The organism is Ramlibacter sp. (assembly GCF_028291745.1).
Classification (GTDB): Bacteria; Pseudomonadota; Gammaproteobacteria; order Burkholderiales; family Burkholderiaceae_C; genus Ramlibacter.
The window spans coordinates 1-49,756 of record NZ_JAQGNQ010000104.1 but is presented as its reverse complement, the minus strand read 5'-3'; the positions used below and the strand labels follow the sequence as shown (position 1 = coordinate 49,756).

The window sequence follows — 49,756 nt, the reverse complement described above, 5'->3', positions numbered from 1 at the left end:
CATCAAGCCCACGCTCAAGACCACCTGCACCGGAGTCGAGATGTTCCGCAAGCTGCTGGACCAGGGCCAGGCCGGCGACAACGTCGGTATCCTGCTGCGCGGCACCAAGCGCGAAGAGGTCGAGCGCGGCCAGGTGCTGTGTAAGCCCGGCTCCATCAAGCCGCACACGCACTTCACCGCCGAGGTCTACGTGCTGAGCAAGGACGAAGGCGGGCGCCACACACCGTTCTTCAACAACTACCGGCCCCAGTTCTACTTCCGCACCACGGACGTGACAGGCGCCATCGAGTTGCCCAAGGACAAGGAAATGGTCATGCCGGGCGACAACGTGTCGATCACGGTCAAGCTGATCAACCCGATCGCCATGCAGGAAGGCCTGCGCTTCGCCATCCGCGAGGGCGGCAAGACTGTCGGCTCCGGCGTGGTCGCAAAGATTCTCGAATAAAAATCGCAGGACGGCCACGCGCAGCGGGGACGTTTTCTGTCGGAGCGAAGCGGATACACGGATACAGGGGTATAGCTCAATTGGCAGAGCGTCGGTCTCCAAAACCGAAGGTTGTAGGTTCGATTCCTACTGCCCCTGCCACCTGAGTGGCAACCAACAAGCCCATCACCGACCGTGACGGGAGCGCAGAAAAGACCCGCCGTGACCCGGCGGGTTAGTCTCTTCTAGAGACGCAGTGAACTGAAGTCAGGAAAACGCGGCAAATGGCCACTTCTCAAGTTGAAACCGTCAGTACCAGCGCCGACAAGGCCAAGCTGGCCGCGGCATTCGCGCTGGTCATCGCCGCCCTGGTGGCCTTCTACCTGCTCGGCAAGCAAGGCCAGATCGCGCAATGGGGCGCCTTGATCGTTGGCCTGGCTGCCGCCGTGGTGGTGTTCATGGTCTCCGAGCCCGGCAAGCAGTTCGTGGCCTTCGGCCGCGACGCGTGGAAAGAGGTCAAGAAGGTCGTCTGGCCGACCCGCAAGGAGGCCATCCAGATGACGGCCTATGTGTTCGGCTTCGTCGTGATCATGGCGCTGTTCCTGTGGCTCACCGACAAGACGCTCGAGTGGCTGTTCTATGACGCGATTCTTGGGTGGAAAAAGTAATGAGTGAAATCGAAACCCTCGCGGGCGATTCGCAGCCCGAGACCCCGGCCAAGCCGGTGAACCCGGATCTGCGCTGGTACGTGGTCCATGCCTACTCCGGCATGGAAAAGGCCGTCGAGCGCAATATCCGCGAACGCATCATGCGGGCCGGCATGCAGGACATGTTCGGCGAGATCCTGGTGCCGACGGAAGAAGTGGTCGAGATCAAGAACGGCCAGAAGAAGACGTCCGAGCGGCGCTTCTATCCGGGTTACGTGCTGGTCCAGATGATCATGAACGACGACACCTGGCACCTAGTCAAGCACACCAACAAGGTGACCGGCTTCGTCGGCGGCGCGAAGAATCGCCCCGCGCCCATTTCAGAAGAGGAAGTGGGCAAGATCCTCGGCCAGATGGAAGAGGGCACCGAGAAGCCGCGCCACAAGGTGGAGTTCGTGGTCGGCGAATACGTTCGCGTCAAGGACGGCCCGTTCACCGACTTCAACGGCACCGTGGAAGAAGTGAACTACGAAAAGAACAAGGTCCGCGTGTCGGTCACGATCTTCGGACGTGCGACGCCGGTCGAACTGGAATTCAGTCAGGTCGAAAAGACCTGACGCCGCTTTCGCGCCTTTCAGCTCGGCGCGAAATGCTTTTCCTGAGCTGTCAAACCCCGGGGAGCCGAGGCAGGTTGTGAAAGACCAGAGCCCAGGCGCTATCACCCGCAAGGAGTAAGAAACCATGGCGAAAAAAATCGTCGGTTTTGTCAAGCTGCAAGTGCCAGCTGGTAAAGCCAATCCGTCGCCGCCGATCGGCCCGGCGCTGGGCCAGCGTGGCCTTAACATCATGGAGTTCTGCAAGGCGTTCAACGCCCAGACCCAGGGCGTCGAGCCCGGTCTGCCGCTGCCGGTGGTGATCACTGCGTACGCGGACAAGAGCTTCACCTTCATCATCAAGACCCCGCCCGCGACGGTCCTGATCAAGAAGGCCATCAAGCTGGACAAGGGATCTGCCACGCCGCACAACAACAAGGTCGGCAAGATCACCCGGGCCCAGCTCGAGGAAATTGCGAAGACCAAGCTCAAGGACATGAACGCCGCGGACATCAACGCCGCGGTGCGCACCCTGGCTGGCTCTGCCCGTTCGATGGGCGTGACTGTGGAAGGCGTGTAATGACCAAGCTCACCAAAAAACAGAAGGCCCTGCAAGGCAAGGTCGACAGCAACAAGCTGTACCCGCTGGGCGACGCCCTGGGTCTGGTGAAGGATGCCGCCACCGCCAAGTTCGATGAATCGATCGACGTGGCCGTGCAGCTGGGCATCGACCCGAAGAAGTCGGACCAGGTCGTTCGCGGCGCCGTCGTGATGCCCAATGGCACCGGCAAGACCAAGCGCGTGGCCGTATTCGCCCAGGGCGCCAAGGCTGAAGAAGCCAAGGCCGCCGGCGCCGACATCGTCGGCATGGACGATCTGGCTGCCCGTGTGAAGGCTGGCGACATGCCTTTCGACGTGGTGATCGCCGCGCCGGACGCCATGCGCGTGGTCGGTACGCTGGGCCAGATCCTGGGCCCGCGCGGCCTGATGCCGAACCCGAAGGTCGGCACCGTCACGCCCGACGTCGCCACCGCGGTGAAGAACGCCAAGGCCGGCCAGGTGCAGTACCGCGCCGACAAGGCCGGCATCATCCACGCCACGCTCGGCCGCCGCTCGTTCGACTCGGACAAGCTGCACGGCAACCTGCTGGCGCTGATCGATGCGCTGAACAAGTCCAAGCCGGCGACCAGCAAGGGTGTGTACCTGCGCAAGGTGGCCGTGTCGTCGACGATGGGCCTCGGCGTGCGCGTCGACATCCAGACGCTGAACGCCACGCCGGGTCAGGCGGCGTAGCACTACCAGGTGCCTGAGGAGCGCGCAGCGCGCTGCTCGGGCACCTCTGATCATGATTGGCCGGGGCAACCTGGCCGGTGTGGTGGGCCACCGGGCAACCGGTGGGCCATCCAAGACCGTTGGCGAGGCGCGAGCCTCTTAATCGCGAGAGATCGGAGGTCGCCTCCGGCTCCGGACAGCCAACGCAGATGGCGATCCCGCTGACTGAAAGATCTCGTGAGATTTCTGAAGACGGTTGGTCGCTGAAACAAGGGCGCGCAAACGGGGCAACCCCAAGCGCAATTGAAGGAGTAGACCTTGAGTCTGAATCGCAGTGAGAAGCACGCGGTCGTTGAAGAAGTGACCGCTCTCGCCGCTAAAGCTCAAACGCTGGTGATGGCGGAATACCGCGGCATCACGGTCGCCGACATGACGAAGCTGCGCGTTGCCGCGCGCGGCGCTGGCGTGGACCTGAGTGTTCTGAAGAACACCCTGGCCCGCCGCGCCGTTGCGGGCAGCCAGTTCGAAGTGATCGGTGACCAGATGACCGGTCCGCTGATCTACGGCTTCTCCGTGGACGCTGTGGCCGCCGCCAAGGTGGTGGCCGACTTCGCGAAGACCAACGACAAGCTGGTCATTCGCGGTGGTGCGTTCGCGGGCAAGGCCCTGGATGTCAACGGCGTCAAGCAGCTGGCGAACATTCCCTCCAAGGAAGTTCTGCTGGCGCAGCTTTGCGGCTTGCTGATGTCGCCCATCTCCCGCACCGCAGTCGTGCTGGGCGCTCTGGCGAAAAAACGGGAAGAGCCGGCGGCTCAAACGGAAGAGCCGGCTGCTGCTTGATAACAGCCCTGCTCAACACCAACTTATTCAGGAAAGTTCAAAATGGCATTCAACAAAGACGATTTTCTGACGGCGCTGGACAGCATGACCGTCATGGAACTCAATGACCTGGTCAAGGCCATCGAAGAGAAGTTCGGCGTTTCCGCCGCCGCGATGGCCGCTCCGGCTGGTGCTGGTGGCGGTGCCGCCGCCCCGGTGGCCGAAGAGAAGACCGAGTTCACCGTGCAGCTGATGGAAGCCGGTGCGCAGAAGGTCTCCGTCATCAAGGCCGTGCGTGAAATCACCGGCCTGGGCCTCAAGGAAGCCAAGGACCTGGTCGACGGCGCTCCCAAGGCCGTCAAGGAAGGCATGAACAAGGCTGACGCCGACGCTGCCAAGAAGAAGCTGGAAGACGCCGGCGCCAAGGTCGAACTCAAGTAATTGCGTTCACCCTGGAAGGCTGGAGGCCCTGCAAAGGCCTCCAGCCTTTGCTGCTTGTAGAGACCACCAGGAAATCGGGTGGATTTGCAGAGAACCAACGCTCTCGTGCAAACCTCCAACCGATTCCCTAGTGTTTTCTGATCCGACTGCAGAAGACTGCTTGGTTCGGGCGCCGTGCAATGCGGTGCCGTCCGCCAAGGTTGGTAGTGGCCAACCCGCCAAGAATGCGCCCCGCCTGGCGCGCGACAGTTGCCGAATCCTCGTGATTCCTAGCCCGGAGACTTCATGGCCTACTCTTACACCGAACGCAAACGCATCCGCAAGAGCTTCGGCAAACGCGACAGCGTGCTCGAAGTGCCGTACCTGCTGCAGATGCAGAAGGATGCGTACACCGCCTTTCTCCAAGCCGACAGCGCGCCGCAGAAGCGCACCATCGAAGGCCTCCAGGCGGCCTTCGACTCCGCCTTCCCGATCGTCTCCCACAACGGTTTCGTGGAGATGAAGTTCATCGAGTACAACCTGGCCAAGCCCGCGTTCGACGTGCGCGAGTGCCAGACCCGCGGACTCACCTTCGCCTCGGCCGTGCGCGCCAAGGTGCAGCTGATCATCTATGACCGCGAGTCCTCGACCCCCGGCTCCAAGGTGGTGAAGGAAGTGAAGGAGCAGGAGGTCTACATGGGCGAAGTGCCGCTCATGACCGACAAGGGCTCGTTCATCATCAACGGCACCGAGCGGGTCATCGTCTCGCAGCTGCACCGCTCCCCGGGCGTGTTCTTCGAGCACGACAAGGGCAAGACGCACAGCTCGGGCAAGCTGCTGTTCTCCGCCCGGATCATTCCCTACCGCGGCTCTTGGCTCGACTTCGAATTCGATCCGAAGGACGTGCTGTACTTCCGCGTCGACCGCCGCCGCAAGATGCCGGTCACGATCCTGCTCAAGGCCATCGGCCTGACGCCGGAAACGATCCTGGCGAACTTCTTCGTCAACGACAACTTCCGCCTGATGGACACGGGCGCGCAGCTCGAGTTCGTCGCCGACCGCCTGCGCGGTGAAGTCGCCCGCTTCGACATCACCGACAAGTCCGGCAAGGTCGTCGTGCCGAAGGACAAGCGCGTCACGGCCCGCCACACGCGCGAGCTGGAGCAGTCCGGCACCACGCACATCAGCGTGCCCGAAGACTTCCTGGTCGGCCGCGTCGTCGCCCGCAACATCATCGACCCGGACACCGGCGAGATCATTGCCAAGGCCAACGACGAACTGACCGAAGCGCTGCTCAAGAAGCTGCGCGGCGCCCACATCCAGGACATCCAGGCGATCTACACGAACGAACTGGACCAGGGCCCGTACATGTCGCAGACGCTGCGCATCGACGAGACCGTGGACGAGTTCGCCGCCCGCGTCGCCATCTACCGCATGATGCGCCCCGGCGAGCCGCCGACCGAGGACGCGGTGCAGGCCCTGTTCCAGCGCCTGTTCTACAACCCGGACACGTACGACCTGTCGCGCGTGGGCCGCATGAAGTTCAACGCCAAGGTCAACCGCGACACCAGCGACGGCCCCATGGTGCTGACCAACGACGACATCCTGTCGGTGGTGAAGATCCTGGTGGACCTGCGCAACGGCAACGGCGAAGTCGACGACATCGACCACCTGGGCAACCGCCGCGTGCGTTGCGTCGGCGAACTGGCCGAGAACCAGTACCGCACCGGTCTCGCTCGGATCGAGAAGGCCGTGAAGGAGCGTCTGGGCCAGGCCGAACAAGAGCCGCTGATGCCGCACGACCTGATCAACTCCAAGCCGATTTCCGCGGCCCTCAAGGAGTTCTTCGGTGCGTCGCAGCTGTCGCAGTTCATGGACCAGACCAACCCGCTGTCCGAGATCACGCACAAGCGGCGCGTCTCGGCCCTCGGCCCGGGCGGCCTGACGCGCGAGCGCGCCGGCTTCGAAGTGCGCGACGTGCACGTCACCCACTACGGCCGCGTGTGCCCGATCGAAACGCCGGAAGGCCCGAACATCGGCTTGATCAACTCGCTGGCCCTGTATGCGCGCCTGAACGAATACGGCTTCATCGAGACGCCGTACCGCCGTGTGCACGAAGCCAAGGTCACGATGGAGATCGACTACCTGTCGGCCATCGAGGAAGGCAAGTACGTCATCGCCCAGGCCAACGCGCTGCTGGATGCCGAAGGCCGCCTGACCGGTGATCTGGTTAGCGCCCGGGAAAAGGGCGAATCGATCCTGGTGTCCGCCGACCGCATCCAGTACATGGACGTGTCGCCGGCGCAGATCGTCTCCGTCGCCGCTTCGCTCGTGCCGTTCCTCGAGCACGACGACGCGAACCGCGCGCTGATGGGCGCCAACATGCAGCGCCAGGCGGTGCCGGTGCTGCGTCCCGAGAAGGCCTTCGTCGGTACCGGCATCGAGCGCGTCTCCGCGATCGACTCCGGCACGGTGGTCACGGCCACCCGCGGCGGCAGGGTCGACTACGTCGATGCCACCCGCATCGTGGTGCGCGTGAACGACGCGGAAGCCCAGGCCGGTGAAGTCGGCGTGGACATCTACAACCTGATCAAGTACCAGCGTTCCAACCAGAACACCAACATCCACCAGCGTCCCATCGTTGCGCGCGGCGACAAGATCGACAAGGGCGACGTGATCGCCGACGGCGCCTCGACCGACCTGGGTGAACTGGCGCTCGGCCAGAACATGCTGGTCGCGTTCATGCCCTGGAACGGCTACAACTTCGAAGACTCGATCCTGATCAGCGAGCGCGTGGTGGCCGACGACCGCTACACCTCGATCCACATCGAGGAACTGGTGGTGATGGCCCGCGACACGAAGCTGGGCGCGGAAGAAATCACCCGCGACATCCCGAACCTGTCCGAGCAGCAGCTCAATCGCCTGGACGAGTCCGGCATCATCTACGTCGGTGCCGAAGTGCAACCGGGCGACGTGCTGGTGGGCAAGGTCACGCCCAAGGGCGAGACCACGCTGACGCCGGAAGAAAAGCTGCTGCGCGCCATCTTCGGCGAGAAGGCTTCCGACGTGAAGGACACCTCGCTGCGGGTCGACCAGGGCTCGCAAGGCACCGTGATCGACGTGCAGGTGTTCACCCGCGAAGGCATCCAGCGCGACAAGCGCGCCCAGCAGATCATCGACGATGAACTCAAGCGCTTCCGCCTCGACCTGAACGACCAGCTGCGCATCGTCGAAGCCGACGCGTTCGACCGGATCGCCAAGCTGCTGACCGGCCGCGAAGCCAACGGCGGCCCGCAGAAGCTGGCCAAGGGCACGAACATCGACAAGGCCTACCTGGACTCGGTCGAGAAGTTCCACTGGTTCGACATCCGCCCGGCCGAAGACGAGGTCGCCTCGCAGCTCGAGTCGATCAAGAACTCGCTGGAGCAGACGCGCCACAGCTTCGACCTCGCGTTCGAAGAGAAGCGCAAGAAGCTCACGCAGGGTGACGAGCTGCCGGCGGGCGTGCTGAAGATGGTCAAGGTCTACCTGGCCGTCAAGCGCCGCCTGCAACCCGGCGACAAGATGGCCGGCCGCCACGGCAACAAGGGTGTGGTGTCCAAGATCGTTCCGGTCGAAGACATGCCCTACATGGCCGACGGCACGCCGTGCGACATCGTGCTGAACCCGCTGGGCGTGCCTTCGCGCATGAACGTGGGCCAGGTGCTGGAAGTGCACCTGGGCTGGGCCGGCAAGGGCATCGGCCAGCGCATCGGCGACCTGCTGCAGCAGGAGTCGGCGATTGCCGAAGTTCGCTCCTTCCTCGACGGGCTGTACAACAAGTCCGGCAAGAAGGAAGCGCTGGGCGACCTGACCGACACCGAGGTGATCGAGATGGCCGGCCAGCTCGCCAAGGGCGTGCCCTTCGCGACGCCGGTGTTCGACGGCGCATCGGAGCAGGAAATCCGCAACATGCTGCAGATGGCCTTCCCCGAAGACGTGGCCAAGCGCAAGGGCCTCACGGCCACGCGCACGCAGGCCTGGCTCTCCGACGGCCGCAGCGGCGACCAGTTCGAGCGCCCGGTGACCGTCGGCTACATGCACGTGCTCAAGCTGCACCACCTGGTGGACGACAAGATGCACGCCCGTTCGACCGGCCCTTACAGCCTGGTCACGCAGCAGCCGCTGGGCGGCAAGGCGCAATTCGGTGGCCAGCGTTTCGGCGAGATGGAAGTGTGGGCGCTCGAAGCCTACGGCGCTTCCTACACGCTGCAGGAAATGCTGACCGTGAAGTCCGACGACGTGCAGGGCCGCACCAAGGTGTACGAGTCCATCGTCAAGGGCGAGCACGCGATCGAGGCCGGCATGCCGGAGTCGTTCAACGTGCTGGTGAAGGAAATCCGCTCGCTCGGGATCGACATTGAACTCGAACGTAGCTAAGCAAGACAGGAAGGATTCAATTCAATGAAATCACTACTCGACCTGTTCAAGCAGTTCACGCCGGACGAGCATTTCGATGCCATCCGCATCGGCATCGCTTCGCCCGAGAAGATCCGTTCGTGGTCCTTCGGCGAAGTGAAGAAGCCGGAGACGATCAACTACCGCACCTTCAAGCCGGAGCGGGACGGCCTGTTCTGCGCCAAGATCTTCGGCCCGATCAAGGACTACGAGTGCCTGTGCGGCAAGTACAAGCGCCTGAAGCACCGCGGCGTGATCTGCGAGAAGTGCGGCGTTGAAGTCACCCAGACCAAGGTGCGCCGCGAGCGCATGGGCCACATCGACCTGGCCGCGCCCTGCGCGCACATCTGGTTCCTGAAGTCGCTGCCTTCGCGCCTCGGCCTCGTGCTGGACATGACGCTGCGCGACATCGAACGCGTGCTGTACTTCGAAGCGTACGTGATCACCGATCCCGGCATGACCCCGCTGAAGAAGTTCGGCATCATGTCCGAGGACGACTATGACGCCAAGCGCAAGGAATTCGGCGACGAGTTCATCGCCAAGATGGGCGCCGAAGGCATCAAGGACCTGCTCGAAGGCATCGATCTCGACACCGAGATCGAGCGGCTGCGCGGCGACCTGACCGGCTCCGAAGTCAAGGTCAAGAAGAACTCCAAGCGCCTGAAGGTGCTCGAGGCCTTCAAGAAGTCCGGCATGAAGCCGGGCTGGATGGTGATGGAAGTGCTGCCCGTGCTGCCGCCGGACCTGCGTCCGCTGGTGCCGCTGGATGGCGGCCGCTTCGCGACCTCCGACCTGAACGACCTGTACCGCCGCGTCATCAACCGCAACTCGCGCTTGAAGCGCCTGCTGGAGCTGAAGGCCCCGGAAATCATCGCGCGCAACGAGAAGCGCATGCTGCAGGAAGCGGTCGATTCGCTCCTGGACAACGGCCGTCGCGGCAAGGCCATGACGGGCGCGAACAAGCGGGCCCTGAAGTCGCTGGCCGACATGATCAAGGGCAAGAGCGGCCGCTTCCGCCAGAACCTGCTGGGCAAGCGCGTCGACTACTCGGGCCGTTCGGTGATCGTGGTCGGCCCGACGCTCAAGCTGCACCAGTGTGGCCTGCCCAAGGCCATGGCGCTGGAGCTGTTCAAGCCCTTCATCTTCTCGCGCCTCGAGGCGATGGGCATTGCCACGACCATCAAGGCCGCCAAGAAGGAAGTCGAATCCGGCACGCCGGTGGTGTGGGACATCCTCGAAGAGGTGATCAAGGAGCACCCGGTCCTGTTGAACCGCGCGCCCACGCTGCACCGCCTGGGCATCCAGGCCTTCGAGCCGATCCTGATCGAAGGCAAGGCGATCCAGCTGCACCCGCTGGTCTGCGCGGCGTTCAACGCCGACTTCGACGGCGACCAGATGGCCGTGCACATCCCGCTGTCGGTGGAAGCGCAGATGGAAGCCCGCACGCTGATGCTGGCCTCCAACAACGTGCTGTTCCCGGCCAACGGCGAGCCCTCCATCGTCCCGTCGCAAGACGTGGTGCTGGGCCTGTACTACACGACGCGTGAGCGCATCAACGGCAAGGGCGAAGGCATGGTCTTCACCGACGTCGCCGAAGTGCTGCGCGCGCTCGACACCGGTGCGGTCGAACTCACGGCCAAGATCGCCGTGCGCCTGACCGAGTGGGAGAAGGACAAGGACAGCGGCCAGTGGGTCGGGACGACCAGGCTGTTCGACACGACGGCCGGCCGCGCGCTGCTGTCGGAAATCCTGCCCAAGGGCCTGCCCTTCAGCGTCCTGAACAAGGCGCTGAAGAAGAAGGAGATCAGCAAGCTGATCAACATCTCCTTCCGCAAGTGCGGCCTGAAGGAAACGGTGGTGTTCGCCGACAAGCTGCTGCAGAACGGCTTCCGCCTCGCAACCAAGGCCGGCATCTCCATCGCGGTGGACGACATGCTGGTGCCGCCGGAGAAGAAGGCGATCATCGAGCGCTCCGAGAAGGAAGTGAAGGAGATCGAGCAGCAGTACGTCTCGGGTCTCGTCACCGCCGGCGAGCGCTACAACAAGGTGGTCGACATCTGGGGCAAGGCCGGCGACGAAGTGTCCAAGGTCATGATGGCCCAGCTCGCCAAGGAAAAGGTCATCGACCGCCACGGCAAGGAAGTGGACCAGGAGTCGTTCAACTCCATCTACATGATGGCCGACTCCGGCGCCCGCGGTTCCGCCGCCCAGATCCGCCAGCTGGCGGGCATGCGGGGCCTGATGGCCAAGCCGGACGGCTCGATCATCGAGACGCCCATCACGGCCAACTTCCGGGAAGGCCTGAACGTGCTGCAGTACTTCATCTCCACCCACGGCGCCCGCAAGGGTCTCGCGGACACGGCGCTGAAGACCGCGAACTCGGGCTACCTGACGCGTCGCCTGGTCGACGTGACGCAGGACCTGGTGGTCGTCGAAGTCGATTGCGGCACCTCGGAAGGCGCGCTGATGCGCGCCATCGTCGAGGGCGGCGAGGTGATCGAGTCGCTGCGTGACCGGATCCTCGGCCGCGTGGCTGCCGAAGACGTGGTGCACCCGGAAACGCGTGCCACCATCGTGCCGGCCGGCGTGATGCTGGACGAAGACACGATCGACCGCCTCGAGGGCGAGGGTGTCGACGAAGTGAAGGTCCGCACGGCGCTGAACTGCGCCACGCGCTTCGGCCTGTGCGCCAAGTGCTACGGCCGTGACCTCGGTCGCGGTGGCCTGGTGAACGTCGGCGAAGCGGTTGGCGTGATCGCCGCGCAGTCGATCGGCGAGCCGGGCACGCAGCTGACGATGCGTACCTTCCACATCGGTGGTGCCGCCTCGCGCGCTGCCGTGGCGTCCAGCGTGGATGCGAAGTCCGCGGGCTCCGTGGGCTTCAACACCACGATGCGCTACGTGACCAACGCCAAGGGCGAACTGGTGGTGATCTCGCGTTCCGGCGAGATCGTCATCCACGACGAGCACGGCCGCGAGCGGGAACGCCACAAGGTGCCGTACGGCGCGATCCTGGCGGTCAAGGCCGACCAGACGATCAAGGCCGGCGTGATCCTGGCCAACTGGGACCCGCTGACCCGACCCATCATCACGGAGTTCGCCGGCCGCATCAAGTTCGAGAACGTCGAAGAAGGCCTGACGGTTGCCAAGCAGGTGGACGAGGTCACCGGCCTGTCGACCCTGGTGGTGATCGACCCGAAGCGCCGCGGCTCCGCCAAGGTGATTCGCCCGCAGGTGAAGCTGATCGACCCGCAGGGCAACGAGGTGAAGATCCCCGGCACCGATCACTCGGTGACGATCGCCTTCCAGGTCGGCTCGCTGGTGCAGGTGCGCGACGGCCAGGACGTGGGTCCCGGCGAAGTGCTGGCCCGCATCCCGGTCGAAGGGCAGAAGACGCGCGACATCACCGGCGGCCTGCCGCGGGTGGCGGAGCTGTTCGAAGCCCGTTCGCCCAAGGACAAGGGCGTGCTGGCCGAGATGACCGGCACCGTGTCGTTCGGCAAGGAGACCAAGGGCAAGATCCGCCTGCAGATCACCGATCCGGAAGGCGGCGTGCACGAAGAGCTCGTCCCGAAGGAGAAGAACATCCTGGTGCACGAAGGCCAGGTGGTGAACAAGGGCGAATCCGTGGTCGACGGCCCGGCCGATCCGCAGGACATCCTGCGCCTGCTGGGTGCCGAGGAACTGGCGCGCTACATCGTCGACGAAGTGCAGGACGTCTATCGCCTGCAGGGCGTGAAGATCAACGACAAGCACATCGAGGTGATCGTGCGCCAGATGCTGCGCCGCGTGATCATCGAGAACGTGGGCGAGTCCGGCCACATCGCGGGCGAACAGGTGGAACGCTCCGAGATCCTGGACACCAACGACCGGCTGCGCGGCGAGAACAAGATCCCCGCGACCTACAGCAACCTGCTGCTCGGTATCACGAAGGCCTCGCTGTCGACCGACTCGTTCATCTCCGCCGCTTCCTTCCAGGAAACGACGCGGGTGCTGACCGAGGCGGCGATCATGGGCAAGCGCGACGAGCTGCGTGGCCTGAAGGAAAACGTCATCGTCGGCCGGCTGATCCCGGCCGGCACGGGCATGGCGTACCACAAGGCGCGCAAGGCGAAGGACGAGATGGACGACGCCGAGCGCCGCGCCATCGCCGACGCCGAAGCGGCGGAACTGGCCAGCATCGGCGAAGCTGGCGGCAGCGAGATCGGCAGCGAAGGCACCACGACCGCCGAATAAAAAACAGCGGTTTGCCTCTACACTGCGGGCGCCATCCCTTCCCGGGGGTGGCGCCCGTTTTTCTTTGCTGCAAAGCGGAGGACCATGCAGACAGCTCACCTGCTTCCCTGGGGCGTCGCCGCCGTCGGCGTGTTCTGGGTGGTCGGCGCCTACAACCGGCTCGTGCGGCTGCGGTCGCAGGCCAAGACGACTTTCGCCAAGCTGGAGGCCGAGCTCACCCGGCAACTGCAGCTGGCGCAGGAATGCATCCCGCCGGAAGAGGATCAGCCGGCCTCGCAGTTCTCCGGCGGCAGCGCCTTCTGGGGCGGGCTGCAGGGAGCGGCCGCGCAACTGGCGGCCACGCTGCAGTCGGCCAAGGCGCGGCCGCTCGATCCCGATCGCATCGCCGCCCTCGGCGCCGCGCAGGAGGTGCTGGCGATGGCGTGGGACCGTGCCGAGCACGACGACGCGCACGACCTGGCCGGCCCGCGCCTGCCGGAAAATTTCAGCACCGAGCGCCAGCAGCGCGCGCGCATGACGCTGGCCGCGGCCGTGAACTTCAATTCCGCCGTCGCCGAGTACAACGAGGCGATCGCGCAGTTTCCGGCGGTGCTGTTGGCGTGGCTGTTCGGGTTCCACCCGGCGCGCGGGGTGAGGGCGCAGTCGTGATGAAGACGTATGGCGTCGACGTAGGGTGGGATGCCGGAGGCACCCCACCGTTTCGGCGCATGGTGGGCTGCCTGCGGCATCCCACCCTACGAACAGCCGCGGCGTCGATCGCGCTGATCATCGCGTCCAGCGCACATGGCCAGCAAGAGACGCTCTACGTCCGCACCCTCGCCGCCAACTGCGCGCAGTGCCACGGCACCGACGGCCACGCGGCGTCTGGTGCTGCCCTGCCTTCGCTGGCGGGCATGCCACGCGAACTGCTGCTGGCGCAGCTGCAGGCCTTCAAGGCCGGCACGCGGCCATCGACCATCATGCAGCAGCTGGCCCGCGGCTACAGCGACCCGCAGCTGGAGCAACTCGCGGCCTGGTTCGCCGCACAACACTGAGGGGTGCCCATGCAAAGACGTTCCCTGCTGAAGGGCGCGGCGGCCAGCGGCGTTCTGGGCATGGCCGGATGTGCCACCACGCCGGCAGTGCCCGCGAGAGCGCGCGTGGTGGTGATCGGTGGCGGCTACGGCGGGGCAACCGCGGCCAAGTACGTGCGCCTGCTGTCGGATCACCGCATCGATGTCGTGTTGATCGAGCCGAACGAGGTTTTCATTTCCTGCCCGCTGTCGAACCTGGTGCTGGGGGGCAGCCGGCAACTGGCCGAACTCACGGTGCCTTACAGCGGGCTTGCGCGCCCGCATGGCGTGACGCTGGTGAAGGACTTCGCGCAGGCCGTCGATCCGCAGCGGCGCACCGTCACGCTGGCCGGCGGCGCCGTGATCGGCTACGAGAAGCTGGTGCTGTCGCCCGGCGTCGACCTGATGTTCGACTCCATCGAGGGCCTGCGTGCCGCGCACGACAGCGGCCGCGTGCTGCAGGCCTGGAAGGCCGGGCCCGAGACGCTGGCGCTGCGGCGGCAGCTCGAGGCGATGCCCGATGGCGGCGTCTACGCCCTCACGATTCCCGAGCAGCCCTATCGCTGCCCGCCCGGCCCGTACGAGCGCGCCTGCCAGGTCGCCTGGTACTTCAAGCAGGCCAAGCCGCGCAGCAAGGTGCTGGTGCTCGATGCCAATCCCGACATCGTGTCGAAAGGCGCCTTGTTCCGCCGCGCCTGGTCCGAGCAGTACCCGGGGATGATCGAGTACCGGCCGCAGCACAAGGCGCTCTCGGTCGATGCGCAGGCGGGCGTGGTGAAGTTCGAGGTGCAGGAGGACGTCAAGGCGGATGTCCTGAACGTGCTGCCCCCCATGCGCGCCGGCGCCATCGCCGTGCAGGCCGGCCTGAACAACATGGCCGGCCAGCGCTGGTGCGGTGTCGACTACCTGAGCTTCGCGTCGACGGTCCATCCCGACATCCACGTGATCGGCGATGCCATGCAGGCGGCACCCGCCATGCCCAAGAGCGGCCACATGGCGAACGCGCATGCCAAGGTCGCGGCGGCGGCGATCGTCGCCGAGCTGTCCGGCTGGCCGGTCGATCCGGCCCCGGTGCTCACCAACACCTGCTACAGCTTCGTCGACGACCAGCGCGTGATGCACGTGGCCAGCGTGCACGCCTGGAGCGCGGCACTGAAGACGTACATCGCGGTGCCGAACTCCGGCGGACTGAGCGCCGCGGCCAGCGAGCAGGAGGGCCGCTATGCGCTGAACTGGGCGCACAACATCTGGGCCGATGCCTTGTCATGACGGATGACAGAATGGCCGTCCGGTCATTCGTCATCGAAGCGCAGCGAGGTCATTTGTCATCCCCGATTCCCCTGTGGCGCCAGCTTCATGCTGCCGCCTCCGTGCTGGCAGGCATCCGCCGCGGCGAGTCCGCCACGCCGGCGCTCGCGCGCGTGCCGGCCGAGGTGCGGCCCGGCGCACAGGCGCTGGCCTTCCATGTGCTGCGCCAGCTCGGTCGGGCCGAAGCCTTGCGCAGGCAACTGGCCACGCGCGCGCCACCGCCCGCCGCCGATGCCTTGCTGTGCACCGCGCTCGCCCTCGCCTGGCAGGAAGAAGACGCGCCCTATCCCCCCTTCACGCTGGTGGACCAGGCGGTGGAAGCGGCCAAGCGCTTTGCCGAAACGCGCAACCAGCAGGCCTTCATCAACGCCTGCCTGCGCCGCTTCCTGCGCGAGCGCGATGCGCTGGTGGCCGCCACCGAATCCGACCCCGTGGTGCGCTGGAACCATCCGGGCTGGTGGATCGCCCGCCTGCAGCAGGATCATCCCGATCGCTGGCAGGAGATCCTGGAAGCCAACAACCGCCCCGCGCCGATGACGCTGCGCGTGAACCTGCACCGCATCTCGCGCGACCCGCTGCGCGACCTGCTGCGGGCCGGCCACATCGAGACGGAGCCGGTGGGCCAGCAAGGGCTGATCCTCGACCGGCCGCATCACGTGGAGGCGATCCCCGGCTTCGCCGAGGGCCTGTGGTCGGTGCAGGACGCCGGCGCGCAACTGGCCGCGGAGCTGATGGTGCCCGGGCTGCCGGAGCACGCGCGGGTGCTCGATGCCTGCGCCGCGCCGGGCGGCAAGACCGCCCACATCTGCGAGCTGGCGCCCACTGCGCAAGTCCTGGCGCTCGACGTGGACCCGGTTCGTTGCGAACGCATCCATCAGAATCTGCAACGGCTGGGGCTGCAGGCGCAAGTGAGCGCTGCCGACGCCGGCGCGCCCGCCGCCTGGTGGGACGGCCAACCCTTCGATGCGATCCTGCTCGACGCACCTTGCACCGCATCGGGCATCGTGCGCCGTCATCCGGACGTGCGCTGGCTGCGGCGCGAGAGCGACATCGCGCAGCTTGCGGCCCAGCAGAAGCGCCTGCTCACTGCGCTGTGGCCCCTGTTGAAACCTGGGGGTCGGCTGGTCTATTGCACCTGCTCGGTGTTCCGTGCCGAGGGGGACAGCCAGATTGCGGCGTTTCTTGCACACAACAACACGGCCTCTTTGCGGCCCGGCCCTGGCCATTTATTGCCTCGCGACGGGAGATCGGAGGGGCCCCTCCCGGACAATCGACCCAGTGACCACGACGGCTTCTTCTATGCGGTGCTGCAAAAGAGTGCACTGGCTGCACCGGCCCGCCTGGATGATTGAGCGGGGCGCCTGGACGTGGCTGTGCGCCTGCCTGCTGCTGTTCCTGGCCTGCGTGACGCCGGCCGGGGCGCAGATCAACCCGGCGGAAGTCACCCAGCTTTCGGTGGAACGCAGCGATGACGGCGTGCTGCTCAGCGCCACGGTGCGCTTCGACCTGCCGCAAGTCGTCGACGAGGCGCTGGCCAAGGGCATTCCGATGTACTTCCTGGCGGAGGCGTCGATCTACCGCGACCGGTGGTACTGGTACGACAAGCGCGTGGCCTTCGCCACCCGCCACATGCGCCTGTCGTACCAGCCGCTCACGCGCCGCTGGCGCCTGCAGGTGTCGGCCAACCCGATCGCGCATTCCGGCCTGGTGCTGGGCCAGATGTTCGACAGCCGCGAAGAGGCGCTGGCCGCGGTGCAGCGCATCTCGCGCTGGCGCATTGCCTATCCCGACGCGCTCGATTCCGATTCGCCCCACAACATCGACTTCCGCTTCCGGCTGGACGTCTCGCAGCTGCCGCGGCCCTTCCAGATCGGCGCCGTCGGCCAGGCCGACTGGATCATCCTCGCCACGCGCAACCAGCCGCTCGTGCTGGACACCGTGAAGTGACCCTGCAACGCCCGCCCGAAGGCCCGCCGCGCAAGCTGCTGGAAAGCTCGCGCGCCTGGCGCTGGGCCATCGCCGTGGGCGTGGCGGTGGTCATCGGCATCGGCATCGTGCTGATGTTCCTGCTGACGCAGGCCACCAACAACCGCGAGCTGTACGAACGCAATTACGGCCGCCTGTTCGTGTTGAACATGGTGGTGGCCGGCATGCTGCTGGCGGTCATCGTCTGGGTCTTCCTGCGGCTGGCGTCACGCCTGCGGCGTGGCAAGTTCGGCAGCCGGCTGCTCGTGAAGCTGGCCGCGATCTTCGCGCTGGTGGGCCTGGTGCCGGGCGTGTTGATCTACACGGTCTCCTACCAGTTCGTCTCCCGCTCGATCGAAAGCTGGTTCGACGTCAAGGTGGAAGGCGCGCTCGATGCCGGCCTGAACCTCGGGCGCACCACGCTCGACACCCTGGCCAGCGACTTCGCGATCAAGGCACGCACCGCCGGCAACCAGCTGGCCGACAGCTCCGATGCAGCGGCGGGGCTGGCGCTGGAGCGCATCCGCGAGCAGCTCGCTGCGGTGGACGTGGTGCTGTGGAGCGGCAGCGGGCAGATGATCGCCAGCACGGGGCAGTCGCGCTTCCAGATCAACCCGGAGCGGCCCACGGCGCAGCAACTGCGCAACGCGCGCTCGCAGCGGGCGTTCACGCTGATCGAGGGCATCGACGATCCCGGGGTCGTGCCCGCCGGCAATGCGCGCATCAAGGCGATCGTGCTGGTGCCGCAACCGAGCCTGGGCCTGCTGGCGGAGTCGCGCTTCTTGCAGGCCACCGTGACGATTCCGCCGGCGCTGGTGGCCAATGCGATCGCGGTGCAGGAAGCCAACCGCGAATACCAGGAGCGGGCCTTGGGCCGCGAGGGCCTGCGGCGGATGTACATCGGCACGCTCACGCTGACCCTCTTCCTCGCCGTGTTCGGCGCCGTGCTGCTGGCCATCATCCTGGGCAACCAGCTGGCCCGCCCGCTGTTGCTGCTGGCGGCAGGGGTGAGCGAAGTCGCGGCCGGCGACCTTTCGCCCAAGCCGGTGCTGCGGGGCAAGGACGAACTCGGTGGCCTGACCCGGTCGTTCGCCGAGATGACCCAGCAGCTCGCCGATGCGCGCGCTGCCGTCGAGAAGAGCATGGACCAGGTCAGTGCCGCCCGCGCCAACGTGCAGACCATCCTCGACAACCTGACCGCGGGCGTGATCGTGCTGGATCGGGAGGGCCGCATCCAGGTCTCCAACCCGGGTGCCTCGCGGACCCTGCGCCTGCCGCTGGAACTGCACCAGGGCCTGCCGCTGGCCGCCGTGCCGGGGCTGGAGGATTTCGGCAGCGCCGTGCAACAGCGCTTCGACGAATTCGAGACCGAGACCCAGATCGTCGACCACTGGCAGCAGCCCTTCGAGCTGAATCCCGCGCGCACCGGCGACCCGCAGCCGAACGTGGTGACGCTGGTGGCCCGCGGCGCGTCGATGCCCGGCGACACCCGCCTGCTGGTGCTGGACGACATCTCGGAGATCGTCTCGGCGCAGCGCGCGCAGGCCTGGGGCGAAGTGGCGCGGCGCCTGGCGCACGAGATCAAGAATCCGCTCACGCCAATCCAGCTCTCGGCCGAACGCCTGGAGATGAAGCTGGCAAGCAAGCTCGCCGACCCCGAGCGCGCGCTGCTGGCGAAATCGGTGCACACGATCGTCGACCAGGTCGAATCGATGAAGCGGCTGGTGAACGAATTTCGCGACTACGCCCGGCTGCCCGCGGCAGAACTGAAGCCGGTGGACCTGAATGCCCTGGTGAACGACGTGCTGCACCTCTATGCGCGCGAGGGCGATGCGGCGCGCGGGACGGCGCATGTGCCCGTGCGGGTGGAGCTCGATCCGGTTGCCCCGCGCGTGCTGGGCGACCCGCAGCAACTGCGGCAGGTGATCCACAACCTGCTGCAGAACGCGCAGGACGCCACCGAAGGCCGGCCCGATCCGCAGGTGGTGCTGCGCACGCAATGGAGCGAAACCTCGCGCCGGGTGCGGCTGGTGGTGCAGGACAACGGCAGCGGATTTCCCGAGCACATTCTCAAGCGCGCCTTCGAGCCGTACGTCACGACCAAGGCCAAGGGCACCGGCCTCGGCCTGGCAGTTGTGAAAAAAATCGCGGATGAGCATGGAGCCCGCATCGACGTGAAGAATCGAGCTACCGAAGGTGTGATCCACGGGGCCCAAGTGTCGTTATCATTTCGAGTTGCGAGTTAACAACAAGGTCCTCACCTCGGGGGCCTGGATGCAGAGAGCCGATGGCAAACATACTGGTGGTGGACGATGAGCTCGGGATCCGGGACCTGTTGTCGGAAATCCTCAACGACGAAGGTCACACCGTCGAACTGGCGGAGAACGCGGCGCAGGCCCGGGCCGCGCGCCAGCGCCTGCGGCCCGACCTGGTGCTGCTGGATATCTGGATGCCGGACACGGACGGTGTCACGCTTCTGAAGGAGTGGTCCACCGGTGGCCTGCTGACCATGCCGGTCGTGATGATGAGTGGCCACGCCACCATCGAGACCGCGGTGGAGGCCACGAAGATCGGGGCGCAGTCCTTCCTGGAAAAGCCGATCACGATGCAGAAGCTGCTGAAGGCGGTGGAGGCCGGCCTGGCGCGCAATGGCGGCGGTGCGGGGAGCGGCCTGGCCGGCATCGCCTCTTCGTCGGGCCTGCTGCCCCTGCGCAAGCCCGGGATCGCCGGCGTGGTGCAGCAGCCGATGCAGGAGCTGACGGTGGAAGCCGCGATGACCGGCGGCCAGGTCATACCGGCGGCCGTGGAGATGGGTCCGCAGGCGCGGCAGCTGTTCGAACTGGACAAGCCGCTGCGCGACGCGCGCGACGAATTCGAGAAGTGCTACTTCGAGTTCCACCTGGCCAAGGAAGGCGGCTCGATGACGCGCGTGGCGGAGAAGACCGGCCTGGAGCGCACGCACCTCTATCGCAAGCTCAAGCAACTGGGCGTGGACCTCTCGCGCGGCAAGCGCAGCAACCCCGCGGCTTGACCGGCCTGGGCGCGGCAGGGGCGCCTCGGGCCTCTGATATAATTTTCGTCTCACGGCCCGGTAGCTCAGTTGGTAGAGCAGCGGATTGAAAATCCGCGTGTCGGTGGTTCGATTCCGCCCCAGGCCACCAGTCTTGAAACGCCCCAGCGCCCGATCCGGGTCCTGGGGCGTTTTCGCAGCACTGCCGAGATTGAACGAAGTTCTCGAGTCAAGTCAGTGAACCTGCCATTGAACTTCGAAAGGGCCATTGAGGGACTCTCGAAAGTCACTCTGAAAGGCGGCGTCGTTGGCAGGGTGACGTTGAGCGTGATCGTCTCGCTCGCGTGTACTCTGATCGCGCGCAGCGCCGCCGTCCAGTTCAGCCGCTCCGACAATGTGCGCCTTCGAACCTGGCAGAAGGCCGGCGCCTGCTCATGGAGTCGTTGCGACCGCTGAGTCCATTACCGTGATGTGGTCGGGCGGTAACCCTCGACACCAGCGGTCAGCCATCGCCACATACGCAGCTTCGATATGCCTCGCATATCGCGGCGTGTCGAACAGCGGAAGGTCTCGCCGATTCGTCGGCGGCTGCAGGCGATGTCGAAGTTCGCACAAGCGCTGAGGAGACGCTGCCAAGGCCTTTGCGACCTCTTCATATTCACTCACGCTGTGGGTCACAAGCTCAGGGAGGCCCGCAGCGTTGAGCAGGCTCGCAGACACGCGGGAGGCAAACGTTTGCCCCGCCATTGTCAGGACTGGCAGGCCTGCCCAGAGAGCATCACTGCAGGTGGTATGCGCACCATAGTGGAAGGTGTCGAGGAAGAGGTCCGCGTGAACATGACGCGCCAGATGCTGCGGCAAGGTCACGGGCTCCGCCCAGACGATTCGGCTCGGACCGACGCCGCGCAACTGCGCCTCCGCTTCCAAGGAAGCCGTTGCCTGTTCGTTGCTTCTGATGAGCCACAGAATGCTGCCAGGAACCGACACGAGCAGGCGCATCCAGACATCGAAGACATCCGGGGTGATCTTGTAGTTGTTGTTGAAGCATGCGAAAACAAAAGCACCCGGCGGAAGGCCGAAACTTTCGCGGCTTGGAGCTGGTGAGCCGAAGGTCTTCGTGTTGTCGTTCGGTTGGTAGGAGTCCGGCATCACGATCACTTTTTCGGCGTAGTCCGCGTAGTCGTCAGGCGTGACAAGCGTCGAATCGGCAATGATGTAGTCGATGTACTCGCACCCCATCGAGCCCGGAAATCCAAGAAAATTCACCTGAACTGGCGCGGCGCGGCTAGCGAAGATGTTCGTGCGGTACCCCTGAGTAAATCCTTGCAGGTCTACCGCAATGTCGATGCCCGCCGACCGAATCAGCGTCGAGACTTCTTCGTCAGTTCGGTCGCTGACATCCGTGAAGTGGTCGAACGCCGAAGCGACCCGCTCACTCATCTGGTCCGAGGAGTTCCCCAGAGAGAAGGCAAACCATTCGAATCTGCTGCGGTCATGACATTCGAACAAACGAACCATCAGCTGCGCGGTCGCATGGTTGCGGAAGTCCGCCGATACATAGGCGACCCGAATTCTTCTGTTGGTCTCGGGGCTTTCGAAGCTGACGTCGCCGCGTGGCGGGCAATGGTCTTGCGCGAAGGTACGTGCGCTACGAAGCAAGGTCGAACGAGGTGCAGGGGTCGCCATCAAGGAAAAGGGAACAGCTGCCCGTTCTCCCGCGTCCACTCGGTGGATGAGGTCCTGCGCAAGCAGTTCCCAATTTTCCCATCGGCAGACATGCATCCTCGCTTGAAGGAGGTAGCCGCGTACATAGTCCGTGTCCGGAGCCAACCTGGCAACTTCTTCAAAGGATGCCAGCGCGTCGGTATGCCTGCGCAACGACATCAACGTCAATGCCTGGTCCATCCACGTTGCTGCGTCGTCCGGCTCGAGGGCGAGCGCACGAGCGTAGCTCTCCAGCGCTTCTGCGCCGCGACCCATCGCCGTGAGGGTGTGACCGCGACTGGCCCAAGCGCCGGCGAAGCGCGAATCGAGCTTCAGAGCGCGCTCGTAGTATTGAAGCGCTTCCCGGTACCGTTGCAGTTCACACAGGCTGTTGCCCAGGTTGGAAAGCAAGATGGGTGAGCGTCGGTTCTTGCGCTCGGCCCGCTGAAACGCGTTCAGCGCGAGCTCGTGGTCCTTGAGATGGGCGTATGCGACTCCGAGTTCGTGAAGCAACTCGAAGTACTCCCCCCCCAGGTCAATGGAGCGCTTGATCGATTCGACGGCTTCGCGAGCTTCGCCGCGCTGCAGCTGCGCCTTCCCCAGATAAAAGAGCGCCTCGGCCGAACACCCCGGCAACTCGGAGGCTCGCAGCAGGAGTTGTTGGCACTCGTCGACTTGTCCACGATTACCGCAAATGTAGGCAAGAAGCTCGTAGGCTTTCGAAGCCGTCGGGTCGCGCTGGACAATTTGGCGGAGTATCTCTTCGGCGCGATGGATCTGGCCTCTTCTGAAGCATTGTTCCGCCTCGAAAATCTGCTGTGTGAGCATTGCTGGATAGATTCGCGCGGATTCGCAGGATTGGCGAGTGGCGGCCTGGGCTGACTTGATGGTCAGCTACGCCTTGACACGCGGGGAGGATACCGAATTTTTGCCAGGCGGCACGGAGGAATACGAATTCCCGCGCGGCCTCACGCCACCGCAATCTCCAAAGAGCGCCCCCCGCCTCCGACGCCCGCGCTTGCACCTTCACCCCAGGTGCTCACACACCTCTGCACGATCGCCAGCTCCCGCCAGTGCGACTCATACGTTCGTCGCTGGCGACCTTCTTCGCGGGCTTTCCGGTCTGGCCGTGAATTCCTTCGCATTAGCCCCGCCTGAAGCATCTTGTATCCGCATGTAACGTGAAGTAACCTGTTTGCACTCATCCAGCCAACAGGAGCAAGCATGAACGGTCAAGCGGATTCCACTTTCGGCGCAGTTTCCATCACTCCCGCGAGCGGGACGCAAAGGCGCAGCGCGACCGCCTACGTGCTGGTCGTGCTGTTCGCCGTCGTGGCTCTCGCGAGCTTCAAGAGCGGCGCATACCTTGGGGCAGCGCTCTGCGCGCTCGGCGCTCTCCTGTCCGCGCCGCCGGTGCGCGAGAGGCTCTGCGACGGCGCCGAGCAGGCGGCGCTTGGCTACAACGTGATGACGGTGGGCCTTGCGGGCCTGCTGCTCGTGGGCCTGGACGTCCTGGGCGGATATGAACAGGGCGGAGAGCCCGTTGCGTCGGTGCCGATGGCTGCCGCCCAGGCGGAGTCGCTGAACCAGGTGGCCGTGCATGGTGCGAGCGCGAGGGCGGGCGAGCAGACGGAACCCGAGTTCCTCGAAATCCAGAAGCGCAAGTACGGTCAGCTCGCGGGACTGCCCGTGCAGATTCTGCACAACGCGGGTGGTTTTCTGCATGAAACGCTCTGGAGCGAGCGGGGCAGCGAGTGCCTCCTGACCCTCTCGGCGGACCTCATCGAACAGAACGACCAACATTTCCGGGACAGCCTGCGCTCTTGCATGCAGCAGGCGCAGCAAGCGTGCTCGGTCATCCCGGCCCCTGACAGCGCGTCTGACGTGCGCAGCGAATCGGCCCTCAGAGCCATCGGCGCGCAGTGCGGTGCGATGCGCAGCCAGGCGACCAGCATGGGCCTCTAAGGTCGCTGCCCGCGCGCCGGCGGCCAGGAGAAAGACCGGCAGTTTGACCTGGGGAGCGGGACATCAGCGGGTGCGCAAAACGCAAGACCTCCTGAGCAAATAGCAATTGCGAGCCCCAGGTCCGCTCCCTACGATCTTCGGTCTATGACCGAACGCTTCACGCCCCTGCAACCCGTCTACATGGACTACGGCGCCACCACGCCGGTGGATCCCCGCGTCGCGCAAGCGATGATGCCGTACCTGTTCGAGAAGTTCGGCAACCCCGCCTCGCGCAGCCACGCCTACGGCTGGGAGGCCGAGGCCGCGGTCGAACAGGCGCGCGCCGACGTCGCCGCCCTGCTGAACGCCGACCCGCGCGAGATCGTGTGGACCTCCGGCGCGACCGAGGGCAACAACCTTGCCATCAAGGGCGCCGCCCAGTTCTACTCGGGCAAGGGCAAGCACATCATCACGCAGAAGACCGAGCACAAGGCCGTGCTCGACACCGTGCGCGAGCTCGAACGCCAGGGCTTCACGGCGACCTACCTGGACGTGGATGACGACGGCCGCGTGCCGGTGCAGCGCGTGATCGACGCGATCCGCCCCGACACGATCTTGGTCTCCATCATGTTCGTCAACAACGAGATCGGCGTCATCCAGGACGTCGCCGGCATCGGCCACGCCTGCCGCGAGCGCGGTGTGCTGTTCCACTGCGACGCGGTGCAGGCGGCCGGCAAGATCGCGATCGATCTCCAGCAGCTCGAGATCGACCTGCTCACGGTCACGGCGCACAAGGTCTACGGCCCCAAAGGCATCGGCGCGCTGTATGTGCGCCGCAAGCCGCGCGTGCGCATCGCCGCCTCGATCCACGGTGGGGGCCACGAGCGGGGCATGCGCTCGGGCACGCTGCCCACGCACCAGATCGTCGGCATGGGTGAAGCGTTCCGCATCGCCAGGCTCGAGATGCAGGAAGAGAGTGCGCGCGTCGGTGCCCTGCGCGATCGCCTGCTGGCGGGCCTGCGCGAAATGCCGGAGATCCAGGTGAACGGCTCGCTGGAACACCGGGTGCCGCACAACCTCAACGTGAGCTTCAGCTTCGTCGAGGGCGAGTCGCTGATGATGGGGATCAAGGATGTGGCCGTGTCCTCGGGCTCGGCCTGCACGTCGGCCTCGCTGGAGCCGTCGTTCGTGCTGCTGGCCTTGGGGCGCAGCGACGAACTCGCGCACAGCTCGATCCGCTTCACGCTCGGTCGCTTTTCCACCGAGCAGGAAGTCGACTTCGTGGTCGACCTGCTGAAGACGCGCGTCTCGAAACTGCGTGAACTGAGCCCGCTGTGGGAGATGCACCAGGAGGGCATCGACATCTCCACGATCCAGTGGACGCCCCACTGAGGGAGCGTCCACTGCCCTGGCGCGGTCAGCGCCGGGGCGGCGCCACCAGCGCCTCGACGGCGCGCGCCGCAGCAAGCAGGCGCGCATCGTCGCCATGGCGGCCGATCAGCATCAGGCCCACGGGCGCAGTGCCCGCCGCCTGGCACGGCACGGAGATCGAGCAGCCATCCAGGAAGTTGGCGAAGGTCGGATTGCGCAGCATTGCGAGGTTCACACGGCCGTACTCGTCGTCGCCGGCAAGGGCCGCGATCTCTGGCGCGATCGTGGGCACCGTGGGACACACCAGGAAATCGCAGGCCTGCATCTCCGCGCTCACGCGGCGGATCCAATCGCGGCGAAACGCCTGCAGCTGCGCGTAGTCGTCGGCCGTTTGCGCCGCGCCCTTTTCCATGCGCACCTTCACACGCGGGTCGTACCCGCTGCCGCGCTGCTGCAGTCGCTCGCGCTGCGCCGCATAAGCCTCATAGGCGATCAGGCCGCCCTTCGAATTGGCGCCGGCGAGTTCGCCGAATTGCTTGAATGCGAGTTCACCGATGGCGACACCCGCCGCCGAAAGGCGCGACACGGCTTGCGCAAAGGAAGCCGACACCTGCGCATCCAGGCCATCCAGCATCACCGTCTGCGGGATCGCCAGCTTCAGGCCGGCGAGGCCCAACTGCGCCTCCGCCGTCGCCGGCGCGGCCGACAGCACGCCATGCAGGATCGCGCAACACTGCGCGGTGGCGGCCAGCGGTCCGACGCTGTCCAGGCTGGGCGATAGCGGGAAGGTGCCCTCCATGGGCACACTGTTTGCTGTGGGCTTGAAGCCGGCAATGCCATTGAGCGCGGCGGGGATGCGGCAAGAGCCTCCCGTGTCCGTGCCCAGCGCCGCGGCCGCCATGCCGTCGGTCACCGAAACCGCGGCGCCCGAGGAGGAGCCACCGGGAATGCGCCGCAGCGCCCGCTCATGGGCGTTGGCCGGCGTGCCGTAGTGCGGATTGATGCCGAGGCCCGAGTAAGCGAACTCGGTCATGTTGGTGCGGCCCATGACCACGAAGCCTGCGGCCTTCAAGCGCGCCACGGGCACTGCGTCGGCGCTCGCGCGCGGCGCATCCTTCAGGACGACGGAGCCGGCGGTGGTCACCTGCCCGGCGATATCGAACAGGTCCTTGATCGAGATGGGGATGCCCGCCCAGGGCCCCGGGTCGCCGCCCGCGCGTCGCACCTGGTCCACCTGGTCGGCGGCGCGGCGCGCATTCTCGCCATCGAGGTGGATGAAGGTCCTGGCGCCTTCACCGGCGGGGTCCTGCGCGCGGGCCATGCATTGCTCCACCAACTGCCGGCTGGTGAGGGTGCCGGCGCGCAGGGCCGCGGACAGTTCGGCGAGCGTCGCGTTCATGCCGGATCGTAGTAGTGGATCTCCAGCAGCACGCAGCCGCCTTCCGACTTGAACGGGCCGTGCGCGGCGCCCGGCGGGCGGCAGGCGTAGGTGTTCGCGGAGAACGGAGTGCCCCCCTTGCCCTGCTTGTCGTTGCCCACGGTGAGATCGCCGGAGACCAGGTAAACCTCTTCCCAGTAGTCGTGCACGAAAGGCTCGGTGGTGAACACGCCGGGCGCGAACTTCAGCAGGCGGGTTTGCGATCCGCGCTTGTTCTTCGTGTCCAGCCCGCCCGCCAGCACCTTCTGCTTGACGTTCAGGTCCGGCGCGTAGCCGGGCGGTTGCTCCCAGCCGCCTTCCATGTCGAGGGTGTGGAATTCCTTGTGCTGCTTGTTGACTGCCATGATGCTTTCCTGTGTGATGAACGAGGGCGCCGCCACTGGCTGCGAGTGTGCCGCAGAACATCGCGGTGGCTTCGGGCAGCGATGATCCACTGCCGGTCATGAGGCGCTTATTCGGCCTTGGCGCCGGAGGCGGCGACGACGTTCTTCATGCGCGCGGACTCCTGCGCGATGAAGTGCTTGAACGCTTCCGGCTTGTCGGCGATCACGGTCAAGCCGAGGCTCTCCAGGCGCGCGTCGATGGCGGGGTCGCGCAAGGCCTGCGCGAAGGCGGCGTTGAGCCGGTCCACGGTTTCCTTGGGCGTTGCCGCCGGCGCGACGAAGCCGTACCAGATGCCGGCCTGCACGCCCGGAAAGCCTTGCTCCGCGGTGGTGGGCACGTTGGGCAGCAAGGGGCTGCGCTTGGTTCCGGTGAGAGCGATCGCCTTGAGCTGCCCGGTCTTCACGTACTGCAGCACGTTCGACAGGTTGTCGCACATCATCGAGACGCGCCCACCGAGCAGGTCCACCGCTGCGGGCGCCGGGCCCTTGTACGGCACGTGCACCATGTCCATGCCGGTTTCATGCTTCAGCGCTTCGCCGCACAGATGGCTGGTGCTGCCGTTGCCGGCGGACGCGAAGGAAAGCGTGCCCGGCTTCGCCTTCGCCAGCGCGATCAGTTCCTTCAGCGTGTTGGCTTCCACGCTGCGGGGCACCACCAGCAGGTTCGGCGTGGCGGCGGCGTTGATGATCGCCGTGAAGTCGCGCTCCGGCAGGTACTGCGGCTTCGGATAGATCCACTGGTTGATGGCGAGCACGCCGGTGGTCCCGAGCAGGATGGTGTCGCCATCGGCAGGCGCGCGTGCAACCACGCCGGCCCCGAGCGACCCGTTGGCGCCGGCGCGGTTGTCGATGATCACGGGGACGCCGAGCGACTTGGACACCAGCGGCGCGAGCATGCGCGGAATCAGGTCGCTGCTGCTCCCCGCGGGAAAGGGCGCGACGATGGTGATCGGCTTGTCCGGGAAGACAGCGGCGCTGGCCGCAAGGGAAAGCAGCGAGAGCGCCGCGGCGAAGGCGAAGTGGAATTTCATGAGGGAGATTCGATAGAGTTCGGCTGTTGCGGAAGGCTCGCCTGGCGAGGGACGAGGGCGCGAAGGTTGCTAGTCATTCTGGGATTGGGACCAGCCCCTCGCAAACGATTTGTCTCGAAGACATCTTGATTTTTTTGAAAGTTCACATGCGCCGACGAATCCCGAGCATGAGCGCCCTGATCGCGTTCGACGCCGCCGCCCGCCACGCAAGCATCACTCGTGCCGCCGACGAACTTGCCCTCACGGAAAGTGCGGTATCGCGCCAGATCTCGCAGCTGGAGGACCAGCTCGGAGTGCAGCTGTTCCACCGCATCAAGAAGCGCCTGTCGCTCACGCGCGCCGGCACGGCCTACGCGCGCGACATCGCCGGCACGCTGGAGCGGCTGGAGAAGGACACGCGCGATGTGATGGCGAACGAGGGCGAAGGCGGCACGCTCGAAATCGCCGTGCTGCCGACCGTGGGCTCGCAGTGGCTCATCCCGCGCATGTCCGACCTGTACGAGCAGCAGCCGAAGATGACGGTCAATCTCAGCGCGCGCAGCAGCCGCTTTCTGTTCAGCGAAACCAGCTTCGATGGCGCGCTGTGTTTCGGCTCTGCCAGCTGGCCCGGCGCGCAGTCGGACTTCCTGTTCGAAGAGGAGCTGTTCGTGGTCGCGGGACCTCGCCTGCTGCAACAGCACGCATCGCCACCATGGAGCCCTGACACCGTGCTGTCCGGGCGCCTGCTGCACCTGGTCACCCGGCCCGATGCCTGGGGCTCGTGGGCGGCAGCGCATGGCGGCGGCGCCTCGAACCTGTTGAAGGGGCCGCGCTTCGAAACGCAGTCGATGGTGATCGGCGCCGCCTGCGCGGGGCAGGGGCTCGCCTTGCTGCCGCGCTTCCTGATCGAGACCCCGCTGCAGCGCGGCGACCTGCAGATCGTGTGCGACCTGTCGCTGCGCAGCGAGGGCTCTTATTACTTCGCCTATCCCGAGGAGAAGACCGGCGAGCCGCAGCTGGACGTGTTCCGCGCATGGCTGCAGGAGCACGCCCGCCGCTTTCGCGAAGGCGCGCCCGCGGTGGACGCGCCCACCCCGCCCTGATCAGAGCGCCGCGGCGCGCTGCAGGCTGTCGATCATCGAGATGCGGCGCAGGAATTCACGGGTCTTTTCGCGGTCGGCGACCGCCTTGCGGATCTCCGAGCGGAAGGCCTCGCGGTCTTCGGGCGTGCGCGCTTCGAGGTTCTTCTTGTTGCGGATGGTGCCCGTCTGGATGGCCTCCATCGTCACGGCACGCCGCTGGCGATCGTAGCCATCGAGCGTGTCCTCGCCGTCCTTGCCGTGGATGACGCGGCCCAGCCGTGCGGTGAGGTTCAGCGCATCGTGCAGGCCACCATTCATGCCCATCCCGCCCAGCGGATTGTTGATGTGCGCCGCGTCGCCCGCGAGGAAGGTGCGCCCCTCGCGGAAGCGCGTCGCCACCCGCTGGTGCACGCGATACAAGGTGATGTGCTCGATCGGTGCGGCCACGCCCGCCGGCAGCACGCTGGCTAGCGATTCGCGCGCGTATTCCGGAGCGCGCGCCGCGTCGTCGGACATCTCCGCGGGCACCGGCAGCATCACGCGCCACGCGCCGATGATGCGCAGCAGGAAGTGCCAGCGCTGCGGGTCGGCCCAGTAGCTGACCGAGGTCACGCCGGGGCGCACGGCGGCGATGTCCGCCGACGTAGTGACGACGAGAAAGCGCTCGGCCCAGGTGAAGCCATCGAACGGGATGTCCTGGTGGCGGCGCACCACGCTGTTGGCCCCATCGGCGCCGATCAGCCAGTCGCACTGCAAGGTGTCGCCGGCACCGGTGGTGACTGCGACGCCGTTTGCGTCCTGGGCGAGGGACGCCACTTCCGAATTGAAGCGGATGTCGAACAGCGGGTTGTCCTTCAGCGCCTCGAGGATGATCCGCGTGAGCTTGAACTGCTCGGCTTGCAGCCGGTAGGGATGGCGCGTCAGGTCGGAGATCGCCGAAAAATCGAAGGTGCCCAGTTCGCCATCGACGGTGGATCCGTACTGGACCTGCGGCGCCTTCAAGCCCTGCGCAATGAGCGGCTTGGCGAAGCCAAGATCATCGAGCAGGTCGAGCGTCGGCGGGTGAAAGGTGGACGCGCGCGATTCGGCGCTGAGCGCGGCGCTCTTCTCGAGGACGGTGACCGGAATGCCCTGCCGCACGAGGTCGGCCGCGGCTGTCATGCCCACAGGGCCCGCGCCCGCGATGACGACGGGACGTTGGACTTTGCTCATTCATTCGCTCCACGCTAGACGTATGGGGGCGATCGTAGGCAGCCCTTCCTGCGTCGGCAAATGATGATTTCCGAACAGCTCTTGAGTTTTTCGGGCGTTGCTCCCTCCCGGTCCGGGGAGGGGCGCTCCGGCCTCTGGAGCTCAGGCGGCAAGCGCCGCAACGTGCGGGCTGCCCTCGCGCACTTCGCGATCCTTCGCCTTGCAGCACCCCTCCACGTGGGCGAGGAACTGCGACAGCTCGAACGCCTTGTCGAACACCGCATCCGCGCCGAACTTGCGCGCCTGCTCGCGCACGGGATCGCGCGTGTAGCTGGTCAGCAGCACGGCCTGCTGGCGCGCCAGGCGGTCCTTCGCCGCGGCAAGCACCTGGAAACCATGCCCGCTCGCCAGAAAGAGATCGACCACGAGCACGTCCCACTCGTGCGGGTGTTCTGCCAGCCACTGCCGCGCGGCAAGCGCGGTGTCTTCGGTGTGAACGACACGCACGTTGTCGATGATCTGCAGCCGGTTGCACAACTGCTCGCGAAATTCCGCGTGGTCTTCGATGAGGACAATGTTCAGGGGCAAAGGAGGGTCCTGCGTGGGCAGCCACTGCGGCCACCTGCACTGACATTGTGCAAACGGGCCGTGTTCGTGTTTGTAGGAGAGTGCCGAATGCCTTGGCCACGCAGGCGCGGCCACGCGCTGTCCTGCTCGCGTTCGACGCGCATGCCGTGCCAGGTGTCGCGTGTTCCTACATGCACGGCACGGTGAGCGCTTTAGCATCATGGGCTCGTCCATCACCGATCGTCACCCGTGAAGCTGTTTCATTGCCAGGTTTGCAAGCAGGCGCTGTTCTTCGAGAACAGCCAGTGCCTCGGATGCGGCAGCCAGGTCGCCTTCCTGCCGGATGTCTTCACGCTCGCCGCCATCGAGCCCGCCACCGATGCGTCCACGTGGCAACTGCGCCCGCGCCCCGGACGCAAGTCGGGGCCCAGGCGCTACCGTCTCTGCCGGAACGGCGAGGAGCACGGCATCTGCAATTTCTGCGTGCCCGCGCATGACCCCAATCCGCTGTGCGTCGCCTGCCGTCTCACGCGCGTGTTGCCCGACCTCTCGCAGGAGGGCAACCTGGAGCGCTGGCACGCGATCGAGGTGGCCAAGCGACGCTTGTTCTACACGCTCGCGCAGCTGGGGCTGATCGCCACCAATCCGCCGCCCGGTCACGTCGAAAAACTGGCGTTCGAATTCCTGCAGGACCAGCCAGGACAGCAGGTCCTCACCGGCCACGACGACGGCCTGATCACGATCAACATCGCCGAAGCCGACGACGCCGAGCGCACCCGCAGGCGCTCGGAACTGCACGAGCCCTATCGCACGCTGCTCGGTCACTTCCGCCACGAGTCCGGCCACTACTACTGGGACGTGTTGATCCGCGACGGCAACCGCGTGGAGGCCTACCGCGAGATCTTCGGCGACGAGTCGGTGGATTACGGCGAGTCGCTGCGCAGGCACTACGAGTCCGGCGGCAGCCCCGCGGGGTGGCACGAGTCGCACGTGAGCGCCTATGCCACCTCCCATCCCTGGGAGGACTGGGCCGAGACCTGGGCGCATTACCTGCACATGGTCGACCTGCTCGAAACGGCAGCGGCCTACAACACGCGCGTGAGCGTCGATGCGCCCGACGGCGAAGAGGTCGAAGATGTGATCGATCCGTTCGAGGTTGCAGGCGTCGACTTCGACGACCTCGTGCAGCAATGGGTGCCGCTCACGCTGCTGGTGAACAGCCTCAATCGCAGCCTCGGCCAGAACGACGCGTACCCGTTCGCGTTGTCCGCCGGAGCGCTGGCCAAGCTGCGCTACATCCACGACGTGATCAGCGAGCTGCGGCTGAACGGGATGCGGGTCGCACCGGCGCCGGCGCCCACGTCCGACGTTTCGGCGCCGGCCGCCCAGCCGGTCTGAAGCCAGGCGCCCCGGGCGGCGCGCTGGGTCAGCGCGGGATGCGGCTCAGCCCGCCCCGTGGCACTTCTTGTATTTCTTGCCGCTGCCGCAGGGACACGGGTCGTTGCGGCCCGGCTCGGCCGCCTTGCGCACCGGCGCCACCCGCGGCCCGATGCTGCGCCACAGCTGCCGCAATTCGTACACCGCCCAGATCGCGGCGGCGAGCGTGTCGATGCGCTCCTTGCTCACGGTCGGCGGGCCGTCCTCGCTGTACATCGAGAGCGCGGGCGCGCCCGTATCGTCTTCCGTCAGGGCGACGATGTCGTGCAGGGCGGTGTCCAGCATTTCCGCCGCTTCGGGGTCGCGCGGCGGCTCCCACTCCTCGGGCCAGTTCTCCACGGCATACATGAAGCCCAGCGCCCACACCTGCGCGTACGCCGGCAGGTTGTCGAGGTCGCCCTCGACCCGGTCCTCGGGCGGCAGGCTCAGGATGGCGCCGCGCGTATCCAGGGCTTCGGGCTGGTAGGTGCGCTCGTCGTGCAGCTCCTCCACCGGCTGGTCGAGCGCGAAGGCGATCTCCTGCCAGCGGCGGCGCCAGCGCCACACGAACTCCATGTGCTCCATGGGCCGGAACTCGTCGCCCAGCAGCACGGGCCAGTATTCATCGGCCGGCAGCTCGCGGCGCATGCAGACCAGGGCCGCGAGGAAGCCTTCGCAGAACTCCCACTGCGGGATCTCGTCGTCGCGCTCGCGCAGCAGGTCGAGTTCGGCGTCGAGCGCGTCGAAGTCGTCCGGGCTCAGGGGGCCGGACGGCGTCGCGGGGGAAGCGGCGGTGGTCAAGGAGCGGATCCGGGGCAGCTCGGAGGAGGCGGGACGATCCGCCGCCCAGCGCCCGTGATCGTCATGGACGGCTCGCTCAGGCCGCGCGGCCCGGGCGGCAATCCTCGCTGCAACAGAACTGCAGCGCGCCGGCCACCCGGAAGGAACGCAGCGAGCGGCGCGCCACATGGCGGCCGCATCGGAAGCAGCTCATGGTCGCGCCGGGCGCGCCGGGAAAATCACTGCCGGTGGACTTCGAGATGTAGCGAAGTCCATCGGACTGCATCTCGGTCTTGACTATGTCCTTCATGCGTGGCTCCCGGTGCGTACCGACTTACTCGGTCTCGGTCTTGGTTACGGCTTCAGTCTCGCCCTCGGGCTGCGAAGGCGATGCCTCCGCCTGGTCCGGCGGCGCATCCTTCTTCATCGCCTTCTCTTCCTTCTTGCGCTTTTTCTCCAGCTCGCGCTGGCGCTTGGCGAATCCGTAGTTCGGCTTGGGCATGGACGGGGTCTCCTTTCAATGGCGATCGGTCACGCGGCGATGCGGGCCCGGCTGGGGCCCATTCCGATCCACTGCTGGCCTTCGGCGATAGCGTACTCCGCTGCCCGCACCGCGGTGCGGAAAAGGCGCGTGAGGCGCACGATCCGGTCCGTGGTGGCGCTGCCGGAGCCGGAGCGGATGGACACCGAGCACGCATACCAGCCGTTATCCAGCAGTGTCGTGATCGGCGATATGAGGTATTTCCCGGCCGTGACAGGCGCGGTCGGTACGGCGCGGCCGCTGCCGTGGGTCCGTAGGGTCATGTCGAATCCTTGTTGTTGTCTCGCGCGGGCGAACGCTGGCGCGGCGCCGACGCCAAGAGATCAACGATGGGGGGTTCGACTGCTACGGCCTGTGCGGGCGCGAGGGGAAGAGGCCTAAAGATGACAGTCCTGAAGACGTCGGTTCAACGCATGGTACACGGTTTGGGCAGGAATGGCTGGCGTCGAGGCCGGGCTCGGACCATACTTGGAACAGCGCCCGTTGCCGGCGCAAAAGAGCGACATGCGGCCCCTGTCCAACACCGAGCAAGGCTACGGCCTGGTCGCCGTGCTGCTGCACTGGGGCATGGCGCTGCTGCTTTGCGGCTTGATCGGCCTGGGCCTTTACATGGTGTGGCTGCCCGACGTCGGTTTCGACCAGGAGAAGATCCTCCTGATCCTGGTGCACAAGGCGATCGGCATGGCGGCGCTGGCGGGTGCGCTGCTGCGCCTCGGGTGGCGCGCGTGCAATGCGCTGCCGGCGCTGGCGGCAAGCTTGCCGCAGGAGCAGCAGGTGGCCGCGCGTTTCGTGCACCTGGTCTTCTACGCGCTGATGATCGCCCTGCCGATGACGGGGTGGCTGATGTCGTCGGCCGGCGGCTATCCGGTGCCCCTGTTCGACGGCTTCTCGCTGCCGGACCTGACAGGGCTCAACGAAGACCACTTCCAGCTGTACATCGCGGTGCATCGGTGGCTCGGATATGCCTTGCTGATGCTGCTCGTGCTGCATGCGGGGGCGGCGTTGCACCACCACCTGGTGCGGGGGGACGATACCTTGCGCAGGATGTGGCCGCGCGGGTGAGGGGGTGTACGTGCGATGCGCTGACGCGCAGGCCACGGTACCGAAAGAGCGAAAGCTAGGGCGTGTATTCCAGCACGAAACCGGCCAGTTCGCGCAGCACGCGCGCGACCGCCTCGTTGCCTGCGAGCACGCCGGCCCCCGGCGTCTTCTGCGGCAGCGGCTCGCGCAGCGTCCACTCGCGCGTGGCTATCGTGCGGTTGCCCGCTTCGTCGCTCAGCACGGCGCGCAGCGAGAAGCGCAGCACCGGCGGATCTTCCCCGAAGTCCTGCACCAGGTCGACGATCTCCGTGCGCAGTCCGAGCGTGGTCCCGCCAGTCTGCGGCGGCGTCAGCACCGCGCGAAAGGCGCCCGTGGCCTCGAGCGTGCGCACCAGCAGGGGCTGCAGCATCTGCGGCGGGGTCTCGGCCCATTCGTTGCGCGCGAAGTAGGCCAGCTGGTGCGGCCGCAGCGCATACGCCATCTGCGTCGTGTCGACGGCAGGACGCGCCTGCGGGGTGTACACCAGCAGCGTCGCGTTGCCGCGCGCGTGCTGCGGCACCTGCGCGGGCATTCGATCGAGCAGCGAGCTGACCATGGGCGGCTCCGGGGGGGCCACCAAGGCGCAGCCGGCCGGCAGCGCCAGCGCGCCCGCCATCGCCAAGGGAACAAGCAGGCGCGGGCCGCGCCCCCTCATGGCGCCTCGCCCGGGCCCACAGGCGTGGCAACGGAGCCGCGCAGCAGCAGCGAGGGATTGCGCTGGATGCGATCGGCGCTCTGCCCCAGCGAGGTGGAAAGGCGATCCAGCCGCGTCAGGGTGCGCTGCGCTTCCGGCAGGATCTGCATCTGCAGCGAGCGCACCGCATCGTTGCTGGATTGCAGCAAGGGGCCCATGCGCGTGCTGGCCTGTTCGGTGTTCTGCAAGATGGTGGTCATGCGCTCGTTCATGGCGGCGGAAAGGCTATCGAGTTGCCGCAGCGTGTCCCTGGCCTGCGGCAGCACCTGGGTGCGCAGCGACTGCACCGCATCGCCGCTCGATTGCAGCAGCGGCTGCACCTGCGCACTGGCCCGTTCCGCGTTCGCCAGGATCTGCACCAGCCGGTCGTTGTTGGCCGCCAGCGTGCGCGAGACCTGCTCGATCCCGGCAAGCGACTGCTTCAAGGCGCCCACCGTCTGCGGATCCAGCGCCGCCTCCAGCAGCGCGCTCACCGTGCGCACATTGCGATTCAACTCGCTGAAGGACATGTCCATGTTCTCCAGTTGCGCCGGTGCGGTGGCGATCTGCGGATAGCCACCAGCGGTCGCCCGCGCGAGCGGCCGGCCCGGCGCGCCGCTGTCTTCGAGACTGACATAGACATAGCCGGTGAATCCGCGGGTGGCGAGTCCGCGGCCCGTGATGGTGGCGACGGTGCCCGACGACAGGACCAGGTCCCTGCGGATGTCCAGCAGCACCCGCACGCGCCGTGCATCTTCCAGTTCCACCGCCTGCACCTTGCCGACCTCCACCCCGTGCAGTTCGACCGGCGAGCCCGCGATCAATCCGGACACCGCCTCTGCGGTGCGGATCTCGTAGGTGGCGAAGCGGCTCTCACGCCACAACAGCCAGCCACCCGCTGCGGCGGCCAGCGCCAGCAGGAACAGCACGAACAGCGTTCGCGCCCTCGCTTCCGCGCTCCAATTCATCGCGCACCCCCTTGGCAGGACAGCAGACCGACAGCAGGCGCGAGTTTAGTGCGGCTCGCCCTACACTGCGCAGATGCCCGCCGCTGCCCCTGCCGCCCTTGCGAGCGAGGTCGAAGTCCTCGCCTTCGACATCTTCGGCACCGTCGTCGACTGGCACGGCAGCCTCGTGCGCGAACTGGCGCAGACCTGGCCCCAGGTGGATGGCAATGCCTTCGCGCTCGCGTGGCGTGCGGGCTATCGGCCGGCGATGGCGCGCGTGATGTCCGGCGAACTGGGCTGGACGCTGATCGACGACCTGCACCGCACGATCCTCGACCAGATCCTGCCCCAGTTCGGTCTCGCCCACCTCGACGAAGCCGCGCGCCAGCACCTCAATCGTGCGTGGCACCGACTCGATCCGTGGCCCGATGCGGTCGCCGGCCTGCAGCGCCTGAAAAGCCGTTATCTCCTGTGCACGCTCTCCAACGGCAACCTGGGCCTGCTCACGCGCATGGCCAAGCGCGCGGGCCTGCCCTGGGACTGCGTGCTGTCGGCCGAAGTGTTCCGCGCGTACAAGCCGGATCCATCCACCTATCTCGGTGTCGCGCGCGTGTTCGACGTGCCGCCCGCGCGCGTGATGCTGGTCGCCGCGCACCACGACGACCTGGCCGCGGCGAGCGCCTGCGGCCTGCGTACCGCCTATGTCGAACGGCCGCTGGAGTTCGGCGCGCTGCAGATCAAGGACGTGAGCCCGCAGCCGGGCAACGACCTGCACGCGCGCGACCTGCTGGACCTGGCGGACCAGTTGGGCTGCTGATGCAGGCTGTAGTCAGGTGCTGACACCCGCGGGCGGGGCGGACCTAGGCATGGCAGCGCAGCGCGCCTAGGGCGCCTTCCGGCCGGCCGAAGCAAGATGCAGGCATCGGACCAGGAAACGCCCATGCCAGAAGATCGCACCCCCATCGACCACGGATTGGCGCATCCGCAGCCGGAGCGCGGCCGCATTCCGCAGCCCCGGCCACAAGCCGACGAGGACGAGCGCGAGCTCGTACCGGACCAGCCCGCTTCGGAGCACAGGCCGCAGCCCGGTGGTCATACCGATTTCGTGCAGACGCCCGACTGAGGAGGCAGCAACCATGGTGATGTTCAAGGCCAGGTACCGGCCGATGGTGGCCGAGCGGCCGCACGCGCGGCTGCAGGCGCAGCAGCAGCAACAGCCACAATCGCGCGCGGCGGTGCGCAAGCAGCAGCAGCAACAACAGCAGCCACAACCCACGGTGCCGCCGATCGAGGAAGAGCGCGGTCCGCAGGCGCCGGTGCGCGAACCCGCACCGCTGCACGAGCCGGAGCGCGCGGTTTAGTCGGCGGCTAATTGCGGGTGACGCGCAGCACTTCCTCGCGGGAGGTGATGCCCTCGCGCACCAGCCGCTCGCCGTCGAGGCGCATCAAGCGCATGCCGGCGGCCATCGCGGCTTCCCGGATCTGGGCTTCGCCCGTCTTCGTATGGATCAGGTTGCGGACGCGCTCGTCGGCCACCATCAACTCGAAGATGCCCGTGCGCCCGTGGTAGCCCGTGTAGGCGCAGTGCTGGCAGCCGCGCGCCACGCCTTCGATCTCCACCTTGCAGTACTCGCACAGCTTGCGCACCAGCCGCTGCGCCAGCACGCCCAGCAGCGACGAGCTCAGGAGGAAGGGCTGGACGCCCATGTCGGTCAGGCGCGTCACCGCGCTGGCCGCATCGTTGGTGTGCAGGGTGGCCAGCACGAGGTGGCCGGTCAGCGAGGCCTGAATCGCGATCTGCGCGGTCTCGTAGTCGCGGATCTCGCCGATCATGATCACGTCGGGGTCCTGCCGCAGGATGGCGCGCAGTGCCTTGGCGAAATCGAGGTCGATCTTCGGGTTGACCTGCGTCTGGCCGATGCCGGGCAGCTCGTACTCGATCGGGTCTTCCACCGTCATGATGTTGCCGGTGCTGGCGTCGAGCCGGCTCAGCGCCGCATACAGCGTGGTGGTCTTGCCCGAGCCGGTCGGCCCGGTCACCAGGATGATCCCGTGCGGCTGCGCGATCAGCTCCAGGAAGCGGTCCAGCGTGCCGCCGGTCATGCCCACGGATTCCAGGCTGATCTTGCTTTCGCTCTTGTCCAGCAGGCGCAGCACGGCGCGCTCGCCATGCGCGCTGGGCAGTGTGGAAACGCGCACGTCCACCGCGCGCGTGCCGATGCGCAGGGAGATGCGGCCGTCCTGCGGCAGGCGCTTCTCGGAGATGTCCAGTTCGGCCATGATCTTCAGCCGCGAGATCAGCGCCGCGTGCAGCGCGCGATTGGGCTGCACCACTTCGCGCAGCGCGCCGTCCACGCGAAAGCGCACGCTCGAATGGCGCTCGTACGGCTCGATGTGGATGTCGCTGGCACCGTCGCGCGCGGCCTGCGTCAGCAGCGCGTTGAGCATGCGGATGATGGGCGCGTCGTCGCTCGCCTCCAGCAGGTCTTCGACCGCCGGCAGTTCCTGCATCATGCGCGTGAGGTCGGCGTCGTTCTGCACTTCGCTCACGACCGTGGCGGCGCTCGATTCGCCCTGGGCATAGGCGGCGCTGATGCGCTGCGCGAGGGCCGCCGCATCGAGCTGCTGCAGTGTCTTGACCGGGTACTTGCGCAGCACCTCGGACCACGCAGGCGCGGGCGCGCCGCCGTGCCACAGCACGAGCTGCTCGCCGTCGTCCTCCAGCAGCAACTGCTGGGTGCGCGCGAACGCGTAGGGAAGCGGGTAACGCATGATGCTCAGCGGACGCTGGGCGAGGTCGTGGCCGGCGGCTGCACCAGCGGCGACCACGTGTTGCCGGGGGGCACCGGCCGGGCGAGCTCGGGCGCGATCGGCGCCGTCTCCACGTTGTGCAGGAAGGTGCGTGACTCCGGTTGCACGTTCTGCTGCTTGGTGCGCATCAGCTCGTAGCGGTCCAGGGACAGCGAGTCCGACTCGTTCGCGTCCCGCACGACCACCGGCCGCAGGAACACCATCAGGTTGCTCTTGGTGCGCGTGCGGCTGTCGGTGCGGAACAGGGTGCCCAGCCCGGGCACGTCGCCGAGGCCGGGGACCTTCTGCACGTTGCCGGAATACGTATCCTGCAGCAGCCCTCCGATGACCACGATCTGGCCGTCGTCCACCAGCACATTGGTCTCCACCGTCTGCTTGGTGGTGGTCGGGCCGTTCAACGCGGTTTCGGTGCCGGCCTTCACCGCGGAGTTCTCCTGGTAGATGGTCAGCCGCACCGTGCCGTTCTCGTTGATCTGCGGCTTCACCCGCAGCGTCAGGCCGACGTCCTTGCGATCCACCGTCGTGAACGGGTTGACGGAGCCGTTGCTCGCGCCGGTGTTGGTGAACTGGCCCGTCACGAAGGGCACGTTCTCGCCAATGACGATCTTGGCTTCCTCGTTGTCCAGCGTCAGCAGGTTGGGCGTGGACAGCACGTTGCCGTCGCCGCTGCTTTCCAGGAAGTTGGCGATCGCGCTCAGGATGAAGCGGCCGCCCACGTTGCGCACCGCACCCACGTTGAAGCCGGGCGAAGGCAGCGTGGGGCTGCCGGTGCTGAGCCCGGTCTGCGTCTGCAGGCCGATGATGTTCGCGCCGCCCACCGTGAAGTTGCTGCCCAGGAAGCCGATGACGCTGCTCGTGGCCGACCCCAGCACGTTCTGCCACTGGATGCCGAATTGCGCCACCTTGTCGGCGTTCACCTGCACGATGATGCCTTCCACCAGCACCTGCGCGCGGCGGCCATCGAGCTGGTCGATCACGGCGCGCAGCTGCCGGTACTGCGGGTCGGGTGCGGTGATGATCAGCGAGTTGGTCGAGGGATCCGCCTGTACCTGGCCGCCGGTGGAGGGCTGGGCCGATGGCGTGATCGGCGCCGTCGCCGCGCTCGTGCCCGTTCCGCTGCCGGCGCCGCTCAGGCCGCTGGTCATGTTGGGCGGGCTCGCGATGCTGGAGCCGCCGCCTCCCCCGGCGAGGCCGGTGGCGCCGAGGGCACCCGGTGGCTGCGTGCTGACGATGGCCGCGCGCAGGATCGAGGCCAGCTTGGTCGCATCCGCATTGCGCAGGTACACCACGTGGATATTGCCGGCTTCGGTGGGCGCGCCGGGCGTATCGAGCCGCGCCACCACCGAGCGCACCAGGTTCAGCCGCGCCGCATTCGGCGCGCGCACGATCAGCGAGTTGCTGCGCGGCTCCGCGATCACGGTCGTGCGGAACCCGGCGTCGGACTGCCCCTGGACCGCGCCACCCGGCGCACCCGCGGCGGCGCCGCTCGTGCCCGAGGCATCGACCAGTCGCTGCACCACCGGCGCCAGGTCGACGGCCAGGGCGTACTGGAGGTTGATCACCTCCACGTCGGTGGCGTTGTTGACATCGAGGGCCGCGATGATGCGGGCGAGCCGCCGCAGGTTGTCCGCGTAGTCGGTGATCACCAGCGAGTTATTGCCGGGGTTCACGTTGATCGTGTTGTTGGGGCTGATCAGCGGCCGCAGGATGGGCACCAGGTTGGCGGCGCTCTCGTGATTGAGCCGGAAGATTTGCGTGACGATCTGCGAGCCGGCCACCGAGCCGTCGACCGTGACCGCGCCGCCTTGCAGCTTGGCCTCGGCCTCGGGCACCACCTTCAGCAAGCCGCCCGATTCCACCACCGTGTAGCCGGAGAGGCGCAGCGTTGCCACGAACTGGTTGAAGGCCGCGGCGGCCGGCACCGGCCGCTCGGTGGAGAGGGTCATGGTGCCCTTCACGCGCGGATCGACCACGATGTTGCGGCCGGTGATGGCGGCCATCGTGCGGGCCACGGCCTCGATCTCGGCGTTGACGAAGTTGAGCGTGATGGGCTCGTTGGCGCGCTGCGCCTGCGCCCCGCCGGGCGCCGCACCCAGCAGCATGGCCAGGGCAAGCGAGGCGGCGGCGTATCGGTAATTCATGAAAGCTTCCCGGACACGACTAGCCAATGGAGATGAGCGAGCGGGCCCCGCTGCGCCGCCCGATGATGTTCAAGAGGTTGGCCAGCGCCGATTCGCGCTCCGGTGTGGCGCTGGCTTCGCCGCGAAAGCGCAGGCGGGAGCCGACCCACTGGCCGGACCCGGACAGCTGCAGGCTGCCCTCCAGCGTTTCCAGCTGCAGGCTGGCGGGCGTGCCGCCTTGCAAGGTGATGCGGTAGCTGCCCATGGGCCTCAGGGTAGACAGGCGCGACGCAACGCGCAGCGCCACCAACTCGGCCCGCCCGGCGACCACCGGGCGGCCCGCGGCCCATTCTACTGAAAGGCCCCGCGTAGTCAGCCGTACTTCACCATCGAGTTGCAATGTATTCCACGGGGTGCCCAGGCCCGCCAGCAAGCGGGCCGGCCACGCCGACTCGCCGTCGCCGATCCGCAGTTCGGGGCCCCCGGCATGCAGCACCGCCCGCACGTCCAGGGCCCGCGAAGTGCAGCAGTCGGTGCGTACCGCCGCGGCCGCTCCATTCCAGCGCGGATGCAGCTCCCAGGCTATTCGGCCGGGCAGGGCCGCGGCGTCGTTGCTGCCCGGGCCGCCGGTGAGCACCAGGCGGGCCGAGCCGTCCCACACCGTGCCGCGGGCATCGGCCAACAGCACGCGGCCGCCGCTCGCCCGGGCGGTCGCCTGCGCCAGCCAGCCGGCCGGCGCCCAGGCAATCAGAGCGAACACGGCTCCGAGCAAGGCACCGGCCACTGCCCAGGGCCAAGGCGCCTGGCGCGGCGCACGCTGCGTTCGGGTGGCCACAGCGCTCAGCGTGCCGGCAACGTCAGCACCAGGCTGCCATCCCAGCCGCCCGCGGGATTGCGCGTGAGCTTCGCCTCGCTGGCGATGGCGCGCGCATTGGTGCGCACCTGCGTGAGCCACTGGGCCAAGGCAGCGGGCGGCGTGTTGGTGAGGGTGACGGTCACGCGATCGCCGGCGATGATGTAGCGCGCGCTCACGCCCAACTGAGCGCGGATGGCCGCCTCCAGCTGGCGCATCGCTTCGTCGGGGTTCTGCCGCGGCTGTGACTGCATGATCCTGGCCTGCGACTGCAGCCGGCGCATGTGCTGCAGCTGCGCATCGAGGCTGCGGTGCTGGGCGTCGGCGGAGCTCAGGGTCGTGATGGCCGGCGCCAGCGCGATCCACCACAGGAGCGCCAGGGCCACGAGGCCGACCGCGGCGCCCACCAGCGCCTGTTCGCGCGGCGCCAGGGTCGCCCAGCGAGCCCGCAGGAGCTGGGCGTTCATTGGCTCTCCTCCGCGGCGACGACCAGCACGTCGTCTTCGGTGCTGCCGGCGTAGCCCAGGGTGTGCAGGTGCGCGACCACGCCGCGCAGGTCCTCGCCCGAGAGCGCCAGGCCGGCGGCACGCAGCTGTCCGCCGCCATAGTCCAGTTTGGCGGGCGTGCGGCCCGCGGGCAGGGCCGAGGCCAGCGCCGCCAGCAGCGCGTCGAGGTCGCGGGCGGAAGCAACGCCCGTCTGCTGGCGCAGGTTCGCGACCTCACGCTCCATCTGCACCGGCGCATCGACGATCACCCGCACCTGCGGGAAGGTCTCGCGCAGCACCCCTTGCACGGCGTCGCGCTGGTTCGCCAGGGTGGCGCGCTCCTTCCAGGCCCAGGCGTTCAGGCCGGCCAGGTTGGCGACGACCAGGACCACGGCGGCCCAGCGCGCCGGCCGCCACGGCCTGCCATGCAACACCTCGGCCCAACCGGAGGCGAGCTTCTTCAGCGCGCGGGCCCGGCTGGAACTGGCGAATTCGAATTGCGCAAGATCCCAGCGCGTGCGCGCCGCCTGCAGCCAGCGTTGCGGAGCCTGTTGCAGCACGAACTTCTGCTGCAGCAATTGCTCGGCGATGGCCGCGACGCCGGGCTCCGCCACGCGCGGGGCCTCTTCCGGCAGCACCGGCAGCAGGTGCAGGGCGGCCGGCGTGAGCGGCAGCGCGAGCACGCCTTCCTCGCTGCCGACGATGGCGGTCGGATGTTCGGGGTCGCCGGTGACCACCAGGGCCGGCGGGCCTTCGGGCGCGAATTCGGGGACGATGCGCGTCACCGGGCGGCCGGCGGACTCCAGCATCTGCAAGGCGTGGCGCAGCCAGGCGCGGTCGCACACGGCCACCCAGGCCGCGCCGCCCGCGCGGGCGCCGGGTCCGAGCGCCAGGTGCACGGCGTCGGTCTCGTCCAGCAGCTGTTCTTCGAGCAGGCCTTCGAGCGCGGCACGCAGGCGGGGTGAGCCGGCCGTCGTGCCCTTCGGCAGGTCGACCCGGTGCCAAGCGAGGGCCTGCACCGGGACCACCGCGACGATCTCGGCGCCGGTGCCGCGTGGCAGCGGCAGCAGCGCGGCCGGCGCCTTGCCGTGGTCGCCCAGGGTGGCGCCGTCGGGGCTGGCGGCATAACTCCACTCGCTGGCGCTCGTGGCAGGTTCCAGGGGCAGCAGGACAACGAGAGAGCTCATGGATAGCGGCGCATTGTAGGTGTGCGACCTAGCGGGGTGCGGCTTCCTGGAAGGCGCCGCGCTCGCGTTGCAGGGTGACCACGCGCGTGCCGACCCGCTGGATCAGCGAGCGCTCCTCGATCACGACGTCGTCCAGGCGCAAGCGGCCGCGGACCTCGAAGTACTGCGTCTGCACGTCGCCCGCCGTGAGGTCGATGGTGGAGCCGACAGGCAGGATCTTGGAGACGGCGGCGACGCTGCCGAAGGCCTGGTGCTCGCGTTCGGCCACCAGGCGCTTGGCGTCCGCCAGGCTGACGTTGGTGCCGATGGCGTGCAGCACTTCCGCCGAGGCGGTGTTGATGTTCACGCGCGAACTCGAACTGCCGGGGGGCAACACCGTGACATAGGGTTCCAGCGCCGCGATCGTGTCCTGCGGCACGCCCAGCCAGGCCAGTTGCTCGATCCGTTGCGGAAACAACGATGCCTTGCCCGAATTGAGGTTGTCGACGTGGATGTCGGAGGCGAAGCGCAGGTTGTCGGCCAGCTTGGCCAACTGGTCCTGCGGCAGGCCCAGCGTATCGAACAGCAGCTGGAACTGCTTGAGCGCCGTGGCCTGCACGGTGCCGGCCGAGACCAGGGTCGCGAGGTTCATCTTGGCCTGCAGGTCCGTGATCTCGCCCGAAAGGAACACGTTGTCGGCATCGCCCGTGTCGGTGTTGTTGGCGGGGTCGGCGGCGAGAAAGGTCGAGAGCCGCGCCTCCTGCAAGGGCACGGCCCACGGCTCGGCCAAGGAGTCGATGCGGCCGGCGAGGAAGTCCTCGCGCAGGATCAGGCGCGACCAGTCGAGGGCGCCGGTGAGGATCCAGCTCGATTGCACGCGCGAGCGGTCGGCCGCCTCCACCTCGGCGCCGCGCCACTGCTGCCACATGGCGCCGGCAGCGAGCGTCGCCACCAATGTGACGGTCAGCATGGCGGCGAGCAGGGCCGCGCCGTGTTGGCGAGGGCGTTTCATCAGCTCGGCCCGAGCGTGGGGCGGATCCAGTCGCGCTGCAGCCGGCCCGCAATGGCGCGCCCTGCGGGCAATTGCAGCACCAGGCGCACGCCGTCGGGCAGTGCGCTGGTGGTGGCCTGCGCCTGCTGGACTGCGGCGGCGGTCGCTACCGCTCCACTCGCCGCCGCAGCGGCCGCAAGCGCAGCCGTCGTCTGCGTGGAGTCCGGGCTGGACTGCGGGTTGGTCCAGCTGTTGTTGCGGAAGTAGAAGATCTGCCAGTCTTCCAGTGGCGCGATCACCACCTCCTGCCGCTGCATCGCATCGCTGGGCGTCTGCGACCACAGGTCGGCCTGCTGCCAGGCCGCGTCGACGTCGCCGCGCGTGTACAGCGGCGGCGACTCCCAGCGCCGCCATTGGCCGCCCCGAAGTGCCCAGCCGACCACGCGTGCACCGTCCCCCGGCGAAGTGCTGCTGTGCCGCGTGAGCCGCAGCACCCGGCCGTTCCATTGCAGGGCGGTGAAGCCGGGGAGCTCCATGATCGCGTCGAGGTCGGCCCCCCACTGCGCCAGCCCGGTCTGCAGCCCCAGCACCTGGTCGGTGTAGACCTCGGTCTGCTGGCGGGCGCGCACCATGCCGTCGATGCCGCGCCAGCTCAGGCCGGCCAGCACGGCCAGGATGAACAGCGACACCAGCAGTTCGACCAGCGTGAAGCCGCGTGCGCGCCGCATCAGTAGCGCCCCTGCACGGTGGACACGCGCACCAGCGGCGTCTGGTTGTCGAACACCTGCGCATCGACCCGGCGAAAGCTGGGGTTGGGCGTGGGCGAGACCTTCAGCCGCACGGTCAGCACCAGCCCCGCCTGCTCGCAGGCGATGTCGCTGTCGCCGACGGCGGGCAGCTGCTTGGCCAGGCGCAGGCCGATCAATGCGTTCTCCGCGCAGACATGCGCGAGCAGCACGTCCGACTGGCGCTGCGCGTTGCTGGAAAGCGCAGCGCTGGCCTTCAGGCCGGCGACCAGCGCGATCGCGACGATGGCCAGGGCCACCAGCACTTCGACCAGCGTGAAGCCACGCGTGCGCTTGACTCCGCGACCTTCGTGCTGCGCACTGCGGTATTCGCCCTTGGGGCGGCCCGGCGGGGTCATCGTGAACCTCCGTGCTGCGCACTGCGGTATTCGCCCTTGGGGCGGCCCGGCGGGCTCATGGCTGTTCGGCCGTGACGGCAAAGGGCCGCAGGCCGTCGGTGGCGATGCGCAGCGCCCGCTCGGGACGGTCGCTGCTGGTCAGCACCACGGCCTGCGGCGGAATCACGGGTTCGGGACCGAGCACCAGCACGCCCGGGCCGAGCACCTGCGTGTGGGCATCGAGCCAGCCTTGCGGCAAGGCATCGCGCGGCAGGCCTTCGAAGCGGAAGCCCGCAGGCTGCGCCACCCAGCGCACCGGCTGGCCGCTCAGGCGCGAGCGCGCCCGCGCCGATTCGAGGAGGGCGGCCAGGCGCTGGGCATCGCGATCGAGCGGCGCGCCGCCGGCGTCGCGCACCGCGAAGGAAACGCCGGCCGCGGCAATGGCGATGATGGACAGCACCACCATCAGTTCCATCAGCGTGAAGCCGGCGGCGCGCTTGAGCGGCGCGACGCTCCTATTGCCAGGAGCCGATGTCGGCATTCTTGCCCTCGCCGCCCGGCTGGCCGTCGGCGCCAAACGACATGACGTCGATCTCGCCCTTCACGCCGGGATTGAGGTACTGGTAAGGGCGGCCCCAGGGGTCGTTGGGCAGCTTGTCCAGGTAAGGCTTCCAGTTGGGCGGCACCGGCGCGCTGGTCGGGCGCGTCATCAGCGCCTGCAGGCCCTGCTCGCTGGTGGGATAGCGCTGGTTGTCCAGCTTGTACATCTTCAGCGCCTGCATCAGGTTGTTGACGTCGGTCTTGGCGGCGGTGGCGCGCGCGTCCTCGGCGCGATCGAGCACGTTGGGCACGATCAGCGCGGCCAGCACGCCGATGATGACCAGCACCACCATCAGTTCGATCAGCGTGAAGCCACGCTGGAGGGTCTTGGCGCGCCAGGCGCGCAGGCGGGAAGCGGGAGTCGACTGCATCGGCTGGATGATAATCCGCGAATGTTGCGTTCGAGTTCCGCCACCTGGACCGCCCGCGGCGCCACGTTTGCGCTGTGGGCGCTGGCCGCCGCCAGCGCCGTGTACTGGGGCCTGAAGGTGGGCGGCGGTTCGCGCCTGCTGGACCTGGCGGCGCCGCCGGCGCGGACGGTCGAACCCGCCAATCCCGATGTCATCGCCCGCTTGCTGGGCAGCGCACCAGCGGCGGCTGGCGGCCCGGTCGTGGCGGCGCCGGTGGCGACGCTCGCGAGCCGGCTGCAACTGCTCGGGGTCGCGGCAGGCACGCACTCCGGTCGGGGTGCCGCCGTGATCTCCATCGACGGCAAGCCGGCGCGGCCCTATCGCGTGGGGGCCTTCCTGGACGAAGGCGTGGTGCTGCAATCGGTCCGGGGTCGCGAGGCCACGGTGATGCAGGCCGACGGCACGACGGTCACCCTCGAACTGCCGGCGCTGCGCAAGTAGCCGTCAAGCGGCGCGCGTGCGCAGGAACAGCCGGTACACCGGATTGTCGGTTTCCTCGAAGTAGGGATAGCCCAGCGTGTCGAGGAAGGACTGGAAGGCCTCGTCGTCGCCTTGCGGCACCTGCAGGCCGACCAGGATGCGGCCGTAGTCGGCACCCTGGTTGCGGTAGTGGAACAGCGAGATGTTCCAGTTGGGCCGCATGTTCGACAGGAATTTCATCAGCGCGCCCGGCCGCTCGGGAAACACGAAGCGCAGCAGGCGTTCGTCCTGCGCCAAGGGCGACGGCCCGCCCACCATGTGCCGGATGTGCTCCATGGCCAGTTCGTCGTGCGTGAGGTCGAGCGCCTGGAACCCGTGGCGCGTGAAGCTGGCGGCAATACGCCCCGACTCTCCCTTGCCGTGCGTGGTGAGGCCGACGAAGACGTGCGCCTGCTGCGCGTCGCCGATGCGGTAGTTGAATTCGGTGACGTTGCGGGCGCCGCCCGGCAGCGTCGCGATCAATTCGCAAAAGCGGCGGAAGCTGCCGCGCTCCTCGGGGATCGTGACGGCGAACAGCGCCTCGCGCTCTTCGCCCACCTCCGCGCGCTCGGCGACGAAGCGCAGCCGGTCGAAATTCATGTTGGCGCCGCAAAGGATCGCCGCGTAGGTTTCGCCGCGCGTCTTGTTCGCGGCCACATACTGCTTGATGGCGGCGACCGCGAGCGCGCCGGCCGGCTCGACGATGCTGCGGGTGTCGATGAAGATGTCCTTGATCGCGGCGCAGACGGCGTCGGTGTCGACGGTCATGAACTCGTCCACCAGTTCGCGCGCAATCCGGAAGGTTTCCTCGCCCACCAGCTTCACCGCCGTGCCGTCCGAGAACAATCCGACGTCGCCCAGCGTGACGCGTTTTTTCGCCGCGACCGATTGCATCATCGCGTCGGAGTCGTTCATCTGCACGCCGATCACCTTGATCTCGGGCCGCACCGCCTTGATGTAATTGGCCACGCCCGCGACCAGTCCGCCGCCGCCGATCGCCACGAAGACGGCATCGAGCGGTCCTTGGTGCTGCCGCAGGATTTCCATCGCGATGGTGCCTTGGCCGGCGATCACGTCGGGGTCGTCGAACGGGTGCACGAAGGTCAGGCCGTGCCGCTGCTCCAGTTCGACGGCATGCACGTGGGCGTCTGAATAGCTTTCGCCGTGCAGCACCACCTCGCCACCCAAAGCCTTCACTGCGTCGATCTTGACCTGCGGCGTGGTCACCGGCATAACGATCACGGCGCGCGCGCCCAACCGGTGCGCGGACATCGCAACGCCTTGCGCGTGATTGCCCGCGGATGCGCAGATCACGCCGCGCTGCAGCTGCTCGGGCGTGAGGTGCGCCATCTTGTTGTACGCTCCGCGCAGCTTGAAGCTGAACACCGCCTGCTGGTCTTCGCGCTTGAGCAGGACCTTGTTGTGCAAGCGGCGGCTGAGGTTTTTCGCCGGCTCGAGCGCCGACTCCACCGCCACGTCGTAAACCCGCGCCGTGAGTATCTTCTTCAGGTAATCCGACGGCTGCAGCTGCTTCTTCATGGCGTGGGAATGATAAGCGGGGGGCCAAATGGCGAGAAAAAAGCCCTCGAGCCTTGCGGCTCGAGGGCTAAATCCACCAAGGGAGGTGGAGGAGACAACCGGGGCCGGCGGGCCGCAACCAACGCCGGGGCATACCGAAATCGCTATGCTTCGGAATCAGTATATCCGGTGCTTTGCTGCGCTGCAGCACCGGAATGTTTCGATCACGCCAAAGTGTGGCGAAGAGGACGCAGATGGAATGCACCGTAAGTTGGACTGGCGCGAGCGGGACTCGCTCCGGGATGGGGTTCATTGCCGAGACGGGCAGCGGTCACGTGCTGGCCATGGATGGCGCGCCCGACGCCGCTAAACCGGAGAACGGCGGGCAGAACCTGGCGCCGCGCCCGATGGAGACGGTGCTGGCAGGTGCGGGCGGCTGTACCGCTTACGACGTCGTGCTGATTCTCAAGCGCGGGCGCCACGACGTGCGCGGCTGCTCGGTCAAGCTCACTTCGCAGCGCGCCGAGACCGACCCGAAAGTGTTCACCAAGATCCACATGCACTTCGTGGTGACGGGTCGCGAAGTGCCCGCGGCTGCCGTTGAGCGCGCGGTCGCGATGAGCCACGAAAAATATTGTTCGGCCACCATCATGCTGGGCAAGACCGCCGAGATCACGACCAGCTTCGAAGTGCTGCCCGCCTAGCGCGCAGGCGGGCCCTGCTCAGATGTAGTGAGCGGTGGTCGTCATGACTTTGGCGGCAGCGCGCATCAACAATTTGGCCGGGGCGGGCAACTCCGCCGCGCCGGCGTTCAGCGCCTGGGCGGCATGCGCGGCTTCGTCCGTCTTCATCTGCGCGACGATCGCGCGCGACGCGTGATCGGCTGCGGGCAGGCGATCGAGATGGCCCT

The 49,756-nt window shown here is 67.2% G+C and carries 50 protein-coding genes and 2 tRNA genes; 28 read left to right on the top strand and 24 right to left on the bottom strand.

Annotated elements, in window-relative coordinates; all coding sequences use genetic code 11:
• The 18 genes from JWP60_RS19590 to JWP60_RS19505 form a co-directional block, all read left to right on the top strand.
• Positions 1 to 445: EF-Tu/IF-2/RF-3 family GTPase (locus JWP60_RS19590; protein WP_299795113.1), on the top strand; the 445-nt coding region annotated here is incomplete at its 5' end.
• Between the two features lie 65 nt (positions 446 to 510).
• Positions 511 to 586, top strand: a tRNA-Trp gene (locus JWP60_RS19585).
• A 122-nt stretch (positions 587 to 708) separates the two neighbouring features.
• Entirely contained in the window at positions 709 to 1,092 is a 384-nt protein-coding gene (secE, locus tag JWP60_RS19580; protein ID WP_299795111.1) for a preprotein translocase subunit SecE, read from the top strand.
• Positions 1,092 to 1,688, top strand: coding sequence for a transcription termination/antitermination protein NusG (nusG, locus tag JWP60_RS19575; protein WP_299795109.1), 597 nt, complete (start codon positions 1,092 to 1,094; stop codon positions 1,686 to 1,688). The genes secE and nusG overlap by 1 nt, the downstream gene beginning before the upstream one ends.
• Positions 1,689 to 1,812: 124 nt before the next feature.
• Positions 1,813 to 2,244, top strand: coding sequence for a 50S ribosomal protein L11 (rplK, locus tag JWP60_RS19570; protein ID WP_299795107.1), 432 nt, complete (start codon positions 1,813 to 1,815; stop codon positions 2,242 to 2,244).
• On the top strand, positions 2,244 to 2,957 hold the full coding sequence (rplA, locus tag JWP60_RS19565) for a 50S ribosomal protein L1 (protein ID WP_299795105.1): 714 nt from the start codon (positions 2,244 to 2,246) through the stop codon (positions 2,955 to 2,957). Before rplK ends, rplA begins: the two co-directional genes overlap by 1 nt.
• Positions 2,958 to 3,254: 297 nt before the next feature.
• Positions 3,255 to 3,776 (top strand): 50S ribosomal protein L10, encoded by a 522-nt coding sequence (rplJ, locus tag JWP60_RS19560; protein WP_299795103.1) that lies wholly within the window; start codon positions 3,255 to 3,257, stop codon positions 3,774 to 3,776.
• Positions 3,777 to 3,818: 42 nt separating this feature from the next.
• Positions 3,819 to 4,196 carry a 50S ribosomal protein L7/L12 gene (gene rplL / locus JWP60_RS19555; protein WP_299795101.1) on the top strand — a complete coding sequence of 126 codons (378 nt, stop codon included), beginning with the start codon at positions 3,819 to 3,821 and terminating at the stop codon, positions 4,194 to 4,196.
• Between the two features lie 285 nt (positions 4,197 to 4,481).
• The gene (gene rpoB / locus JWP60_RS19550; RefSeq protein ID WP_299795099.1) at positions 4,482 to 8,594 is read left to right on the top strand and encodes a DNA-directed RNA polymerase subunit beta; all 4,113 of its coding nucleotides are present in this window, start codon (positions 4,482 to 4,484) and stop codon (positions 8,592 to 8,594) included.
• 24 nt (positions 8,595 to 8,618) lie between these two features.
• The gene (gene rpoC, locus JWP60_RS19545; protein ID WP_299795097.1) at positions 8,619 to 12,848 is read left to right on the top strand and encodes a DNA-directed RNA polymerase subunit beta'; all 4,230 of its coding nucleotides are present in this window, start codon (positions 8,619 to 8,621) and stop codon (positions 12,846 to 12,848) included.
• A gap of 84 nt (positions 12,849 to 12,932) precedes the next feature.
• Positions 12,933 to 13,496, top strand: a complete 564-nt coding sequence (locus JWP60_RS19540) for a LemA family protein (protein ID WP_299795095.1) — start codon at positions 12,933 to 12,935, stop codon at positions 13,494 to 13,496.
• On the top strand, positions 13,496 to 13,882 hold the full coding sequence (locus JWP60_RS19535) for a c-type cytochrome (protein ID WP_299795093.1): 387 nt from the start codon (positions 13,496 to 13,498) through the stop codon (positions 13,880 to 13,882). The genes JWP60_RS19540 and JWP60_RS19535 overlap by 1 nt, the downstream gene beginning before the upstream one ends.
• Before the next feature lie 9 nt (positions 13,883 to 13,891).
• Positions 13,892 to 15,169 (top strand): NAD(P)/FAD-dependent oxidoreductase, encoded by a 1,278-nt coding sequence (locus JWP60_RS19530; RefSeq protein WP_299795092.1) that lies wholly within the window; start codon positions 13,892 to 13,894, stop codon positions 15,167 to 15,169.
• An 11-nt stretch (positions 15,170 to 15,180) separates the two neighbouring features.
• Positions 15,181 to 16,560, top strand: a complete 1,380-nt coding sequence (rsmB, locus tag JWP60_RS19525; protein ID WP_299795091.1) for a 16S rRNA (cytosine(967)-C(5))-methyltransferase RsmB — start codon at positions 15,181 to 15,183, stop codon at positions 16,558 to 16,560.
• A complete protein-coding gene (locus JWP60_RS19520) occupies positions 16,553 to 17,155 on the top strand; it encodes a DUF4390 domain-containing protein (RefSeq protein ID WP_299795090.1) in 603 nt (200 codons plus the stop codon). The genes rsmB and JWP60_RS19520 overlap by 8 nt, the downstream gene beginning before the upstream one ends.
• Entirely contained in the window at positions 17,152 to 19,419 is a 2,268-nt protein-coding gene (locus JWP60_RS19515) for an ATP-binding protein (RefSeq protein ID WP_299795089.1), read from the top strand. The genes JWP60_RS19520 and JWP60_RS19515 overlap by 4 nt, the downstream gene beginning before the upstream one ends.
• 41 nt (positions 19,420 to 19,460) lie before the next feature.
• Positions 19,461 to 20,204: a response regulator gene (locus JWP60_RS19510; RefSeq protein WP_299795088.1), complete on the top strand. Its 744-nt coding sequence runs from the start codon at positions 19,461 to 19,463 to the stop codon at positions 20,202 to 20,204.
• Between the two features lie 54 nt (positions 20,205 to 20,258).
• Positions 20,259 to 20,334 (top strand) — tRNA-Phe (locus tag JWP60_RS19505).
• Between the two features lie 281 nt (positions 20,335 to 20,615).
• Here the strand turns inward: JWP60_RS19505 and JWP60_RS19500 are convergent.
• The gene (locus JWP60_RS19500; RefSeq protein ID WP_299795086.1) at positions 20,616 to 22,715 is read right to left on the bottom strand and encodes a tetratricopeptide repeat protein; all 2,100 of its coding nucleotides are present in this window, start codon (positions 22,713 to 22,715) and stop codon (positions 20,616 to 20,618) included.
• A 396-nt stretch (positions 22,716 to 23,111) separates the two neighbouring features.
• On the opposite strand from JWP60_RS19500, the gene JWP60_RS19495 reads away from it, so the two are divergent.
• Both JWP60_RS19495 and JWP60_RS19490 read left to right on the top strand, forming a co-directional pair.
• A complete protein-coding gene (locus JWP60_RS19495; protein ID WP_299795084.1) occupies positions 23,112 to 23,852 on the top strand; it encodes a hypothetical protein in 741 nt (246 codons plus the stop codon).
• A gap of 144 nt (positions 23,853 to 23,996) precedes the next feature.
• Positions 23,997 to 25,223 carry an IscS subfamily cysteine desulfurase gene (locus JWP60_RS19490; protein WP_299795082.1) on the top strand — a complete coding sequence of 409 codons (1,227 nt, stop codon included), beginning with the start codon at positions 23,997 to 23,999 and terminating at the stop codon, positions 25,221 to 25,223.
• Positions 25,224 to 25,248: 25 nt separating this feature from the next.
• Here JWP60_RS19490 and JWP60_RS19485 read toward each other — a convergent pair whose 3' ends face one another.
• The 3 genes from JWP60_RS19485 to JWP60_RS19475 all read right to left on the bottom strand — a co-directional run bounded on the left by JWP60_RS19485 (position 25,249) and on the right by JWP60_RS19475 (position 28,054).
• Complete coding sequence (locus tag JWP60_RS19485) at positions 25,249 to 26,601, bottom strand: amidase (protein ID WP_299795080.1); 1,353 nt, start codon at positions 26,599 to 26,601, stop codon at positions 25,249 to 25,251.
• A complete protein-coding gene (locus JWP60_RS19480; RefSeq protein ID WP_299795078.1) occupies positions 26,598 to 26,984 on the bottom strand; it encodes a cupin in 387 nt (128 codons plus the stop codon). The genes JWP60_RS19485 and JWP60_RS19480 overlap by 4 nt, the downstream gene beginning before the upstream one ends.
• Before the next feature lie 107 nt (positions 26,985 to 27,091).
• A complete protein-coding gene (locus JWP60_RS19475; protein ID WP_299795076.1) occupies positions 27,092 to 28,054 on the bottom strand; it encodes a tripartite tricarboxylate transporter substrate binding protein in 963 nt (320 codons plus the stop codon).
• A 167-nt stretch (positions 28,055 to 28,221) separates the two neighbouring features.
• Between JWP60_RS19475 and JWP60_RS19470 the strand changes: the two genes are divergently transcribed.
• Positions 28,222 to 29,136 (top strand): LysR substrate-binding domain-containing protein, encoded by a 915-nt coding sequence (locus JWP60_RS19470; RefSeq protein WP_299795074.1) that lies wholly within the window; start codon positions 28,222 to 28,224, stop codon positions 29,134 to 29,136.
• Here the strand turns inward: JWP60_RS19470 and JWP60_RS19465 are convergent, their stop codons facing one another.
• Both JWP60_RS19465 and JWP60_RS19460 read right to left on the bottom strand, forming a co-directional pair.
• On the bottom strand, positions 29,137 to 30,327 hold the full coding sequence (locus JWP60_RS19465; protein WP_299795072.1) for an NAD(P)/FAD-dependent oxidoreductase: 1,191 nt from the start codon (positions 30,325 to 30,327) through the stop codon (positions 29,137 to 29,139).
• Between the two features lie 141 nt (positions 30,328 to 30,468).
• Positions 30,469 to 30,894 (bottom strand): response regulator, encoded by a 426-nt coding sequence (locus JWP60_RS19460; protein ID WP_299795070.1) that lies wholly within the window; start codon positions 30,892 to 30,894, stop codon positions 30,469 to 30,471.
• Positions 30,895 to 31,122: 228 nt separating this feature from the next.
• On the opposite strand from JWP60_RS19460, the gene JWP60_RS19455 reads away from it, so the two are divergent.
• Complete coding sequence (locus JWP60_RS19455) at positions 31,123 to 32,271, top strand: putative zinc-binding peptidase (protein WP_299795068.1); 1,149 nt, start codon at positions 31,123 to 31,125, stop codon at positions 32,269 to 32,271.
• Positions 32,272 to 32,316: 45 nt separating this feature from the next.
• On the opposite strand, the gene JWP60_RS19450 is transcribed toward JWP60_RS19455, so the two are convergent.
• The 4 genes from JWP60_RS19450 to JWP60_RS19435 all read right to left on the bottom strand — a co-directional run bounded on the left by JWP60_RS19450 (position 32,317) and on the right by JWP60_RS19435 (position 33,873).
• Positions 32,317 to 33,090: a UPF0149 family protein gene (locus JWP60_RS19450; protein WP_299795066.1), complete on the bottom strand. Its 774-nt coding sequence runs from the start codon at positions 33,088 to 33,090 to the stop codon at positions 32,317 to 32,319.
• A gap of 76 nt (positions 33,091 to 33,166) precedes the next feature.
• On the bottom strand, positions 33,167 to 33,379 hold the full coding sequence (locus JWP60_RS19445) for a hypothetical protein (protein WP_299795064.1): 213 nt from the start codon (positions 33,377 to 33,379) through the stop codon (positions 33,167 to 33,169).
• A gap of 24 nt (positions 33,380 to 33,403) precedes the next feature.
• Positions 33,404 to 33,571 (bottom strand): hypothetical protein, encoded by a 168-nt coding sequence (locus JWP60_RS19440; RefSeq protein ID WP_299795062.1) that lies wholly within the window; start codon positions 33,569 to 33,571, stop codon positions 33,404 to 33,406.
• 29 nt (positions 33,572 to 33,600) lie between these two features.
• Entirely contained in the window at positions 33,601 to 33,873 is a 273-nt protein-coding gene (locus tag JWP60_RS19435) for a hypothetical protein (protein WP_299795060.1), read from the bottom strand.
• A 241-nt stretch (positions 33,874 to 34,114) separates the two neighbouring features.
• Here JWP60_RS19435 and JWP60_RS19430 point away from each other — a divergent pair, with 241 nt between their 5' ends.
• A complete protein-coding gene (locus JWP60_RS19430; protein ID WP_299795058.1) occupies positions 34,115 to 34,672 on the top strand; it encodes a cytochrome b in 558 nt (185 codons plus the stop codon).
• A 55-nt stretch (positions 34,673 to 34,727) separates the two neighbouring features.
• On the opposite strand, the gene JWP60_RS19425 is transcribed toward JWP60_RS19430, so the two are convergent.
• Complete coding sequence (locus JWP60_RS19425) at positions 34,728 to 35,246, bottom strand: ABC-type transport auxiliary lipoprotein family protein (protein ID WP_299795056.1); 519 nt, start codon at positions 35,244 to 35,246, stop codon at positions 34,728 to 34,730.
• Between the two features lie 95 nt (positions 35,247 to 35,341).
• Positions 35,342 to 36,331 (bottom strand): MlaD family protein, encoded by a 990-nt coding sequence (locus JWP60_RS19420; RefSeq protein ID WP_299795054.1) that lies wholly within the window; start codon positions 36,329 to 36,331, stop codon positions 35,342 to 35,344.
• A gap of 73 nt (positions 36,332 to 36,404) precedes the next feature.
• On the opposite strand from JWP60_RS19420, the gene JWP60_RS19415 reads away from it, so the two are divergent.
• The 3 genes from JWP60_RS19415 (at position 36,405) to JWP60_RS19405 (ending at position 37,671) form a co-directional block, all read left to right on the top strand.
• The gene (locus JWP60_RS19415; RefSeq protein ID WP_299795052.1) at positions 36,405 to 37,127 is read left to right on the top strand and encodes a haloacid dehalogenase type II; all 723 of its coding nucleotides are present in this window, start codon (positions 36,405 to 36,407) and stop codon (positions 37,125 to 37,127) included.
• A gap of 123 nt (positions 37,128 to 37,250) precedes the next feature.
• Positions 37,251 to 37,433 (top strand): hypothetical protein, encoded by a 183-nt coding sequence (locus JWP60_RS19410; protein ID WP_299795050.1) that lies wholly within the window; start codon positions 37,251 to 37,253, stop codon positions 37,431 to 37,433.
• A 13-nt stretch (positions 37,434 to 37,446) separates the two neighbouring features.
• Positions 37,447 to 37,671 (top strand): hypothetical protein, encoded by a 225-nt coding sequence (locus tag JWP60_RS19405; RefSeq protein ID WP_299795048.1) that lies wholly within the window; start codon positions 37,447 to 37,449, stop codon positions 37,669 to 37,671.
• 7 nt (positions 37,672 to 37,678) lie between these two features.
• On the opposite strand, the gene gspE is transcribed toward JWP60_RS19405, so the two are convergent.
• From gspE to gspG, 10 genes are read right to left on the bottom strand one after another with little or no spacing between them, the layout of a single operon-like run.
• Positions 37,679 to 39,082, bottom strand: a complete 1,404-nt coding sequence (gene gspE, locus JWP60_RS19400; protein ID WP_299795046.1) for a type II secretion system ATPase GspE — start codon at positions 39,080 to 39,082, stop codon at positions 37,679 to 37,681.
• A gap of 5 nt (positions 39,083 to 39,087) precedes the next feature.
• On the bottom strand, positions 39,088 to 41,223 hold the full coding sequence (gene gspD / locus JWP60_RS19395; RefSeq protein ID WP_299795115.1) for a type II secretion system secretin GspD: 2,136 nt from the start codon (positions 41,221 to 41,223) through the stop codon (positions 39,088 to 39,090).
• Positions 41,224 to 41,281: 58 nt separating this feature from the next.
• On the bottom strand, positions 41,282 to 42,076 hold the full coding sequence (gene gspN / locus JWP60_RS19390; protein ID WP_299795044.1) for a type II secretion system protein N: 795 nt from the start codon (positions 42,074 to 42,076) through the stop codon (positions 41,282 to 41,284).
• 5 nt (positions 42,077 to 42,081) lie between these two features.
• Complete coding sequence (gspM, locus tag JWP60_RS19385; protein ID WP_299795042.1) at positions 42,082 to 42,561, bottom strand: type II secretion system protein GspM; 480 nt, start codon at positions 42,559 to 42,561, stop codon at positions 42,082 to 42,084.
• On the bottom strand, positions 42,558 to 43,766 hold the full coding sequence (gene gspL, locus JWP60_RS19380) for a type II secretion system protein GspL (protein ID WP_299795040.1): 1,209 nt from the start codon (positions 43,764 to 43,766) through the stop codon (positions 42,558 to 42,560). The genes gspM and gspL overlap by 4 nt, the downstream gene beginning before the upstream one ends.
• 28 nt (positions 43,767 to 43,794) lie before the next feature.
• Positions 43,795 to 44,757 (bottom strand): type II secretion system minor pseudopilin GspK, encoded by a 963-nt coding sequence (gene gspK / locus JWP60_RS19375; RefSeq protein ID WP_299795038.1) that lies wholly within the window; start codon positions 44,755 to 44,757, stop codon positions 43,795 to 43,797.
• Complete coding sequence (locus JWP60_RS19370; protein ID WP_299795036.1) at positions 44,757 to 45,464, bottom strand: prepilin-type N-terminal cleavage/methylation domain-containing protein; 708 nt, start codon at positions 45,462 to 45,464, stop codon at positions 44,757 to 44,759. The genes gspK and JWP60_RS19370 overlap by 1 nt, the downstream gene beginning before the upstream one ends.
• Entirely contained in the window at positions 45,464 to 45,880 is a 417-nt protein-coding gene (gene gspI / locus JWP60_RS19365; protein WP_299795034.1) for a type II secretion system minor pseudopilin GspI, read from the bottom strand. The genes JWP60_RS19370 and gspI overlap by 1 nt, the downstream gene beginning before the upstream one ends.
• Before the next feature lie 55 nt (positions 45,881 to 45,935).
• A complete protein-coding gene (locus JWP60_RS19360) occupies positions 45,936 to 46,400 on the bottom strand; it encodes a GspH/FimT family pseudopilin (RefSeq protein WP_299795032.1) in 465 nt (154 codons plus the stop codon).
• Positions 46,375 to 46,830, bottom strand: a complete 456-nt coding sequence (gspG, locus tag JWP60_RS19355; RefSeq protein WP_299795030.1) for a type II secretion system major pseudopilin GspG — start codon at positions 46,828 to 46,830, stop codon at positions 46,375 to 46,377. The genes JWP60_RS19360 and gspG overlap by 26 nt, the downstream gene beginning before the upstream one ends.
• A gap of 21 nt (positions 46,831 to 46,851) precedes the next feature.
• Between gspG and JWP60_RS19350 the strand changes: the two genes are divergently transcribed.
• Positions 46,852 to 47,310 (top strand): type II secretion system protein N, encoded by a 459-nt coding sequence (locus JWP60_RS19350; protein ID WP_299795028.1) that lies wholly within the window; start codon positions 46,852 to 46,854, stop codon positions 47,308 to 47,310.
• Between the two features lie 3 nt (positions 47,311 to 47,313).
• On the opposite strand, the gene ilvA is transcribed toward JWP60_RS19350, so the two are convergent.
• Complete coding sequence (gene ilvA, locus JWP60_RS19345) at positions 47,314 to 48,867, bottom strand: threonine ammonia-lyase, biosynthetic (protein ID WP_299795026.1); 1,554 nt, start codon at positions 48,865 to 48,867, stop codon at positions 47,314 to 47,316.
• Positions 48,868 to 49,100: 233 nt separating this feature from the next.
• On the opposite strand from ilvA, the gene JWP60_RS19340 reads away from it, so the two are divergent.
• The gene (locus JWP60_RS19340) at positions 49,101 to 49,550 is read left to right on the top strand and encodes an OsmC family protein (RefSeq protein ID WP_299795024.1); all 450 of its coding nucleotides are present in this window, start codon (positions 49,101 to 49,103) and stop codon (positions 49,548 to 49,550) included.
• Positions 49,551 to 49,568: 18 nt separating this feature from the next.
• Here JWP60_RS19340 and JWP60_RS19335 read toward each other — a convergent pair.
• Positions 49,569 to 49,756: demethoxyubiquinone hydroxylase family protein (locus JWP60_RS19335; protein WP_299795022.1), on the bottom strand; the 188-nt coding region annotated here is incomplete at its 5' end.

Bases quoted from the DNA above. Each gene is read 5' to 3' on its own strand.
- secE (WP_299795111.1), top strand. From the start codon at position 709: ATGGCCACTTCTCAAGTTGAAACCGTCAGTACCAGCGCCGACAAGGCC.
- nusG (WP_299795109.1), top strand. From the start codon at position 1,092: ATGAGTGAAATCGAAACCCTCGCGGGCGATTCGCAGCCCGAGACCCCG.
- rplK (WP_299795107.1), top strand. From the start codon at position 1,813: ATGGCGAAAAAAATCGTCGGTTTTGTCAAGCTGCAAGTGCCAGCTGGT.
- rplA (WP_299795105.1), top strand. From the start codon at position 2,244: ATGACCAAGCTCACCAAAAAACAGAAGGCCCTGCAAGGCAAGGTCGAC.
- rplL (WP_299795101.1), top strand. From the start codon at position 3,819: ATGGCATTCAACAAAGACGATTTTCTGACGGCGCTGGACAGCATGACC.
- rpoB (WP_299795099.1), top strand. From the start codon at position 4,482: ATGGCCTACTCTTACACCGAACGCAAACGCATCCGCAAGAGCTTCGGC.
- rpoC (WP_299795097.1), top strand. From the start codon at position 8,619: ATGAAATCACTACTCGACCTGTTCAAGCAGTTCACGCCGGACGAGCAT.
- JWP60_RS19540 (WP_299795095.1), top strand. From the start codon at position 12,933: ATGCAGACAGCTCACCTGCTTCCCTGGGGCGTCGCCGCCGTCGGCGTG.
- JWP60_RS19535 (WP_299795093.1), top strand. From the start codon at position 13,496: ATGAAGACGTATGGCGTCGACGTAGGGTGGGATGCCGGAGGCACCCCA.
- JWP60_RS19530 (WP_299795092.1), top strand. From the start codon at position 13,892: ATGCAAAGACGTTCCCTGCTGAAGGGCGCGGCGGCCAGCGGCGTTCTG.
- rsmB (WP_299795091.1), top strand. From the start codon at position 15,181: ATGGCCGTCCGGTCATTCGTCATCGAAGCGCAGCGAGGTCATTTGTCA.
- JWP60_RS19520 (WP_299795090.1), top strand. From the start codon at position 16,553: ATGATTGAGCGGGGCGCCTGGACGTGGCTGTGCGCCTGCCTGCTGCTG.
- JWP60_RS19510 (WP_299795088.1), top strand. From the start codon at position 19,461: ATGGCAAACATACTGGTGGTGGACGATGAGCTCGGGATCCGGGACCTG.
- JWP60_RS19500 (WP_299795086.1), bottom strand. From the start codon at position 22,715: ATGCTCACACAGCAGATTTTCGAGGCGGAACAATGCTTCAGAAGAGGC.
- JWP60_RS19495 (WP_299795084.1), top strand. From the start codon at position 23,112: ATGAACGGTCAAGCGGATTCCACTTTCGGCGCAGTTTCCATCACTCCC.
- JWP60_RS19490 (WP_299795082.1), top strand. From the start codon at position 23,997: ATGACCGAACGCTTCACGCCCCTGCAACCCGTCTACATGGACTACGGC.
- JWP60_RS19485 (WP_299795080.1), bottom strand. From the start codon at position 26,601: ATGAACGCGACGCTCGCCGAACTGTCCGCGGCCCTGCGCGCCGGCACC.
- JWP60_RS19480 (WP_299795078.1), bottom strand. From the start codon at position 26,984: ATGGCAGTCAACAAGCAGCACAAGGAATTCCACACCCTCGACATGGAA.
- JWP60_RS19475 (WP_299795076.1), bottom strand. From the start codon at position 28,054: ATGAAATTCCACTTCGCCTTCGCCGCGGCGCTCTCGCTGCTTTCCCTT.
- JWP60_RS19470 (WP_299795074.1), top strand. From the start codon at position 28,222: ATGAGCGCCCTGATCGCGTTCGACGCCGCCGCCCGCCACGCAAGCATC.
- JWP60_RS19465 (WP_299795072.1), bottom strand. From the start codon at position 30,327: ATGAGCAAAGTCCAACGTCCCGTCGTCATCGCGGGCGCGGGCCCTGTG.
- JWP60_RS19445 (WP_299795064.1), bottom strand. From the start codon at position 33,379: ATGAAGGACATAGTCAAGACCGAGATGCAGTCCGATGGACTTCGCTAC.
- JWP60_RS19440 (WP_299795062.1), bottom strand. From the start codon at position 33,571: ATGCCCAAGCCGAACTACGGATTCGCCAAGCGCCAGCGCGAGCTGGAG.
- JWP60_RS19435 (WP_299795060.1), bottom strand. From the start codon at position 33,873: ATGACCCTACGGACCCACGGCAGCGGCCGCGCCGTACCGACCGCGCCT.
- JWP60_RS19430 (WP_299795058.1), top strand. From the start codon at position 34,115: ATGCGGCCCCTGTCCAACACCGAGCAAGGCTACGGCCTGGTCGCCGTG.
- JWP60_RS19425 (WP_299795056.1), bottom strand. From the start codon at position 35,246: ATGGTCAGCTCGCTGCTCGATCGAATGCCCGCGCAGGTGCCGCAGCAC.
- JWP60_RS19420 (WP_299795054.1), bottom strand. From the start codon at position 36,331: ATGAATTGGAGCGCGGAAGCGAGGGCGCGAACGCTGTTCGTGCTGTTC.
- JWP60_RS19415 (WP_299795052.1), top strand. From the start codon at position 36,405: ATGCCCGCCGCTGCCCCTGCCGCCCTTGCGAGCGAGGTCGAAGTCCTC.
- JWP60_RS19410 (WP_299795050.1), top strand. From the start codon at position 37,251: ATGCCAGAAGATCGCACCCCCATCGACCACGGATTGGCGCATCCGCAG.
- JWP60_RS19405 (WP_299795048.1), top strand. From the start codon at position 37,447: ATGGTGATGTTCAAGGCCAGGTACCGGCCGATGGTGGCCGAGCGGCCG.
- gspE (WP_299795046.1), bottom strand. From the start codon at position 39,082: ATGCGTTACCCGCTTCCCTACGCGTTCGCGCGCACCCAGCAGTTGCTG.
- gspD (WP_299795115.1), bottom strand. From the start codon at position 41,223: ATGCTGCTGGGTGCGGCGCCCGGCGGGGCGCAGGCGCAGCGCGCCAAC.
- gspM (WP_299795042.1), bottom strand. From the start codon at position 42,561: ATGAACGCCCAGCTCCTGCGGGCTCGCTGGGCGACCCTGGCGCCGCGC.
- gspL (WP_299795040.1), bottom strand. From the start codon at position 43,766: ATGAGCTCTCTCGTTGTCCTGCTGCCCCTGGAACCTGCCACGAGCGCC.
- gspK (WP_299795038.1), bottom strand. From the start codon at position 44,757: ATGAAACGCCCTCGCCAACACGGCGCGGCCCTGCTCGCCGCCATGCTG.
- JWP60_RS19370 (WP_299795036.1), bottom strand. From the start codon at position 45,464: ATGCGGCGCGCACGCGGCTTCACGCTGGTCGAACTGCTGGTGTCGCTG.
- gspI (WP_299795034.1), bottom strand. From the start codon at position 45,880: ATGACCCCGCCGGGCCGCCCCAAGGGCGAATACCGCAGTGCGCAGCAC.
- JWP60_RS19360 (WP_299795032.1), bottom strand. From the start codon at position 46,400: ATGCCGACATCGGCTCCTGGCAATAGGAGCGTCGCGCCGCTCAAGCGC.
- gspG (WP_299795030.1), bottom strand. From the start codon at position 46,830: ATGCAGTCGACTCCCGCTTCCCGCCTGCGCGCCTGGCGCGCCAAGACC.
- JWP60_RS19350 (WP_299795028.1), top strand. From the start codon at position 46,852: ATGTTGCGTTCGAGTTCCGCCACCTGGACCGCCCGCGGCGCCACGTTT.
- ilvA (WP_299795026.1), bottom strand. From the start codon at position 48,867: ATGAAGAAGCAGCTGCAGCCGTCGGATTACCTGAAGAAGATACTCACG.
- JWP60_RS19340 (WP_299795024.1), top strand. From the start codon at position 49,101: ATGGAATGCACCGTAAGTTGGACTGGCGCGAGCGGGACTCGCTCCGGG.